Consider the following 43,297-nt stretch of genomic DNA (forward strand, 5'->3'; position numbering starts at 1 on the left):
CGGTGCCCGAGGGCACCTCCATCATGCACGCCGCGATGGAGGCTGGCATCAAGGTACCGAAACTCTGCGCCACCGACACTCTGAACAGCTTCGGCAGTTGCCGCCTCTGCCTGGTGGAGATTGAGGGTCGTCCCGGCACCCCTGCCTCTTGCACCACGTTGGCCGCCCCCGGCATGAAGGTGCACACCGCCGGCGAAAAGGTCCGGCGCATCCGCCGCGGCGTGATGGAGCTTTACATCTCCGACCACCCGCTCGACTGCCTGACCTGCGCCGCCAACGGCGATTGCGAATTGGAGGACATGGCCGGCGCGGTCGGCTTGCGCGACGTGCGCTACGGCTATGAGGGCGAGAACCACGTTTTCGCCAAGACCAACGGCGAGGCCAATGCGGCGTGGATGCCGAAGGACGAGTCCAATCCGTATTTCACCTATGACCCTTCCAAGTGCATCGTCTGCTCGCGCTGCGTTCGCGCCTGTGAGGAAGTTCAGGGCACCTTCGCACTGACGATCTCGGGCCGCGGCTTCGACAGCCGCGTCTCGCCCGGCATGAACGAAAGCTTCCTCGGCTCCGAATGCGTGTCGTGTGGCGCCTGCGTGCAGGCTTGCCCGACCGCGACGCTTACCGAAAAGTCGGTGATCGAGATCGGCCAGCCCGAGCACTCGGTAGTCACGACTTGCGCCTACTGCGGCGTCGGCTGCGCCTTCAAGGCGGAGATGCGAGGCGAGGAAGTCGTCCGCATGGTACCGTACAAGGATGGCAAGGCCAACCGCGGGCACTCCTGCGTCAAGGGCCGCTTCGCCTGGGGCTACGCGACCCACAAGGAGCGTATCCTCAATCCGATGATCCGCGAGAAGATCACCGATCCCTGGCGTGAAGTGTCGTGGGATGAAGCTTTCAACTTCGCCGCTGCCAGGTTCAAGGCCATTCAGCAAAAGTACGGCCGCGACGCCGTTGGTGGCATCACTTCCTCGCGCTGCACCAACGAAGAAACCTACCTGGTGCAGAAGCTGATCCGTGCCGGCTTCGGCAACAACAACGTCGATACCTGTGCTCGTGTCTGCCATTCGCCGACCGGCTACGGCCTCTCGGCGACCTTCGGCACCTCGGCCGGCACCCAGGACTTCGACTCGGTCGAGGACACCGACGTCGTCATCATGGTCGGCGCCAACCCGACCGATGCGCATCCGGTGTTCGGCTCTCGCCTGAAGAAGCGCTTGCGCCAGGGCGCCAAGCTGATCGTGATCGATCCCCGCCGCATCGAATTGGTGCGCTCGGCTCACATCAAGGCGAAGCATCATCTTCCGTTGATGCCCGGGACCAACGTCGCCGTGCTGACAGCGCTCGCCCATGTCATCGTCACTGAGGGCCTCGCCAACGAAGCCTTCATTCGCGAGCGTTGCGACTGGAGCGAATACGAGGACTGGGCAGCCTTCGTTTCCCTGCCGCAGAACAGCCCCGAAGCCATCGCGATCGCCAGCGGCGTCGATCCGAAGGAGTTGCGCGCGGCGGCCCGGCTGTTCGCGACCGGCGGCAACGGCTCGATCTATTACGGATTGGGCGTCACCGAGCACAGCCAGGGAACGACGGCCGTGATTGCCATCGCCAACCTTGCGATGGTGACCGGCAATATCGGCCGTCCCGGCGTCGGCGTGAACCCGCTGCGCGGGCAAAACAACGTGCAGGGCTCCTGCGACATGGGCTCGTTCCCGCACGAGTTGCCCGGTTACCGCCATATCGCGGGCGACGCGGTGCGCCACCAATTCGAGGAGGCGTGGAACGTCAAGCTCAATCCGGAACCGGGCCTGCGCATTCCCAACATGTTCGATGCTGCAATCGACGGCAGCTTCATGGGCCTTTACGTGCAGGGCGAGGACATTCTGCAATCCGACCCCAACACCACCCACACCGTTGCGGCACTTTCAGCCATGGAGTGCGTTATCGTCCACGATCTTTTCCTGAACGAGACCGCGAACTACGCCCATGTCTTCCTGCCCGGTTCGACCTTCCTCGAGAAGGACGGCACGTTCATCAACGCAGAGCGGCGAATCCAGCTCGTTCGCAAGGTAATGACGCCGCGCAACGGCCTGGCCGACTGGGAGGTAACCATCCAGCTCGGCAAGGCGATGGGCTTTGAAATGAACTACAACCATCCGTCCGAAATCATGGACGAGATTGCGGCGTTGACGCCGACCTTCGCCGGCGTTTCGTTTGCCAGGATCGAAGAACTCGGCTCGATTCAGTGGCCCTGCAATGAAAAGGCGCCCGAGGGCACCCCGATCATGCACATGGGTACTTTCGTGCGTGGCAAGGGCAAGTTCATCAGGACCGAATATGTCGCGACCGACGAACGCACCGGCCCGCGCTATCCGCTGCTGCTCACGACGGGACGCATCCTCAGCCAGTACAATGTCGGCGCGCAGACGCGACGCACCGAAAACGTCGTCTGGCACGAAGAAGACCGGCTCGAGATCCATCCCCACGATGCCGAGCAGCGCGGCGTACGCGATGGCGACTGGGTCCGGCTCGCCAGCCGCGCCGGCGAAACCACCCTGCGCGCGCTGATCACCGATCGCGTTGCGCCGGGCGTGGTCTACACCACCTTCCACCACCCGGACACGCAGGCCAACGTCATCACGACCGACTTCTCCGACTGGGCCACCAACTGTCCCGAGTACAAGGTCACGGCGGTGCAGATATCTCCCTCCAACGGGCCGTCGGATTGGCAAAAGGCCTATGACGAACAGGCCCGCAATTCACGGCGCATTGCGCCCGTGGTGGAAGCCGCGGAGTAAACCTTGCGCGATCCGGTTGGTACCGTCGACCGTCTGGTGTGGCGAGATTCTCGCCTCACCGACGGCACGCGCGCGATTCCGGAAGAGACGGCGCTGGCGCTGACCTATAACGGCGGCACCTACGCCGTCATGATGGGGACGCCGCAGAACCTGACGGATTTTGCCGTCGGCTTCAGCCTCAGCGAAGGGATCGTTCAAGCGCCTGAAGAAATCGCTTCGCTGGAGATTGTCGATGTCGGCGATGGCATCGAATTGCGGATGTGGCTATCGGAAGAGAAAGCCGCCCACCTCAGTGAGCGGCGGCGCCATATCGCCGGACCGACCGGCTGTGGGCTTTGCGGAATCGATTCAATCGCGGAAGCCGTGCGTCCGTCCCCCGTAGTCGGCACGGCGCGCTCGTTTTCCCCGCGCGAGATCATGACGGCGATAGCTGGCGTTTCACCGTTGCAGCCGATCAACATGGAAACCCGCGCGGTCCACGCGGCCGCGTTCTGGACACCCGCGGCCGGCATCGTTGCACTGCGCGAAGACGTCGGCCGTCACAACGCACTCGACAAGCTCGCCGGCGCACTGGCGCAAGCCGATGTTCCCACGAGCGAAGGCATGGTGCTCCTGACCAGCCGCGTCTCGGTCGAAATGGTTCAGAAGACGGCGGCCCTCGGCGCATCCGTGATGGTGGCCGTTTCAGCGCCGACGGCGCTTGCCGTCAGGATGGCGGACCAGGCCGGCATCACGCTTGTCGCCGTCGCCCGCTCCGACGGCTTCGAAATTTTCACCCATCCTGATCGCATCCTCTCGGCGATCGCGCAAGGAACGGCTCATGTCGCATAACCATAGCAACCTGGTCTATATGGCCAATCAGATCGGCAAGTTTTTTCAGAGCCAGGGACACGACAAGGAAGTCGCCGGCGTCGCCGACCATATCCGCAAGTTCTGGGATCCCCGGATGCGCAGGGCGATTTTCGCGCATCTCGATGGCGGTGGCGCGGGACTCGACCCGAACGTGATCGAGGCGCTCAGGTCGTTGCAGGCTGCGAGTGCAAAGACGGCCTGATACGACCTGCGACCGTGGGGTCGAAAGATGTTCAATCCGGCGCTGACCTGTCCCGATGACACGACGTAACCTCGGCGTGAGTTACCTTGATGCGCGCTAAGAGATAAAAATCCGGTGGGTCATCGGCATCAGCTCTTGTGACGATGGTCGCAGCTCACTATTGTCAAGCGCGATATCATTTCCTCTTCATTGAGATGACTGATCTCCGACTATTCGATCTCAACCTCCTGATCGCCTTTGATGCGTTGATCGTCGAACGGAACGTTACGCGCGCGGCAGAACGCGTCGGCATCGGACAGCCGGCAATGAGCTACGCCCTGTCGCGTTTGCGTGAGCTCTTTGCGGACGACCTCTTTGTTCGGGCCTCCGGCATCATGCAACCGACGACGCGCGCCCTGGAGCTTGCTCCGTCGATTGCACGGGTTATCGCCGACATCCGCAACAACGTTCTGTCGGACCGCGCATTCGATCCCGGCAAAACCGAAATGACTTTTCGATTCGGCGCGGCTGATCATCGGGAGGTCGCAGTTCTGCCAAAGATGTTGGAAGTCTTGCGCAGGCTTGCCCCCCAGTCGCGCCTGGTCGTTCGTCGAGCAGACGGCGACAATCTGTCGACGATGCTCGAGAGCGGCGCGATCGATCTGGCCATGGGTTATTTCCCCGATGCGAGGAGCCCGCTGCAATCCGAGGTCTTGTTTCACGAAGAATTCGTCTGCGTATTTGACGCCAAAGCTTGCGACGTGTCAGCGCCTCTGTCGCTTGAGGATTATCTTGACTTGCCACACATCGTCATGTCCCTTCGCGGCGAACCCGGTGGGATTGCCGATCCAGTTCTCGCCGGCATGGGCAAGCGCCGCTTCGTCTTCATGGTAACGCCGCATTTCTTGGCGGTGCCCTATCTGCTGCATGGCTTTCGCGCCTTGGCCGCCATGCCTCGTCATTTTGCAGAGCATTGCCAGCGCGTTGTGAGCTTAGCGGTTAGTCCACTGCCGATAAAGACCGAAGGCTACGACGTCTCGATTTATTGGCACGCGCGAACCGACACAGACCCGGCGCATCGATGGTTCCGCAACCTGGTCCGAGAAGCCATGCGGCCGGCATCCGCTTCCTCCTAGTGGATTTGACATTCGCTACCCATCTGGCCGAGAACTCGCGAAACGCGAATGCCAAATCCTAAACTCCACCGGACACATCTATTTTCTAGTGGTCCTTTGATTCTAACATTCGCAAAAGTGCCCGCTGAGAAGGGATGCGAATGTTAGGCTCGGACCACCAGAACGTCCCTCCAGGAACGCACCCAGCCCGCGACGATCTGGATCATGCCTATCCGGTTTAGACACACAGCCCTAGACGTTGTGGTCGAAGCCTCAATAAATAGTGGTGCAGTCGAGCGCTTGCGTTTGCAGCGCTGTCACCAATTCAGCGACGTTGGCGACGAAACCCTGTCCAAGCCGGTACATCGGTTCCGGCTCGAATTTGTCCTGCGAGAGCATGAAGATGGTTCGCTTGCCTTGGCCCGCCGCGTATCCTGCTTCAAGATGCGCGCTGCGACCGCAGGGAAGCACCAGCACGCACGTATCACACCAATGCAGCGCATCCCGGTCGAATCCACGATCAGCGGGCGGCCGGCGAAACTTGTGAACGTATTGCCGAATCGTCCAGTTCATCCAATCCGGATCGATCTCGCGCCAAGAAAACCCTTGGTCCCCCGGCGCTGGATTGCGAAAGTCATAGACTTCATGTCCAGCGTCGCGGAGGGCCTTCACTACAGCGGGCTGCTCGCTATTGCGCCACGACGAAGCAACATAAATTTTTCGACTGTTAGTCAACATCAAGCGGTCCTCAGTGTTTGCGTGCGTTAACCGGATAAGCATGATCTGGATGGCTCGAAGGCCCGCTCACCTTGGCTCCTCCTCGTGGGTCTGAGCCCCAACAGATTGCGCCTATCCACCCAGCGCCTCGACGACCAGCCTGCCGACCTCGCGGCCGGAGAACTGCTGCTGACCAGTTATCAGATTGCCGTCGCGGACGGCATAGCCGCGCCAGAGGCCGCCCTGCGTAAAGATCCCGCCGAGTTTCTTGACCTCGTCTTCGATACGCCAAGGCATGATGTGCTCGCCGCGTGGCAGCGCGCCCATCTCCCAGGTCTTCGCATCTGCGTCATCCTCTTCCATATTGGAGAACCCTGTGAATATCTTGCCGCGTACAAGCGGCGTTCCATCCTTCAGTTTGGCATAGCGCAAGAGTGCCGTGCCGTGACAGAGGGCAGCCGTCACCTTGCCTGCCTCATAGAAGGCGACGAACTTCTCATGCAGATCCCTTGCCTGCTCGAAGGTGAACATCGGACCCTGGCCGCCGGCCACCACGATCGCATCGAATCTGTCAAGCTCGATCTCCCGCGCAGGGCGTGTCTCCTCAACGAGCCGCGCATATTCCGGCGTGTGGATGAAGCCCATCGATATCAAGTCGCCGGCGGACCAGCGGCTCTCGTCCCGAGGATCGCTCATTGGGTCGGCCTCGCAACGTCCTCCGTTCGGACTGAACACCTCGATCTCGTAGCCGCGCTCGACGAATAAATGAAACGTGTGAGTTAGCTCGCTCCACCAGAAGCCGACCGGCCATCCCGTGCTGCTGGACGTCGCCGCGTTCGAGATGACGGTCGCAATCCGCTTCGGCTGATGCGGGTCGACCGGATTAACGTCTTCGTGGCCAAGCTTCTCGCCCATTGTGATGCTCCTCCTGTTTAATAATGCACCAATCAGGTCACACTGACGTTACGGTCAGCAGCCGGGGTCGCGGATGATCACCTCAAGCTTGCGGATGATCACCTCAAGTCTAGGAGGCACACGCTGAGCAGCGCAAATCGGTTGTATCGATTGGAAGTATTGGTTCAGTCGATTTGGACCGGCGACTTCGGAAGCACGGCAGCATTCGCCTTGGCCGCCATGCGCGAGTGCTGTTGGAATTCTTCGTTTCCATTCTCGTCGCGGCGCCGTATCCAGGCAAAGCCCGGGCGGGCTGCGCCTTGTCCGGCCTCGCGCGCCGCGATCGAGCAGTTGATCTGCCGTGCCGCAATCCCCAGCACGAAAATCAGGTTCGCTCCTCGACCAAAGCCTGGAAGACGCGGCGCACTTCAGCTTGCATCTCCTTGACCCGCGCCTGGAGCGAGGAGAAGTCCGGCGCATCGCCGGCACGCGCCATGATCTGCAGGAGATCCTCGCCGGCGGTCTCCGGCTTGAATCCCTCGGTGACGCAGAGCCGCAGGATTTGCGTCAGGTCGTGATAGAGCAGTGCCGCCGAACGCAATGTTTCCGCTGACGCCGCCGGCAGCACGCCGAGCCGGGCGGCATTGTCGAGCACACGCAGCGTATTAACGTCGAGAATATCGGGTTTGTCGGCCGCGTGCACGAGTTGCAGATATTGGGCGATGAAGTCGATATCGACGAGGCCTCCCGCGACGAGCTTCAGATCCCAGAGATCGCTCTCGCCCTTTTCGAGCGCAATGGCGCGGCGCATATCGGCCACGTCCACGGCAATGCCTGCGGGCTCACGCGGCCTAGTCAGGACCGCACGAATGATTGCCTCGATCCTGCCGCGAAAATCCGCCGATGCCGAGATCACGCGCGCGCGGGTCAGCGCCATGTGCTCCCAGGTCCAGGCTTCCTTGTCCTGATAATCGGCGAAGGCATCGACATGGGAGGCGACAGGGCCTGCACGGCCCGACGGCCGCAACCGCATGTCGATGTCGTAAAGCACGCCATAGTTCGTGCGGGTGGTGAAGGCGCTGATCAGACGCTGGGTGAAGCGCGCAAAATATTGCCCGCCATGCAGCGACCTGGCGCCGTCGGAATCCGGATGATCCGGATCAAAGTCATAGAGCAGGATGAGATCGAGATCGGAAGCCGCGGTCATCTCGCGGCTGCCTAGCCTGCCCATCGCCAGGATCGCCGTCTCCTGTCCCTTGATGCGGCCGTATTGATTGGCGAACTGCTCGCTGACCAGGCCATGCACGGTGTGAACGATGCCCTCGGCGACGTCGGCGAAGGCGATGCCCGCCTGCTGGGCGGAAACGGTACCGGACAGAATCCGCGTGCCGATCAGGAACAGGCTTTCCCGGCCGAACAGCCGAAGCCGGTCCAGGAACTCCTCGTAGGAGCTGGCATCCTTCAGCGTTGCCGCCAGACGCGCCGACAACTCGCTCCGGTCCGGCATGGCGCCGAAGAAGCGTGGGTCAATCAGGCCGTCCATGATTTGCGGCTGCCGCGCCAGCATGTCGCCGAGCCGAGGCGCCGCGCCCAGGATCAATGCGACCAGCGCCACGAGGTCGCGGTTCTGACTGAGCAAAACGAACAGCCTGCCGCCGCGTTGCAGAGCTTGAAGAAAGCCGTCGAAGACGACGATTGCATTGTCGGGATCTTCCGCATTGGCAAGCCCCTCGATCAGCGAGGGAAGAAACTCGACAAAGGAATGGCGGGTCGCCTCGATGCGGAACACGCGATAGTCGCCCTCAAGCCAATGCCGCACGGTCCCGGCCACCGCGACCGGCTTCTTGAATCCGAGCGACGCAAGACGATCGATCAGGCCTGGATCGCCGGGCCCGGCCGCATAATCCACGTCCGGCAATTTGGCGGTCCCTGCGGGGTCGCCTTCGAACAGCTTGGCGTAATGCCCTTGCACCGTGGTGAGATGCTTGAGCAGGTCGCTCGCAAACGCGGCACGGCTCTCATAGCCGAAAAACCGGGCAAATTGCTCGACCGCGTCTGGATCATCGGGCAGTGCGTGGGTCTGCTCGTCGGCCACCATTTGCAGCCGGTGTTCGACACGGCGCAGGTATTCGTAGGCCGAGGCGAGCTGGTCGCGCGCTTCGGAAGTGATCCAGTTACCTGACGCCAGGCGGTCGAGCGCTTCGAGCGTCGGCCGCACCCGCAACTCCGGATGCCTGCCGCCGGTGATCAACTGCTGGGTTTGTGCGAAGAATTCGATTTCGCGAATGCCGCCGCGGCCGATCTTCACGTTATGGCCTTCGACCGCGATCTCGCTCTGGCCGCGATAGGTCTGCATCTGCCGCTTCATGTCGTGCACATCGGCAAGGGCAGCGAAATCCAGATGCTTGCGCCAGACGAACGGCGCAAGCTCCGCCATCAGCGCTTCGCCTGCCTTAAGGTCACCGGCGCAGGGCCGCGCCTTGATCAGGGCGGCGCGCTCCCAAGTGCGGCCTTCGCGCTCGTAGTAGTGCAACGCCGAGGCCGTCGAGATCGCGAGCGGCGTCGAGGCCGGATCGGGCCGCAGCCGCAAATCGACCCGGAAGACGTAGCCCTCGCCGCTCCGCTGCTGCAACATCCGCGACAGACCCTGCGCCATGCGGACAAAAAACGGCTGCGGCTCGATGTCGGGCGCAAGCGACGATGCTTCAGCGTCGTAAAAAACGATCAGGTCGATGTCGCTGGAAAAATTCAATTCGCCGGCGCCCATCTTGCCCATCGCCAGCACGACCAGGCCGCATCCCTCCTCCGGCCGATCCGGATTCGGCGGCCGCATCCTTCCGCGCGCACTCTCCTGCCGCAACAGGAACTGCAATGCAGATTGCACCGAAGTGACCGCAAGGTCGGTCAGCGCGTGAGTAACCTGCATGACCGGCCACACGCCACCGATATCACACAGCGAAATCAACAGCGCGGCTTCGGCCTTCACGCGGCGAAGCACTTGCATCGCCTCGGCTTCGCTCGACGCCGCCCACACATGTTGGCGGGCGTCCTCGATCAGCCGGGCAAAATGCCGATCGGGCTCGCCTTGCAAGACCCTGAGCGTGCGCGCTGCATCGGACCGGGTCAGTTCGAAAAGATAGGGCGATGCCTCGGCGATGCCTGCAATAATTTGCCTGGCATGGAGGTAACGCGCGAACAACTCCTGAAGCGGAGCAGCCTGGAGAGGAGCGACATCTGCCAGCCAGTCGGAAAGCCGCAGCGCCGCCTTGTCGGGATCCATGAGGTGTGGTGCGCTGACAAAACCTGCTGCAAGCGGCGTGGACTCGACATCCGCATCACGGCTTCCGCGAAAAGGCATGGCGAATGTCGATCCGGAAAGAACAAAATGGCAGCCGCGCACGCGGAACTAGTGCGGCGAACTTGAAGTTCCTATCAGTTTCGCTGCAAGCTCGTTATAGGAACTTCAAATAGAACGACGCACTAGAAACCGACAGCAACTAGAGCTCCTCTGATTCCGAAGTTCGCATCAGAGGTTGCTGCGATCGCTTTGCGAACTTCGGAATCGGAGCTCTAGCCGCGTCGATTCACGCAGCTTTCTGTGACACATCCTGCGTTTGAGCCGCAAGCCTGTCACTGGACAAGGCGGGAATAGCGAGTGTGGCAATAAGTCCCGGATGGGCGTCGTCGAGCCGGAGATCGCCGCCATGCAGGGTTGCGACGGCGGACGCAAGGCTCAGTCCAAGGCCGGAACCAGGCTGCGTTCGACTAGCCTCCAGGCGGACGAATCTCTCGATCGCGTGCTTGCGGTCCCCCACCGGAATACCAGGCCCACGATCGGTGACGCTGATCAGAATTCGATCGCCTGCGCGTTTGGCTTCAATCAGGATCGTCTTCTGATCCGCGTCGCTGGACGCACCGGCGGTGAGCGGCTGAACTGCAAGATCGGGTTTGCCATACTTGATGGCGTTTTCAACCAGGTTGGCCAGCGCTTGGCCGATCAATTCGCGATTGCCGTGCAACGGCGCCGGTTCGACTTTCACGCGCAGCATCATGCCGTCGTCTTCGGCCAACGGCTCATAGAGTTCGTGGATGCCGCGCGCCACATCGGCGGCGTCGAAGTCATCCATGTTGCCACGCGCCTGCCCGGATTCGGCGCGGGCAATCATCAGAAGCGCATTGAAGGTCCGAATCAGGCCGTCGGATTCCTCGATGGTGCGCTCCAGCGCGGAACGGTACTCGGTCTCGGTTCGGGCTTTCGCCAGCGCCTCCTCGGCGCGGTTGCGCAGACGCGTCAGCGGCGTTTTCAGGTCGTGGGCAATGTTGTCGGAGACTTCCTTCAAGCCGGTCATCAGCGCTTCGATGCGCTCGAGCATCGCGTTGAGGTTCAGGGCAAGACGATCCAGTTCGTCGCCGCTTCGTCCGACCGGAAGACGCCCGCTGAGGTCGCCAGCCATGATGCGCTGGGTCGTACCGGTCATGGCGTCGATCCGATGCAGCACCCGCCGCGCGACGAAAATGCCGCCACCAAGGCCGAGCACTACGACGATCAGCAGCGACCATTGGGCTGCCTTGGCGACGATGCCGAACAACCGCCGCCGCTCCTCGAGATCGCGTCCGATCAAGAGCCTGAAGCCCCCCGAAAGCTCGGTGACCCGCACCAGCGCGAAATGATCGGTGGAATCCTGATCGTCTAGCCGCCGGTACGCCGTCTCCGACCATCCCGTCGTGGCCATGACGCCTGGCGCGAGCGACCCGACATTGCCCGCAATGGCCTGCCCAGCCGGCGTCGTCACGAGATAGAGATTGGCGCCGGGGCGCAAGGCGCGATTTTCGATGGTGAGAACAAGGCCCCGCAAGCCGCGACGGCCGAAAATGCTACTGACTTCGCCGGTTTCCGCGTTCACGGTCGCAGTGATCTGCTCGGTGATCAGATGGCGCGTGTTCCAGGCGAAAAAGGCGAGCAGCGACGCGGCGAACAGCGCGAACAGAAACAGATAGACCAGCGTCAAACGAAACGCCGTCGTTCGGACCAGCTTACCGAAGGCCGTCACGGATCATGTATCCCGCGCCGCGAATGGTATGAAGCAGCGGGCGCTCAAAGCCCTTGTCGATCTTGGAGCGCAGCCGCGAAATATGCACGTCAATGACGTTGGTCTGCGGATCGAAGTGATAATCCCAGACATTTTCCAGAAGCATCGTACGGGTCACGACCTGGCCTGCATGCTTCATCAGGTATTCGAGAAGCCGGAACTCACGCGGCTGCAACGTCAGCTCTTCCTTGCCGCGCATCACCCGGTGCGAGAGCCGGTCGAGTTCGAGGTCACCGACGCGGTATGTTGTGTCCTCGGCTGGCCCGCCGCGGCGGCGCGACAGCACCTCGATCCGGGCGAGCAACTCGGCGAACGAATAGGGCTTTGGCAAATAGTCGTCGCCTCCGGCCCGCAGGCCCTTGATGCGGTCGTCGACCTGTCCGAGCGCAGAGAGGATGAGAACGGGAGTACGGTTGCCCTTCTCGCGCAGCGCGCCAATTAGCGACAGGCCGTCGCGCTTGGGCAGCATCCGGTCGACCACGAGCACGTCGTAATCGCCGCCCTCGGCAAGCGCGAGCCCTTCCTCGCCATCGCCGGCCAGATCGGCCACATAGCCGACTTCGCGAAACGCCTTGACCAGGTAGTCGGCGGATTCGCGGTCGTCTTCAATAATCAAAAGTCGCATTTGGGTGTCGGTTGCGATCGCGGTCACGGGCGGGTTTCCATCACCATGGCGCGACCGAGGTCCTCATGCAAGGCGAACGGGCGCGCCCATAGTGGAGTGGATTTGACATTCGCTACCCGTCTGGCCGCAAGCTCGCAAAGCGAATGTCAAATCCTAAACTCCACTATAATCCTATATTTGCTAGTGGTCCTTTGATTCTAACATTCGCAAAAGTGCCTGCCGAGAAGGAATGCGAATGTTAGAATCGGACCACTAGAGCCAATCAAAGGCAAAAAAAGCGGGCGGTGAAGCTGGGGGGACCTCACCGCCCTTTAACCTCCCGACGGAGGGGGGCGTTTTCCACCGGAAGGTAGTCAAGGGAGCAGGCTCACGACCCGCCCCCAAGGAAAGCCCCGCCGGCGGGGGCGATTATGCCGACGGTACCCTCCATCTCATCGCGCACCGTGCGTTAGCCCTTGGCCAGCGGCACCGCGACAAAGCGCGAAGATCCGCCGCTTTTGACCCGCATCAGGACGCTATTCTTGTTGTCGTTACGCGCGGCGGTGATGGCCTCCCGCACGTCTCCGACATTGGTGACATTCTTTCCGGCAACTTCCAGAATCACGTCGCCCTCCTTGAAACCACGCTCCGCCGCCGCGCTCTTCGGATCGACATCGGTAACCACGACGCCCTCCTTGCCGGCGCCGGCAACGCTATTGGCCGGTGCAAGGGTCAAACCAAGCTTCGGCACATCTGTTCCATGGGCAGTACCGCCCTTGTCGCCGTTATCCGTGTCGGCTTTCGCTTCCAGCGTATTCGGCAGTTGACCCAGGGTCAGGTCGATGGATTTGTCCGCACCCTTGTGCAATACGCTGAGCTTGACGGCGGTGCCGGGTGCGAGACCGCCAATGGTGCGCGCCAGTTCGCGTGCGTCCTTGACCGTTTCGCCGTTCACTGCGGTGATCACGTCGCCGGATTCGATGCCGGCCTTCACCGCCGGACCGTTGGCCTGCGGCTCCGCAACCAACGCACCTTCCGCCTTCTTCATGCCGAGGCTCTCGGCAATATCAGGCGTGACCGGCTGAATTTGCACGCCGATCCAGCCACGGCTCACCGAACCCTTGTCCTTGAGCTGCGCAACCACGCTTTTCACCGTGGCAGACGGAATCGAGAACGCAATGCCGACGCTGCCGCCGGACGGCGAATAGATCGCGGTATTGACGCCGATCACCTCTCCCTCGGTATTGAAGGCCGGACCGCCGGAGTTGCCCTTGTTCACGGGCGCGTCGATCTGAATGAAATCGTCATACGGACCGTTGCCGATGTCGCGGCCATTGGCCGAAACGATGCCGGCCGTCACGGTACCGCCGAGACCGAACGGATTGCCGACCGCCAGAACCCAGTCGCCGATCCGCGGCTTGGCGTCAGACAGTTTGGCGAACGGGAAATTCGATCCGCCCTCAACCTTGATCAGCGCGAGGTCGGTCCGCGCGTCGGTTCCAATCACCTTTGCCTTGTAGCTCTTGCCGTCATCGGTCGTCACTTCGACCTTGTCGGCGCCATCGACCACGTGGTTGTTGGTCACGGCGTAGCCATCGGCCGAAATGAAGAAGCCGGAACCCTGGCCGGTCACGGCGCCATGGCCGTGCGGAATGGCGCGCAACCCGGGCGGGAGGTCCCCTCCGCCGAAGCGACGGAAAAAGCGCTCCATCGGAGATCCCGGCTGAAGCGGCGAGTCGTCGTCGCTGTCGTTCTTGGACACCTTCTCGTTGATGTTGACCTTCACTGAAATCACAGAAGGCTTCACGCGCTCGACAATGTCGGCAAAACCAACCGGCTGCGCGACCTTCTTCACCTCATTGTTGACCTGCGCGTGGGCAGCGGTGCTGAAGATATCGACCGGACCAGAAGACGATCCAAACCCGTAAACGGCAACGCCGAGGCCGGCGACGACCGAAGCCATCAGCGCGAACTTGCGTGCCGATAACAACCGGCGGCGGGGCATCCGGTAAGACGGAAGTGAGGAAAGATCGACGATGTGGCGGTCGGTCATAAAAGCTTCTCCAGATGGCCTATATCGAGTTGCGCCGGGGCGGGTACCTGCAGGCTCAAACATGGGGATTTACGCCTTACAACGCGCTGGCGGAGGAATTAAACTTTGGTAATGAACTGCCCGGAATATGCGGCGGATTACCGCAGGCGGGACCGCTCTGCCCGCAGCCTCCGGCGCTATTTTTCGGAAGCCGGTTCCGCGGCGATCAGCCGGTCGAGCCGGGCCTCTTCGTCAGGCGTCAGACGCGAAGCCGCAGCTTCCTGATCCGACGCCCGGGCACGGCGGCGGCTTTGTACCCACAGCGTCATACCGCCAGCCGAGAGCGCCAGCGGCGTCAAAAACCACAACAGCCAGGTGTGCGAGTTGAGCCTGGGCTTCAGCAGCACGAATTCGCCATAGCGCGCGACCAGAAAATCCAGCACCTGCGCGTCGCTGTCGCCAGCCGCGATCCGCTCGCGAACGAGCAGCCGCAGGTCCCGCGCCAGCGGCGCCTCGGAATCGTCGATCGACTGGTTCTGGCACACCATGCAGCGCAGCTCGCGCGACAGGCCCCGCGCCCGCGCCTCCTTCGCCGGATCCGCCATCATCTCGTCGGGCAGCACGGCATGCGCCGCGGTCGCCGCCATTACCACAAACGCCAATGCGAGGACCGTGCGTTTCAAAACATCACTCCGCCGCCTGCAATCCGCGATAGGACTTTGCCGGCTTCGGCGCGCCGACGCGCAGGCGCCGATCCGACAGCGAAAGCACGCCACCGAGCGCCATCAGCACCGGGCCGAACCAGATCAGGAGCACGAGCGGCTTGTGATAGATGCGGACGGCAACGGAGCCGTCGGGAGCGATGTCGCCCAGTGAAATGTAAAGCTGGCTGGCTCCGCGGGAAAGCAGGGCTGCTTCGGTCGTGGTGGCGCTGCGTGTGGTGAAATTGCGTTTCGATGGCAGCATGGTGGCGATCACGCGGCCGCCGACCAGCACGCTGAACTTCGCGGCCATCTCGCGGTAGTTCGGACCCTGCCGCGGCGTCACGCTTTCGAGCTTGAGGCCGTAGCCCGCGATGTTGGTGACATCGCCGGGCTTCATCGTGCGGATATTTTCGCTGTTCCAGGACGTCTCGCAGACGATTCCGATCAGCGCAATGCCGACGCCGGCGTGCGCAAGCATCGTGCCCCAGGCCGAGCGCGGCAGTCCGCGCGCCCTTCCCGCCGCAATGCCAAGCGGCAGCCGAAACAGGCCGATGCGTTCGACGATATCGACGAGGGCGCCGACGATCACGAACAGCGCAAGCCCGACCGCGAGCGGCGCCAGCGTGCTGCCACCAAACGTCCAGGCCATCACCAGAGCCAACCCGATCAACGCGACAACGCCAGCCACCGTCAACCGTTGCGCGGCGCCAAGCAGATCACCGCGCTTCCAGGCGAGCAGCGGTCCAAACGGCAAGGCGATCAACAGCGGAACGAACAGCGGCCCGAAGGTCAGGTTGAAGAACGGCGCACCGACCGAGATTTTCTCGCCCGTCATCACTTCCAGCGCGAGCGGATAAAGCGTCCCGACAAAGACGGTCGCGCAGGCGGTGGTCAGCAGGAGATTGTTGAGAACGAGCGCGCCCTCCCGCGAGATTGGCGCGAACAGGCCGCCCTGCTTCAGCGAAGAGGCGCGAAAAACATAGAGCGAGAGGCTGCCGCCGATAAAGACGCAAAGGATCAGCAGGATGAAGACGCCGCGCCGCGGATCGTTGGCAAAGGCATGCACCGATGTCAGCACGCCGGAGCGAACCAGGAAGGTACCAAGCAGCGACAGCGAGAAGGCCAGAATCGACAGCAGGATGGTCCAGACCTTGAGCGCGTTGCGCTTCTCCATCACGACCAGCGAATGCAACAGCGCCGTGCCGGCGAGCCACGGCATCAGCGAGGCGTTCTCGACCGGATCCCAGAACCACCAGCCGCCCCAGCCGAGCGAGTAATAGGCCCAGTAAGAGCCCATCGCGATGCCGGTGGTGAGGAATATCCAGGCGATCAGCGTCCACGGCCGCACCCAGCGCGCCCATGCCGCGTCGATCCGGCCCTCGATCAGCGCCGCGATCGCAAAGGAAAACGAGATCGAGAACCCGACATAGCCGAGATAAAGCATCGGCGGATGCACTGCCAGACCGATATCCTGCAAGACGGGATTGAGATCGCGACCTTCCATCGGAGGGTTGGCAATCCGCAGGAATGGATTGGAGGTCAAAAGGATGAAAAGATAGAAGGCGCTCGCAATCCACGCCTGCACCGCCAGCACATGGGCGCGAAGCGATATCGGCAGGTTGTTGCCGAATATGGCAACGAGGCCGCCGAACAGCGCCAGGATCGACACCCATAGCAGCATCGAGCCTTCGTGGTTACCCCACACGCCGGTGATCTTGTAGAGCAGCGGCTTCATTGAGTGCGAATTCTCGACCACGTTGACGACGGAAAAATCCGAGGAAACGTGCAGCGTCACCAAAGCGGCAAACGAGGCCGCCACAAACAGCAACTGAGCGATCGCCGTCGAGCGCGCGACATTCATCAGCGCAACGTCGCGCCAGCGCGCACCCAGAATCGGCACGGTCGACTGAATCAGCGCCAGCCCAAGAGCCAGCACCAGCGCGTAATGTCCGCTTTCGGCGATCACCGGGCCGCCTCCTTGCCGCCTGCCGCCGCACTGCCAGGCGCGGCATTGTTAACTTTATATGCCGCGCCATATTCGTCCTTCCAATGCCCCTGCTTCTTCAGGGCATCGGCGACATCCTTGGGCATGTAGTTTTCGTCGTGCTTGGCGAGGACGGTGTCGGCCTTGAATACGCCGGATGCGTCGAGCGCGCCTTCGGCGACAACGCCCTGCCCCTCGCGAAACAGGTCGGGCAAAATTCCCTGATAGGAAACCGGCAGCTCGTTGCTTCCGTCGCCGACCTCGAACTTGACCTTCAGATTGTCACCACGCACCAGCGAACCCGGCTGCACGAGGCCGCCGAGCCGAAAACGCTTGCCCGGCGGAATATGCTTTTCCGCCGCCATCTTCGGCGTCGAGAAAAACACGATCGAGTCGCGCATCGCATTCAGCACCAGGGCCGCGGCGACCCCGAGCACGGCGAGCGAGCCGCCAATAATTATCAAACGCCGCTGCTTGCGCGTCATTGATTGCCTCTTCTGCGCCGCCGCGCCATGCCGCTTGTCGCGCTCATCCATCGAGCCCCAAATTCTTCAGGCCCTCGTTGAGCTGCTGTAGCCGCTCGGGATCCCTGGCCACCGCTTGCCGCGCATCTGACGAGGCTGCCTTGGCCTTGTCGGCGTCGCCCAACACCATATAGGCGCGGACCAGCCGCAACCACCCCTCGACGTCATCACCGTTCTGTTTCAGCCGGGTGGCGAGGCGCTCGACCATGCTGTGGATCATGGCGCTACGGTCCGTCTCGCTCATGTCTTTCGCCGCGGCCACAGCTTCCCTGGAAGGCCCCTGAACCGGCGAGCCTCCCACCCGCGCGAGCGCCGTCTGAACCAGCGAGCGCCAGGGCGCATTCGGTGGCGCTTTCTCGAGCATGGTGCGCCAGATCGTTGCCGCGTCGGCTGAGCGGCCGTCTTGCTCAGCCGCCAGTCCCAGGAAGTAGTTTGCTTTCACCTCCTCGGCGCTCAATGCGACCGCGCGCTCGAACTCGGTTTTGGCCTCTGCCGTGACGACCCCGTTTGCGGCCGCGACCAGGGCTTCGCCAAGATCGGCACGCCGCTCGGAGCTTTCGCCATTGTAGGTGATCGAATTGCGGAAGGCGCGAACGGCATCGTCCATGCGCCCAAGCCTGGCATAGACCGGCGCAATCACGCTCCAGCCCCGGCCATCCGTCGGGTTTTTCTCCAGGTGTTGCTCGACCTGCGCGATGAGGTTGCCCAGCGATTGCGTTCCGTCGGGCGTTCGGCTGCGCTGGGCCAGCGGAAAGTCGGGCAGACCGGGCGAACCAAGCACGCCGTAAAGCCCAATCGCGACCACCGGCAAGCCAACGAGTGCAATGATCGCCGCCAGTCGCCGCAGCCGGAGATTGGCGCCCGAGGGCGGCTCCCGCGGGTTGTCGGCTGCCGCCAGCAAGCGGCGGCTGATCTCGACGCGCGCGAGAGCCGCTTCCGGCGGGTTGATGAGACCCGTGGAAGCGTCGCGGTCGATCTCGCTGAGCTGATCGCGGTAGACTACCGTTTCGCTGCCATCGGCTTGCGCGCGGCTGCCGCGGCCGAGCGGCCACAGCACGGCAAAAATCGCCGCTGCCGTCATCAGCGCGAACACAAACCACAGCGTCATCTAGTGTCCCGGTTCTGACATTCGTATCCTGTCGCAGCGCCCACTTTTACGAATGTCAGAACCAAAGGGACACTAGCAACCATGTGATTTCAGTGTGGCTTTGGTTCAGAAGTCCGCATAACCAACCCGCGGCACGAGCGATGCGGATTTCTGAACCGCCATACTGGCGGGTTCCGGTGAAACGGCGCACTCAAAACGGCGCCTTACGATCGCTTTACACCACAGGCGTAAAGGGCAGGCAATTAGCAATTATCAATTTGAAGAGATGGACTTAATATATTGGAATATTTCACGAAAAACTGATCTTCGAACCCCGGAATCTCGCTATTTCGCAGGGATCCGCCGCCGAGCTTGGCGACTATCCCGTGCGGGAGGATTTGCGCTCACCGGTGACGGCGTTTTCCGCAGACCGGCTCATCAGCGCCGCATAATCGGCACCGAACAGCACGTCACAAAAACGAATGGCCGCCGCGACCTGCATCTGGCGATAGGCCCGCCCCTTGCCATCGCTGCCGCGGAGCGATTGCACCAGCGCTTCGGTCGACTGTTCGACATAGTGCTGGAGATCCGAATAGGTCCGCATCGTGACTTCGTTGATCGCCAGTTCGCTCGCATAGGTGCGGCACACCGCGACGAACTCGATCAACGCCCTTGTTTCGTCCACGTCGCCTGAGTTGATCGCGGCTCCCACCGCGATGTCCTTGTCGGTGCGCTGGCGCAACAGCCGCCTGACCCGACCGGGCACACTATCGATTTCCGATTGCAGCGCGCTGGAAATGTCGGAGCGGATCGCCGCCAACTGCCTTCCCCAGGCGGAATCGTTGCGGAGATCGAGTTCAGTCCTCAAGCCGCGCACGCCGTCATGAAGGGTCTTCAAATGCTCGGCGACCTCGCCGAAGCGGCTACGCCTGATGTCGGCCCGCAACGTCGCCGCAAGGCGCGACAGGTCGTGCAGAGCGATCGTCACGGCAATACCGTAGGGAGTCGAGGCGACCCGCATTTCGTCATCGGAAGACGCCGTGCGTGTTGCCAGACGGATGATCTGCCATGGCTCGGCCAAGCGCTGGATGACCATCGACAACGCGAAGGGCAGCAACTGGGGGCTCTGCAGGGAAGGAACATTGAGCGCGGACAGGACCGAGGAAACCTGAATGTCGTTGAATATCCGCAGGTAGCTGGGAAGCCGGCTGTTCAGCGTTTCGAACGCCTCGCGCGCCTGCAGGACAAAAGCAATCGACGGCAGATCCTCGACCACGTCGGTCGGACCAATTCGAGACAGAGTACGCCGGTTGTCGACGCCGGGTTCGGGCGTCGCGGCGGCATGCATCGCCTCTACAGCTGCGAGTTGAAGCTTTCGCGAGACAGCCTCGATCTCGGGGGTCGTTCCACTATCCGGACCGCGGGCGAGCGCCGCTTCGAATTCGCCAGCGAGCGCAGGCGTCGCTTCGCGTGCCAGCCATTGCCACACGGGCAGCAGCGACGAGCGGCGGATCTGGCCCGAACGTGGCGCCGCATTGCCATCGACCAGGAACGGCTCCAGCGAATGGAACAGAATTCGGTCCGGATTGTCCGTACGCGGGCGCGCATCGTCGTTGCCGCCGCGCACGATCTTGCGCAGTTCTTCAAGCACGAGGTTGGCGACCGAAGCGTCCTCGCCGCGTTCGATGGCGCGCTCGAATTCCCGCATCAACAACGCCTGCGCCCCGGGCGAAAGCCGGGCCAGATAGTCTCGCAGCCGTTCGGTTGGTGTCTGGCTCATGCGCTCGGGCAGCAAGCTTGAGTGCGCGGACGGCAACAGGACGTCCGCAGGGCATAGTAGAAGCTACCGCGTTAAGAAGTCGTTTAGGATGATCAACGCACAGGAAGCCTCTGCCCACAAAATCTATCCCAGGTTGCGCCTTCGGCGAAGGCCCTACGCCGCTGGCAGCAACAGTTCCGCCCGCAATCCCCCGATCGGGGCCCGGCCAAGGGAAAGACTGCCGCCATAGAGACCGGCAAGATCGACCACGATCGACAGGCCAAGCCCGGAGCCCGGCTTGGACTCGTCGAGCCTCTGGCCTCTGCGGGACACCTGGCCCCGCTCTTTCTCCGAAAGGCCGCGTCCGTCGTCGTCGACCAGAATTCGCAGCATCGCCGTCGCGCCGGGCTCAACGGCCTGTTCGGCCAGGACCTCGATCGAGACCCGCGAAGTCGCCCATTTGCAGGCGTTGTCGACGAGGTTGCCGACCATCTCCTCGAGATCCTGGCGTTCACCGCGAAACTTTGCCTTTGAACTCCCGGACAGCTCGATGGCGATGCCGCGATCGCGGTGGATTTTCTCCATGGTCCGGCGCAAGGCGTCCGCCACGGGACTGACCTCGGTGATGGTGCCGACGACGGTGAGGCGTGCCGCAATCCGCGCCCGCTCGAGATGGTGGGCAACCTGATCGCGCATCACGTCCGCCTGCTCGAGGACCTTCGCGGCGAACAGATCGGGAGAATGCGCCGCCGCCTCGTTGACGATCACCGACAATGGCGTCTTGATGGCGTGAGCCAGGTTCCCGACATGGGTGCGGGCGCGTTCGACAATTTCCCGGTTGGCATCGATCAGCGCGTTGGTCTCGCGCGCAAGCGGCGCGATCTCGACAGGAAATTCGCCTTCGAGCCGCTCGGCACGGCCCGACCTGATATCGGCGATCGCATCAGAGATGCGCTTGAGCGGGGCCAAGCCAAAGCGAACCTGAAAAATCGTGGTCAGAACCAGCACGATCGAAAGTGCGACGAAGGTGCCGCCGAGATAATAGTCGAAGTTGCGGGTCTCATCGAAGATCTCCGTGGCGTCACCCGCGACGTCGACGAGAAACTTGCCGTCGGCGCCGAGATCGACCGGCCGCTCCACCATTCGCAGCGTCTGTCCCTCCGGCCCCTCGACATAGCCAAGTCGAATGCCGGCCGCGGTCAGTTCGGCGCCGCGGTCCTCCAGCTTCGGCAGCTTCTTGTCCCACAGCGAGCGTGAGGCACGCACTTCGTCCTTGTCGCTATCGGTGCGGATGATCTGCCAGTACCAGCCCGACAGCGGCAGTTCGAACAACGGCTCGCCCAGCGATTGAAATTGATGATCGGAGGGCTCATCGGGCGTCGCTACTTCGGCGACCAGCGTTCGCAGATAGAGATTGAGGCGGCGGTCGAAGGCCCGCTCGGTGGCGTCGCGATAGACCGATGACAGGATCACGCCGGTGATCAGCAGAATGACCACCACCCAGGCGGTTGCAGACAGAAACAGCCGGGTCGCAAGCGAACTGCGGCGCATCAGCGCTTCATCCCGAACAATCTTCCGCGCGGCATCGACATGTTTGAACTACCGGAGTTCCGATTCCGAAGCTCGCAAAGGCCCGTGCCTGAACAGAGCACAAGAAGAGACGTTCGATCAACTGCCCGTTGCGGGCGGCGTCAGCAGATAGCCAAGTCCCCTGACGGTCTGGATGATATCGACATCCAGCTTCTTGCGGATGCGGCCGACGAACACCTCGATCGTATTCGAGTCGCGGTCGAAATCCTGATCGTAGAGATGCTCGACCAACTCGGTTCGCGAGACCACGCGCCCGGTGTGATGCATCAGATAAGCCAGCAGGCGATATTCATGCGAAGTCATCTTGATCGGATTGCCGGACACACTGACGCGGCCGGTGCGGGTGTCGAGCGAAACGGGCCCACAGGTCAATTCCGACTGCGCATGACCGGTCGAGCGGCGCAGCAGCGCGCGAATGCGCGCCAGGATTTCCTCGAGGTGGAAAGGCTTCGCCACATAGTCGTCGGCGCCTGCATCGAAGCCCTGAACCTTGTCGCTCCAGCGATCTCGTGCGGTCAGGATAAGGACCGGCATCGAGCGGCCGTTGCGCCGCCAGGCTTCCAGCACCGAGATGCCGTCCATTTTCGGCAAGCCTATATCGAGCACGACCGCGTCATACGGCTCGCTGTCTCCGAGGAAGTGGCCCTCTTCGCCGTCGAAGGCGCGGTCGACCACATACCCGGCGTCCGACAGCGCCGTGGTCAGCTGGCGATTGAGATCCGGATCATCCTCGACGACAAGTAAACGCACGCGGGTCTCCAAATGTAGCTATCCACCTTAGGTGTAAGATGAGCGCGGCCGTCGTGAACAGGCTATGAACGGCTTTGGCGCGCCAGATTACTTTTTCTTCACGACGGCTTTCAACGGCATTCCTGCCGCAGCGCCGAAGCCCATTCGTTAACGCGGCGCTCCCTTGATGACGACGAAATCGATTGGACCGCCCGGCCTGTCGTCGTCGAAGACGCCGATCGTCAACCGCCCCGTCTTCCAGGCTGCCGTATCCAGATTGGTCCGGCCGTTGAACAGCAACGGACCATTGGGATCGTTATCATGGCCGTGGACTACGTGGAAATGGCCGAAGCCTTCGGAATGCCCCTTGGGGTAGCGCCTCCACAACAGCGCCTCCTCGCGCTGGTGGTCCAGCGGAACTTCGGGATCGACGCCTGCATGCACATAGAGCCGATGGGAGTCGACATGGAATAGCTGCAGGCGATCGAGCCAGTCGAGATGCGATTGCGGCACGCGGGCAGCCTCGCCACCGTAGGAGGCCAGCGCTTCTTCGCCGCCCTTCCCCAACCAGTCCTTCAGCTTCGAATGGTCCTTGAGCGCCTCGACCATCATCGCATCGTGGTTGCCTTTCAACGTCACGAGCGCGAAGGCGCCGCCGATGCCCTGCATCAGCCGCTCGATCACGTCCTTGCTCGCCGGTCCCTTGTCGACATAGTCGCCGATGGTAACGACGGTGTCGTTTTCGCCTCGCGAACGCCCGGCAATTTCGGCAAGGCCTCGATCCAGAAGATCGAGCCGGCCGTGGATATCCGGAATGACGAAAGTCTGACTCATGCCAAACGCCGCGGTTGATGGTTCGCTGGTAACACAAGCGGCCTCGTGCGGCCGCCTGCTCATGATCCGATCGGAGGAACCGTAGGTAACCGCACAACGCGCCCCAGCAAAGATACGGCTCAAATTTACCATGAACGCCCGCCGCCGAGGCGGATTCGAACGGGCGGCGATCAAACGAGTTGAGCTTGGGCCTGATGTGGCCTACCTAACAGGAATGATTCATCGACTATCTGCCATCACAGGTTGGCTGGCGCTCGCCTTCATCGTTTTCGTGACGCTATCGCCAATCGGAGACCGCCCTTCCCTCGCCAGCCCCCACCTGGAACGTTTCACAGCCTTTGCGTTGATGGGCCTTGCCTTTGCGCTGGCGTATCCCAATCGTGTCTTGCTGGTTGTCGCCCTCGTGGTCGGAGCGGCGTTCGGTCTCGAGGCGCTTCAGCTATTGACGCCGGACCGTCATGGCCGCGCTGCAGACGCCCTGGCGAAGGCGCTCGGCGGGATCAGCGGAATCTCTGTCGGACAGATGGCCTATTTCCTGCTTCGGTTGAAGCCGGTTCGATCAGATCACTCGATCTGACCCGAGATCTTCGGCGGACCAGTTCCGCCTCTCAATCTGCGATCCGCAAAAGCGCCGCGCTAAAAAGCCCGGCGAGGATGCCCAAACATCGAAATACGCGGCGTGATCACGGCGAACTGCGCGCGGCGCCGCGAGCGCCATGCGCAAGCGATGTATCCGACCAGGAAGCCGGCGACGAAAATCGAAGACTGAAGGAGAAGAGTGAGCATGGAATGCATCCGGTTATCCCCCCGCGCTTCTTGATCGCCCACAATCGGGCGACTTGATGTTTTGAAGTGCTGGAACTTGCTCTGCCTGCCCAGAGTCTTCGAGCAAATTCCCGCAGGATCATGCGCGATTCGTGATCGCTAAAAAACCGGAATAACACGGGCACCGGAATCACACGGTCTTGGCAACCAAACCCGCTGACAGGATCGGTGATCCCGCGGCGGTTCCACCGGATGCGCTCGTCCTCAGGTGCGGAAAAACACGAACCAGACGACGCCCAGGATCAAAACGGCAAGACCTGTGGAAACCGCGAGCAGCGCGAGCACCGACGGTCCGGGTTCGGCCTGTCGTGCCTCGGTCGGGGTTTCAACAATCTGACGTTCTCGCTGCGCTGCCATGAAAGCCTCAATACTCATTTCAGGCCAAGCCCGCTTCTTGCTGCGGCCTGCGAGAGCAACGCGTGATTTACGATCATGTTCCGAGGCTTGCGGAGTGCGACGGCATCGGCCAATGGACGACACGCCGGATTTCGAATGGCGGCCCGGCGCAATCGGTCGCTGCCGGCCGCGACGCAGCAACCCAGCGCGGTTAACGCCGTTGTCAGATTCCCCGACCGGCTTGGTTGAAACCCCGCGTTGCGGTGATATCGTAGATTTTTCGCGTGTTGCGTTTGAGGAGTATCCCATGGCCCCCCGCGCCAATTGGAAGGGTTTCCTGCGTCTGTCGCTGGTGACTTGCCCGGTCGCGCTCTACCCCGCGACGTCGGACACTGAAAAGGTCAGCTTCAATCAGATCAATCGCAAGACCGGGCATCGTATCAAATATGCCAAGGTCGACGCCGACACCGGCGAGGAAGTCGGCTCCGAAGACATCATCAAGGGCTACAAGGTCGACACCGATACCTACATCGAAGTCACAAAGGACGAACTCGACGACCTCGCACTTGAATCGACCCATACGATCGAAATCGACGAGTTCGTTCCGAAGACCGATATCGATAGCCGCTACCTGATCCGCCCCTATTATCTCGTGCCCGACGGCAAGGTCGGCCATGACGCTTTCGCCGTCATCCGCGAAACGGTTCGCGGCATGAACAAGGTCGCGATCGGCCGTCTGGTGTTGACCAACCGCGAGCACATCGTCGCGCTGGAACCGCTCGGCAAGGGCCTGATGGGAACGCTGCTACGCTACCCGTACGAGGTGCGGAGCGAAAAGGAATATTTCGACGACATCCAGGACGTCAAGGTTACGAAAGACATGCTGGATCTTGCCAAACACATCGTCGAGAAAAAATCCGCCTCATTCAAGCCCGACAAGTTCGAGGATCACTATGAGACGGCCTTGATCGATCTGATCAACAAGAAGCGTGCAGGCATTCGCCCCGCAGCCAAGGCTGCGCCCAAGACCGGCGGCAACGTTATCAATCTGATGGATGCGCTCAAGCGCAGCCTCGCCAACGAACGGCAGGCGCCTCCCCCCGCCGTGAAGGCCAAGGGCAAGAAAGCGAAGAAGCGCGTCGAAGGTCAGCGGGAAATGCTGTTGCCGATCAGCGGCAAGCGCGCGGCCAAAGAAGAAGCGAAAGCCCCACCAGCCAAGAAGCCTGCGCGGAATGCGTCTCGGACACGGAAAGCGGGATAGCGCGCTATTTCAGCGACGTGTTGATCGAGGAGAACTTGGTGTTGACGGTGCTGCCAATGCCGTTGACGGCGGTGATAATCACGATGCTGAGGCCGACCGCGATGAGGCAATACTCAATTGCGGTCGCGCCGGACTCGTCATTCAGAAATCGTGAAACCAGCTGCAGCATCCGACACTCCTGCTTGCAGACCTTGAGCACCTGCACCGTCTCAACTCGGACGGGAATCTAGATTGCATTGGTTACGCGTGCATTGAGGAACAGCCTGAATCGCGCATTAATCGCAGCCGCCTCCATTCTCCGATTTCCCGATAACCCCTTCTTCGATATCGGAAATCCGATGCGTCTGTTTGTGCGGGGCAACCGGCCAGAACAGTTTTTGGAAACCGTCGCTTGAAGAGGCCCGGTCGTTGAACGCCCGGTTGAGCCCGCTGCTGGCTCGCAGCCGAAACGCTTCATTCCGCCAGTTCGACCGGTCGTGCGGGACCCGCAAGCGGCCTCTCCTCCATCAGTGCCATGCAGATCGAGGCAACCACCATCAACGCTGCCGCGGCACCGAACACATAGCGGAACGCAGCGACCATATCGGCGGCCGGAATCAAGCTCATCGCACCGTGCGGCTCGCCCGACAGCGAGGCGTCGGAGCCGAGCGCTGCCAGCAGGATCGCCGAGAACACTGCGACGGTGAGCGAGGCCATCAAGGCACGGAAGAAATTGGTCGCTCCCGTGATGGTGCCGACCTGCGATCGCGCGACCGCATTTTGCGAAGAGACGGTTGAGACCGGGAAGGCTGTGCCGAGGCCGAGGGCGAATATCGACAGCAGCACCAACAGCAGCCACAGCGGCATCAGCGCCAGTGCCAACGCCGCCGCGGTGATGGCGGCCACGATCGTTCCAATGATGGCGACGCGCTTGTAGTGCTTCGAACCTGCCATGGTCTTTCCGGCGATCGCCGCACCAAGGGTCGAAACCGCAGCCAGCGGGATCAGCGCCATGCCCGCTTCGCTCGCGCTGAGGTGATAGACCCCCTGATAGTAAAGCGGCAGATAGACCGTCAGCCCCAGCATCGCGCCCATGGCGCAACCGCCGCAGACCATCGCATAAGGCACGACCGTTCCGCCCATCAGCGAAAGCGGCAGGAACGGCTCGTCAGCCCGCAAGGCGTGCCAGACAAACCCCAGCGCCAGTGCGACCGAGGCGCCGACCATGGCCATGGTCACCGGCGACAGCCACGGAAAACGGTTGCCACCCCATGTCAACACCAGCATCACGACGACAGCCGCCGCCATCAGCAAAAGGCCACCAAGCCAATCGACCTCGCGGCGGCGATGAAAAACCGGGATCCGGCCCATCTTCGGCACCAGCATCGCAAGCGAGGTAAGCCCGAGCGGTACGTTGATCCAGAAAATCATCGACCAGTGCAGATGTTCGGCGAACACGCCGCCGAGGATGGGTCCGCCGATGCCGGCGGCCATCCACACTCCGCTGAAATACGCTTGATACTGGCCACGCTCCCGCGGCGTGACCACGTCGGCGATGACGGTCTGAACCAGCGGCAGGATGCCTCCGCCGCCCAATCCCTGCAGGCCGCGGGCGATAATCAGGACCGGCATGTTGGGCGCGACCGCGCACAGAATCGAACCAACAATGAACAGACTCATCGAAGTGATGATCATGGCGCGACGGCCATAGATGTCGCTCAAGGTCCCGAAGACCGGCGCGACCGCCGTCGAGGCCAGCAAGTAGGCGGTAATCACCCACGACAGGCTGGAGACGTCCCTGAACTGGTGGCCGATAGTCGGCAACGCCGTTGCAACGATGGTCTGGTCGAGCGCGGCCAGGAACATCGTCAGCATCAGGCTCATCAAAATGGTGCGGACTTCACTCTGCGTCAGCGGCGAGGGCGGCGCGATCGGCGGCGCGTCGATGATATCGGGGATATCCGAAGGCGCGACCGTCGGTTCAGCCGCGAGAGTTTCGGACAAAGTTTGCTGATCGGCCGATGGACGGCCCTGTCGTTCGAACTTGTTCATCGGGAAGTGATGCCGGAAAGGGGCGGTGCGCCGCAAAACATGACCCCCTACTTAGGGGACGAATCGGGGTCGCGGCAGCGGGTCACCTGCATGGGTGCGTCCCAAGGGACGCGGCCGCGTTCACTCCACTAGTGTGGCGACACTAACGTTCCTTTCAGTGTTGCAGCGAGTTCTCCGAAGGAACGTCAGAGTCAAAGCCACACTAGAATCATATGGTTGCTAGTGTCCCTTTGGTTCTGACATTCGTAAACGAACCCGCCGCGATACGATACGAATGTCAGAACCGGGACACTAGCGGGAGGATGTCGGGCGCTTCCTAAGCCTGGCACGTTTGGGCAGAAGCGCCGGCCACTGCACGACGTGATCCTCGAGATCCTCATCGGCAACTTCGTTCTCGGTTCCCTGCACGCGGCCACGCACGGAAACGCCGGCCTCATGAACCGTATTCAGATCACCCGAAATCAGCGGATGCCACCAATAGAGGTCGCGGCCTTCCGCCACGAGGCGGTAACCGCAGCTCGGCGGCAGCCAATTCAGCGCGCGGACATTGGCCGGCGTGAGCCTGACACAATCGGGAACCCGCTCGGACCGGTGCGTGTAATCTTTGCAGGCACAAAGACCAGCATCGAGGAGTTTGCAGGAAACGTGAGTGAAATAGATCTTGCCGGTGTCTTCGTCCTCAAGCTTTTCCAGGCAGCAGCGGGCGCAGCCGTCGCACAGGCTCTCCCATTCCGCATCCGACATTTCTTCCAACGTCTTGGTTTTCCAGAAGAATCCCTCCTGTTCGGAAGGCGGTTGGGGCTTTTTGGTCATGGGGTCAGGATTTTTGCAAACTTTGCTGGCTCTGCCGTTCTAGGGTCGGCGGCAACGACCGCGCAAGTGGGGATGATAAATGGGTTTCGCGAGGCCCGGGCGACGTTATCCCTTCCCCTTGAAATGTGAGGCGGGCCATTGGTTTATCGTCCCCGCTCGGCTAGATAGATTCGGGGCAGCTAGTGCCGCCTATTTGAAGTTCCTGCACCACAAGCGACGAAATCGATCCAGGAACTTCAAATGGAAAAGCGGTACTAGAGCTCCGATTCCGAAGTTCGCAAAAGGTGCGTGCTGAGGTGTAACACGAACTTCGGAAAGTGGGCACTAGGGCACCGAATGCCTTCACCGAATGCCTTGGGTTTGCCGCAACACCCCAGCAGGATTTGAGCGCGATGCACCGCAAGCGGTGGTCGATCTCAAGTCGAAGAACGAGAATCCAGTTTCAGGTGACGCCTGCTCGTGCGCATGACCGTTTTAGTCGAATGGATAAGGAAGATCCGGCGCTGGATGCTGGACCTCGACGCGCGCATCGATTCGACCCTGTTCTCCACCGGCAAGGGCACCCGCGAACTCTACGAGCGTTATTCCGCCTTCATGGACCGCTTCCATGTTGGCCGCTGGAAGCGCTGGGTGTTCATCGAGCCGTTGTCGGAAGCCGCCACCCTCGGGCTCGGCGGGCTGATCCTGATGCTGGCGCTCGCGGTGCCCGCCTTCCGTGAGACTGCCGACGAGGACTGGCTGAAGAAATCCGATCTCGCGGTGACCTTCCTCGACCGCTACGGCAATCCGATCGGCAGCCGCGGCATCAAACACAACGACTCGATCCCGCTGGAAGATTTTCCGGACGTCCTGATCAAGGCTACGCTGGCAACGGAAGACCGTCGCTTCTACGACCACTTCGGCATCGACGTCGCCGGCACACTGCGCGCGCTTGTGACCAACGCCCAGGCGGGCGGTGTACGCCAAGGCGGCTCCTCGATCACCCAGCAGCTCGCCAAGAACCTGTTCCTGAGCAACGAACGCACCATCGAGCGCAAGATAAACGAGGCGTTTCTGGCGATCTGGCTGGAGACGCGGCTGACCAAGAACGAAATCCTGAAGCTCTATCTCGATCGCGCCTACATGGGCGGCGGCACCTTCGGCGTGGACGGCGCGGCGCATTTCTACTTCAACAAGTCGGCGCGTGACGTCAATCTCGCGGAAGCCGCCATGCTGGCGGGACTGTTCAAGGCACCGACCAAATACGCGCCGCACATCAACCTGCCCGCCGCCCGCGCCCGCGCCAACGTCGTGCTCGACAACCTCGTCGATGCCGGCTTCATGACCGAGGGTCAGGTGTTCGGCGCCCGGCGCAATCCGGCGAGCGTCGTCGACCGCCGCGACGAAAATTCGCCGAACTATTATCTCGACTGGGCTTTCGACGAGATGCGCAAGCTGGTCGACACGTTCCCGAAGTCCTATAATGAGCGCGTCTTCGTCGTGCGCACCACGATCGACATGAGCGTGCAGCGCGCGGCGGAAGAAGCGATCGAAAACCAGTTGCGCCAGTTCGGCCGCGACTATCACGCCACACAGGCCGCTACCGTCGTTTCCGATCTCGATGGCGGCATCCGCGCCATGGTCGGCGGCCGCGACTACGGCGCAAGCCAGTTCAACCGCGCGGTCGACGCCTACCGGCAGCCAGGTTCGTCCTTCAAACCTTATGTCTACACCACGGCGCTACTCAACGGCTTCACGCCGAAGTCGGTCGTCGTCGACGGCCCGGTCTGCATCGGCAACTGGTGCCCGCAGAACTACGGCCACTCCTATTCCGGCCCGGTGACGCTGACGCAGGCGCTCACGCGCTCGATCAACGTCATTCCGGTAAAGCTCTCGATTGCGCTGGGCGGCAAGGAAGGCCCCAAGGCCGGCCGCAAAAAAATCGTAGAAGTGGCCCGCCGCTTCGGCATCAAGGCGCCCCTGCCCGATACGCCGTCGCTGCCGATCGGCGCCGACGAAGTCACGGTGCTCGAACATGCGGTGGCCTATGCGACCTTCCCGAACCGGGGCAAGGCGGTGACGCCGCACGCGATTTTGGAAGTGCGCACAGGCACCGGCGATCTGGTCTGGCGCTACGATCGCGATGGTCCGAAGCCGCGGCAGGCAATCCCCGCCAACATCGCCGGAGAAATGGCCGAGATGATGAGCCACGTGGTGAGCGAGGGCACGGCCCGCCGCGCGGCGCTCGATGGCATTCCAACCGCCGGCAAGACCGGCACGACCAACAATTATCGCGATGCATGGTTCGTCGGATATACTGGCAATTTCACCTGTGCTGTCTGGTACGGCAACGACGACTATTCACCGACCAACCGCATGACCGGTGGTTCGCTTCCGGCGCAGACCTGGCACGAAATCATGCTCGCGGCCCATCAGGGCGTCGAGATCAAGGAACTCCCGGGCGTTGGCATGGGAACGAAACTGCCGCAGTCTCCGTCCGCGGCTTTGCTCGCTGCCCATGGTGCCGCCCCGAAGCCGCCGGATATCAGGCCGCCGCCGGTCCTCACCAAGCGCGGCGCGGACGTCCTGGTGCAAGTGGAAAAGATGCTAGATGACGCCGCCAGGACGGTCGACGAATCGGCGAAGCCCGCCAAGCCCGTCTCGTCGACCTCGGCGGGATTCACCGAAAGCTTTGCTTCGGCACTGCCGGGCGCGTCCACGGCGTCGACCGCTCCACGCAAGTACTAGCGCGGCGAATTTGAAGTTCCTATCCATGTCGCCGCAACCTCATCACAGGAACTTCAAATTCAAAAGCCGCGCCAGCAAATTTCAAGTTGCTAGGGCTCCTTTGGTTCTGAAGTTCGCATCAGAGGTTTCCGCGATGTGTGTGCGAACTTCGGAATCGGAGCACTAGACGTGCGGCTCGTATTCGTCACCTTGCTGGCGCTGATCCTCGCCGCCGCCATCGGCCTCGGCGCCACTTGGACGACGGCGACCCGCGGCACCGACATCGGCACGCTGACCATCGGCGCCTGGACCGCACGGCCAAGAACCGGCACCGTCGAAGTCGACCCCTATTCGCGCGCATCCATCGCCCGCAGCGGCGAATTGCCGATCGGTACCGGCGACGGCATCGCGTTCTCGGCGAACCGTGACGACAACAAGCGGCTGCTCGACGGACGCTGCGACGTGCTGGTGAGCGGAATTACGCCGCCGGCGCGGTTCTGGACCTTGACGCTCTACGACAGGAAGGGACGATTGGTCGCCAACGCGCTGCAGCGCTATGGCTTCACCAGCGAGGAAATCATCCGCGGCGCCGATGGCTCGTTCGAGGTGCGGGTCGCCTCGCGATCGCGCGCCGGCAACTGGTTGCCGACCGGCGGGATCGAGCGCTACACGCTGGTGCTGCGGCTTTACGATACCCCGGTTGGCGTGGCGACGCGCACCCAGCGCGATGCTCCGATGCCCTCCATCGCAACCGCGAGTTGCCCATGATCCGGTTGATCTTCACCATCCTGGCCGGCGTTTTCCTCGGCGGCATTGTGCATCTGGTCAGTGTGCTGGCGCTGCCGCGGATTGCGACGCAGGATGCCTATTCGCGTCTCGCCCCGATCACCAAGGTGAACGCCGTTACATCGCTGCCGCAACCCGATCCCAGCACCGAGCCTCTGCCCTTCATGGATCCGGCCTTTGCGGTCGCGATCTGCCGCTACGATCTTTCCGGCGGCCCGATCAAGCTCGCCGTCCCCGTGAGCCAGGCCTATACGTCGGTTTCGTTCTATACCCGCAACGAACTCGCCTACTACGCCATCAACGATCGCTCCGCCGGACGCAAGGTCATTGAGCTCGACCTGATGACGGAAGCACAGCATGCCGCGCTGCCCGAGGATGAAGATGTGACTGCCGCGGACCGTTTGATCATCGATTCTCCGAGCGCGGCCGGACTGATCGTGATGAAAGCCTTGGCACCGGAGCCGGGCCTGATGGCACAGGCGCAAGCGTCGCTTGCTGCATCGAGTTGCAAGGTGCAGACCGAGCCGGCGCCGGCCAAGCGCTGAGCGAAAGTGTCGTTTAGCCCTTCGAGATGACCTGATACCCGGTGCCAGGTTGGATCACGACGGGTGGATTGGCAGCGAGCCCGGCCATTTCGTTGATCAGGCGGTCGGCTTCGCCCGCGATGTTATCCGGTGCCTGAACCACCAGCCGCTCCAGCGCCCAGCGATACGACGATACGCGCCGCTCCTGGCATTGCTGGACCCACTGCACGATCAGCGCGTTCTCTTCCATGCGGGCGACGGCGTCTGCGCGCTCCCGTGGCGACAATTGCGAGACGTGGGCGAGGCTCGCATTGCGCTTCCGGTCGAGTTCGAGTACGCGCGCGGCTGTCGAATAGAACTGCTCGAGACGCGTGATGTCGTCACGCGCATCGTCGATCAGTTGGGAATAGCGCGAGGCGTCGGAGCGGTGCGGCTCGTCGATCAGCGCACGGCCGTAGGCGGTGCGATCGAAGACAACCTTCTGCCGCCACGGCGAGGCGACGACCTGATAATCGCCGAACACCGCCTTCCAGGCGGGCCGCGAATGCGGCGGCTCGATTAGCGGATAGGCTTGATCGCGAAGCTGTCTTTCGCCGTCGGTGAGTTGAAACTGCGATGGCTTGAGGCCGATGCTGCCGGTCGCTTCGGCGCCCATCCAGCGATGCATGTCGTCGTTGCGGAAATCCGCGCGCGTGCGGCCGAAATCGCCCCCGGCGCAACCGCCAAGCAAGAGCCCTGTGGCAAGCAGCACTGCAAACGATGCAGAGGCGCGGGGCTGCCGGCTCGCCCGCATCAAATGAGAGATGTCCGGCATGTCCAATCCGCCGCTTAGCGACGTCGGCGACGGCGGCCCGGGGCTGTCCCCGCCTCCGGCCCGCGATCCCCACTGGTTTCCTCAACCTGCCGCTCGATCCGGATGACGGGAAGGATCAGGACCGTTCCCTTACGCTCCTGCGGGGCGCCATCCACGGTTGATCCCAGCCACCGCAAGGCTGCATCCGCTGGAAATTCAATGACGGTGCCCATGCCGAACTTCTCCGGTTGCCGCTTGTGACGCGATTTGCGGCGACGGAGGTCATTAAGAACAAAACGTGGTTAACGGCTTCTTAAAGTGTAGCCCGGCGGATAACGGCTGCGGCTTTCGCAAGACCGGCTGCGGCGCTCCGGGACGGGCGCGAAAAGCGGCTTTCGCCTTTCACGAATTGTTTTCCTTAACGCGGCGTTAAAGCAACCCGCTTAGGCTGACGCGGGATTTGAAATCAGTCGCGTACCGCTCAAAATGACCAAGCCTCCGCTGTTCTCCGGCTTTGACGGATTGATGAACCTCTCCCGCCGAGAGGGCGTCGATATCCGCCCCACTCTGCTTCGCGTTCTCGCTGACCTCTACGTTCAGACAAGCACGCATAGCGAGGAGGAAGCCCGCCAATTCGTCGAACTCACGTCGCGCCTGATCGATCAGGTCGATGACGCGACGCGCGCGGCCGTGCGGGCGCGGCTTGCTCTCTATCCGGCAACCCCGGCGCCGATTTTAAATCACCTTGGGCTCAAACCCTCGCATCCCGAGCCGCGCAAGCCGCTGGCACGCGAGATCCATGCATCCTCCAGCGCCGCGCAGGAACCGGCAGCAACCTCCCGCGAACCGCACTTGCGGATGACCTCGAACCTGTCGATGCAACCGGCCGATGCGGCCGAAATCAGCGGGCTTTTTTTTGGCGCGGGCTCCGCCGAGCGGGCCGTGATCCTGCACAACCTGTCCGAGACGCCGCTGAAGCCGTCGCCGCGTGTTCCCGCCTCACGCGCGAAGCGCGCGATCGAGGCTCTCGAGATGGCGGCCTGGATCGCCGATCTCGAAAATTTCACACTCGAACTCAGCGAGACGCTGATCCTGCCGTGGAAGATCGCAACCCAGGTGGTGAACGATCCGACCGGCGAACCGCTCGCTTGCGCCGCCAAGGCGCTTGGCATGCCGGGCGTGGTTTACCAGCGGGTCCTGCTTTTCCTCAAACCGGAGATCGGCAGCTCCGTTCACATGGTGTACCGGCTCTCGCGCCTCTACGACACGCTGCAAGAGCGGTCGGCGCTGATCATGCTGGCGGCCTGGCGCGGCTCGACCCTGGTCGTCACGCGCGCCAAATACCGGCCGACGCTTTATGACGACGAACGCGGCCGCGCCCGCAGCGCGGCGGCGCAGACCAGGACCGCCTCGCAACCAGCTAGCGACGCCGCGACACCTCGCGCGGGATCTTCGCAGAAGGCGGAGCGCTAAACCCCGTCTTGCCTTTAGTGCGGCGAATTCAGAATCATTAAGTTGCTGGAGCTCCCTTGATTCCGAAGTTCGCACCGGAGGGGATAGCTTGCGAACTTCGGAATCAGAACTCTAGTGCCCACTTTCCGAAGTTCGTGCTCTATCGCAGCACCCACCTTCACGAACTTCGGAAAGTCATGGGCTACTCACAAACTTATTGATTCTAGTACCACTTTATCGATCTGAAGTCCCCGATCGAATTCGCCGCTTGTGGTGCAGGGACTTCAGATCGGCGGTACTAGTCGCGCGTCAGATCGAGGAAGTGCTGCCCCGAACGATCCTCGGTTTCCACGATCCAGGCATCCGGATCGAACCGGATTTCCTTCTGCAGACGCTCCTCCACCGACGGCTCCGGCAACGGCTCCTTCGAGATCGGCATGAAAAGCCGCTCAACGGGTCTGGAGTCGTCGTAAACCGTTTGCGGCGCCGGCGCGTAAAGCATGGCATTGCCGTCCAGCAGTGCCACCTTCACGAACACCGCGCCCGCCTCCTCCGCGCCACGCCGGCGCACCGCGCCGAAGACACCCGCGGTCTGGCAGCGGCGCAGATAAGCCGCCACCCAAATACTCGATTTCAATCGCATCGAAAGACGATAGGCCAGCCGATGTCGCGATGCTAGTGGAGCCGGGCCCGGTCTACTCGACCGAATGGCCGATCGTGGAAGCCAGTTCACGCATGAGACGTTCGGTCACCTGGCCGGTGACGGGAATCCTCCGTGCCCGCTCGAACCGCTGGATCGCGGCCAGCGTGTCGGCGCCGAGGACGCCGGTAGGCTTCAACTGGCCGTAGCCATATTCGGTCAGCGCGCGCTGCACGGCGGCGATGCGATGCGAGCCCGTGACAGGCACGCCGTCGGCATGGGTCGAAACCGGAACCGTCATCGGCGGGCGCGGAATATTCGCTGTCGTCGCCTGCATCGTGCTCGCTGTCTTGACGAGATTGGTCAGCGGATCTGCTGCTCTCGAATCCGCCGGCCTCGGTTCGGCGGGCCTCGCTTCGGGCAGCGGTACTGCCGCCTCAACCGGCCGCGAGCGTGGCGCGGGCGCGAGATTGGCGGGCACTGACGCCGTTGCCACCGTGGGCATGACGGTCACCGTGCCGAACATCGGCGCGGGGTGACGCCCGGCTTGCATGAGCAGCGCATTGGCGATGACCGCGACGACGACCGCAAGGGCAAGCGCGCCCGCAATCATATCTTTCGGGCTGTACAGAAAAATGCGCATGGCAAGGCTGTGCTCGTAATCCACTTCCGTCGCTGCCGCTCTGGAGCCGCGGCGGCGCTTGCCATCACTTCTCGATTTCCTAGGCACTTTTCTTCACCTGAGGGGATTGCTCCGGCGTCGGGAGACGCGACGGCGGTGCGAGCGTTGTAATATTGCTTGCAGGTTGCGCCTGCTGCGGCGTCAGCGGCAACGCTACCGTAACCGTAGTTCCTTCGTCGACCCTGCTCTGCACCGTCATATCGCCGCCGTGCAGGGCAACGAGGCTCTTGACGATCGATAGCCCCAGACCCGTGCCTTCGTGACGGCGTTGATAGGTCTTTCCGGCCTGAAAGAACGGATCGCCGATCCGCTTGAGGTCGTCGGCGGCAATGCCAACGCCAGTATCGGCGATGCGCACCATGAGTCGCGCACCTTCAATGGCAGCCGACACCGTTACGGTACCGCCGCGCTCGGTGAATTTGACGGCGTTCGAGACAAGGTTAAGCACGATCTGCTTGAATGCACGGGGATCGCCGATCATGACCGGCAAATCGTCCGGCGCGCGGCTGACGAGTTCGACGGCGCTCTCGCGCGCTTTCAGCGCCAGAAGACTGCAGCAATTGACCAGAGCCGCCCGTGGCGCAAAAGGCTCAGGCATGATCTCGAAATTGCCCGACTCCATCTTCGAAAGATCGAGAATGCCATTGACGACCGACAGCAGGTGCTGCCCCGAATCGTTGATCAGCTGGGCGTACTCCTTGCGGCGCGCGGCGTCCAGCATCAGCGCGTCTTCCTGCATGATCAACTCGGAGAAGCCGATAATGGCATTGAGCGGTGTGCGCAGCTCATGGCTCATGGTAGCGAGGAAGCGGGTCTTGGAGGCATCTGCCTGCTCTGCCGCCGACCGCGCCAGATCCAGCGCCTGTTCCTGATTCTTGCGGTCAGTGACGTCGCGCATGACCGCAACGACCTCGGTCTCCGCAGTTTTCGAAAATACCGTTTCGAGCGGCCGGCAACGCATCTCGACCCAGATGAAACTGACCTGATTGGCCTGCCCCGCTTCGCGTCCGCGGACCGCATCCCGTTTCAGGCGGAACTCGACGCTCTGCGCCGCGCCGTCGCGCGCCGCATCCGAAAGCGCGGTGAGATAGGCCGGGCGATCGGCGACATGAACGCGATCGAACAGACCAAAGCCGAGAAGACCCGAGGCCGACGTTCCCAGCAGCGCCTCCGCAGCCGGCGAGATGAAACGCACGGCCCCGTTGCGGTGGTGACGTGAAATCACGTCGCTCATATTGTGCGCCAACAGGCGATAACGGTCTTCCTCGACATAAAGCAGCGACGCGCTGGTGCGCGCGAGCAATTCGGTGCCGAACGCGAGGCCCCCGGCATAAAGCGTTGCCGCGGCCACGCCGAATGTGGTCAGGATCGCGCGCATATGCGGACTGACATCCGCCGCAGGCAATAGCTCGAAATGGCCGAGGGCGATCAGGACGCCCACGCAGATCAAGGCGACCGCGGAAGCGAAGGCGACGGCGCGGCGCGAGGCCGAAAGCGCGGCTTCCACCGGCACGACCACGAGCCAGATCGCCGCAAACGATCCGATGCCGCCGGTGCTCGATGCCAGCGTCATGATCAGTCCGGCGAACGCCAGCGATGAAAGGCAGCAGGCCTCTTCGTAACGGCCGGTGCGCGATAGAAACCAGGAGAGCAGAATGGGTGCAATCAGCCAGGCGAATGCTGCAACCTCAAGCGCGGTTGGCGCGCCGTGCATGGCAAGATAGACCGGGAACGCCGCAAATGCCGTGAGGCTTCCCAGTAGCCGCGGCGCGATAAAGGCGCGATGGCGGGCGCGCGCAAGCGCGTCCTGCCGTGCGGACGGGTGCAGCAGCGCATCCAGGCAATCGCGAATGGTACTCAGAACTATCACAGCTTTTTCGCTTCGGCATGCGTCGAACCGACGCTCCGGAACGTCCCCCTTGTCTAAATCGCAACCTGTCAGAGCGACATTAAATGAACGCTAAGGCGGCCCGCATGGCGGCCAAACACCGCATCTCCACGCCGTTTTCCATCTCCGATGCGGGCTTCAATCAACGCAGATGGTGAACGGCGGGTTTCCGGAACTTTTTGGGTATGGTTTCGAAATGGTGGACGGCCGGCGAGAGGCGCGTGCCGGATATCAATCAAAAATTTACACCGAATCAAACCAGGCGAATTTTTCGCAAATCCTTCACTGCTTAACTTCAATGCAAACACTTGCGATTTATCGACGACTGGTAAGATTCGGGATTGAAGACAGCGAGACAAGAGAGGCGGCCGGAGTAGCACGATGTTTTTCCTGCTTCGCTTGGCGTTTTGGATTGGCTTGGTCCTCGTCTTGTTGCCGAGGGACAAATCTCCGGACACCGGCAAGACGCCGCAGATCGATGCGTCCGAGGCAATCTCGGCGGCCACCGCGGCCGTCAACGACATGAGCCAGTTTTGCAAACGCCAACCGGCAGCGTGCGAAGTCGGCGGCCAGGCCGCAACTGTGATCGGTCAGCGCGCCCAGGGTGGCGCAAAAAAGCTGTATCAGATCATCACGGATAAGCCCGACAAATCCGACAAGCATTCGCCCGACCACACCGGATCGATCGGCGGCATGGACAGCGAGGCCGCGCAAGCCGAAGCGGCGCAAGACACGCTGACGCCGGACGACATGCAGATCGAATGGCAAGGCGCCCCGCCGCCGTCACCGTAATTCCGCGCGAAAATCGGGAACAATTCGGATCGGGAACGAACTCGCTTTCGTCCGCCTTCACCCCTATATATGGGTTGCTGAAGGTTGAGCACGGCCATGACGGCGATTGACGACATCCGCGAGAATTTCGAACTGCTGGACGACTGGGACGACCGCTACCGGTATGTCATCGAGCTTGGGCGCACGCTCGAGCCGATGCCGGAAGCCGAGCACTCTGCCGCCAACAAGGTGCAGGGTTGCGTCAGCCAGGTCTGGTTGTCGAGAAATGTCGAACGCAACGATGCCGGCGAAGCCTTGCTGAAATATCGGGGCGACAGCGACGCCCACATTGTTCGCGGACTGGTCGCGATCCTGCTCATGCTTTATTCCGGCCAGACGCCACAGCAAATTCTCGCAACCGACGCCATCGCCGTCTTCGACGAGTTCGGATTCCGCGAACATCTCACGCCGCAGCGCTCCAACGGGCTACGTTCGATGGTCGAGCGCATTCGCACCGATGCGCGTGAAACGCTGGCCGCGGCGTCGTAGGCGCGGCGTCTATTTGCGACGGCGGCGTTGCTGGCCAAGCCCCATTTTCTTGGCGAGTTGCGAGCGGGCGACCGCATAGCTGGGCGCGACCATTGGGTAGTCGGGCGGCAAACCCCATTTTTCCCGATATTGTTCGGGTGTCATATTGTATTGCGAACGCAAGTGCCGCTTCAGCGACTTGAAGCGTTTGCCGTCCTCAAGACACACCAGGTAATCGGGCGCGATGGATTTCTTGATGGAAACCGCGGGCTTTGTTGGCTCGGCCGACAGTTCGGGGCGGCCGGACGAAACGCGAACCAAGGCGGCATGGATCTGGTTGATCAAGCCCGGAATTTCCGAAGCGGGCGTCGGATTGTTGCTGAGATAGGCCGAAACGATATTTGCCGTCAGATCGATGAAATTCCTGCCCGTGGTATCGGTCATGGCCAAAACCTTCCCAAGATTTTAATCACGCAAGTCATGTCCGTGCCGATTCACAATTTGGCATCCGTTGCCATCTTTGCCGATCTGAGCGGATTACCTGGACGGAGACAAGAACGGCGTTCCGGTTTTCACGGCCTCTGATCGAGATGTGCGCGCAATTCGTCGATCGAGGCGAAGCGCATCATGCCTTCCGGCATCTGCGCTTCGATTGAACCGTCGGAATACAACGAATAGGCCATGCCATCGACGACGCCGGATTTGAGCACTGTGATTGCCGGCTTATTTTCGGCAGCCGGAGGCTGGCGGATCGCGGCGGACGGTTCGCTGAATGGCGGTGGACTTCGCACCGGACGGCGCTGCAGCGGCACATCGGTTGGCCGTGCCCGTTCCGATTTCGGCGAGGTATCGTCAAAGCCTGGCGGAGGAACTTCGTTGACCTCAGGCTCAGGCGCCGTCCCCGACCCGGCAGATGGATCGCCTGGGCGCGCCTGGGCGCGTTCGCGCTCCCGGCGGGAGGTCGAGGAAAACATAAAATTTCGCCGCTGTTTTGCCGGTGGCTCGGACGTCTGCGGTGATGACGCCGCTTGGCCGGATCGGTCGCGCACCGCAGCCTCTTCGTCCCAGGGCGCAGACGGTGACGGAGGCGGTCCCGGCGGCTCGGCGCGCAGCGGATCGGCATGCGGCGTGACGCTATCGCTTGCGGTTCCGGCCGGGCGCGGCAAGGCCGCTCGCTGGGACGCGCCGTTCCTTAGGGCAAAGGCAGCATTGGACGCCAGCTGGCCTACGGCGCCCTTCAGCTCCCTGACCGCGACCCACAAGCTCAGGATAATCAGCCCCGAGCAGGCGGCGACGGCGCCAGCGAGAATAAGAGTGTTGCCAAGGCCGAATTCGTTGATCGGGATCCCGAAACCGATCGCTGCGAGACCCGCCAGCAGGCAGCCGATCCCGACGACCAACATTCCAATCATCATCAAACTCACCCCTGGGCCGCGCTCCGCCATCACGCAGCCCTACAGCGCCCGTCGCCACGATACCGTCATATTGCCTGCCGAGCCAGACGCCAATTACCCAGGTAATTCCGGGACCTGCGGTCGCTGGAGCCATGGTTAAGGGCCGAATCCGTCTTTAGTTGCGCCTGCCGCTGGCGAATTACGCCACAATTGCCAATTACTTGGCCCATGAACTGCGCTATATGGATGCCGGAGGATGAGGGCCCGCTAGATCTCCGATTCCGAAGTTCGCAAGCTAATGCGGCCCCTCCGATGCGAAGTTCGGAATCAAGGAGCTCTAGCAACTTATTGATTCTAGTACCGCTTTATCGATCTGAAGTCCCTGATCGAATTCGCCCCTTGTGGTGCAGGAACTTCAGATCGGCGGTACTAGTGCTGCTTCTCTATTTGAAGTTCCTGAACCGAATTCGCCGCTTGTGGCACAGGAACTTCGACTAGGCGGCACGGGCGTGAAACGGGCCAAGGGGTCACCGGGTTACCAATCGCATGTCATCAATCATGACCTCCGCTGTCGATACGCCTTTGCGGCGCTCGATGGAGCGGACGTGCGACGATGCCGCGATGGTGGTTCTGGTCGCCGTCAGTTTGGTCGCAGCCTTCACTTTCCGCGATTACGGCCTCGGCTGGGATGACTATACCCACGCCGAATATGCCGACCTGTTGCTGAAGATGTACGGTTCGGGCTTCAGGGACACCAGCGCGCTCTCGTTTGCCAATCTGTACATGTATGGCGGCGGTTTCGACATGGCGGCAGCGCTGCTGCACAAAGTGATCCCGCTTGAGCTTTTCGAAACCCGGCGGCTGCTCGGCGCCACGATCGGCATCATCGGCCTCGCCGTTAACTGGCGGCTGGGTCGTCGCGTCGGCGGCCCGCTGGCGGGACTTGCCGCGCTACTGCTTCTCGCGTTGTGTCCGACCTTCTACGGCCACATGTTCATGAACCCGAAGGATGCGCCATTCGCGGTGGCGATGATCATCCTGATGCTCGGCCTGGTTCGCCTGGTCGAAGAATATCCGCAGCCGTCACCGCGGACCGTTCTGATCGCCGGCCTTGGCGCCGGCCTTTCAATCGGCTCGCGCGTTCTTGGCGGCCTGGCGCTGCTTTACGCGCTGATCGGGCTCATGCCGCTGCTGACCGAGGAAGTCCGGACCCGGGGCGCACGCGAGGCTGTCGGGCGATTTGCGCAAATGGCCTACGCGCTGCTGCCTGGCCTGATCCTCGGCTACCTCGTCATGGGGTTGATCTGGCCATGGTCGATCATTGCGCCCGACCATCCGTTCCTGGCGGTTACGTACTTCTCGCATTTCTTCGAGAAACCGTGGAAAGAGATGTTCGACGGCGCGCTCGTGTCGGTTCCCGACATGCCGTGGTCGTATCTCCCCACGCTGTTCGCTCTCCAGCTCCCGGAAGTTTTGCTGGCGCTGACCGTTGCGGGAATCGGCTGGGCCTTCACGGCGCTCGCCCGCAACGATGTGTCCGGCCGCCGCAAGACCATTCTCTTGATGCTGGCGCTGGCGGCGATATTGCCGATCGCCATTGCCATCGTGAAGCGTCCTGCGCTTTACAACGGCATCCGTCATTTCATCTTCGTCATTCCGCCGATGACGGTGCTTGCAGGCCTCGCCTTCGCGCGTGGAATGGAACGGCTCGGAGAAAATCGCCGCGCCTGGCAGCCGGCCGCGCTGGCCATTTTCCTGTTCGGCCTTCTGCTGCCGCTTGGCGAGATGATCCGGCTTCACCCTTACCAGTACACCCATTTCAACCACGTCGCCGGCACGGTGCGCGGGGCCGACGACCGCTACATGCTCGATTACTGGGGGCTTGCGTTCAAACAGGCCTCCGACGACCTGCATGAGCAGATCGAGGAAAAGCACATGAGCCCGCCGCCTGGACACAAGTGGAAAGTCGCGGTGTGCGGTCCGCAGCGTCCGGCTCAGGTTGCGCTTGGCCCCGACTTCACCATCGGCTGGGACAGCCACGCGGCCGACTTCGCCATGACGCTCGGCGAATTCTACTGCAAGGGCCTGAGCGCGCCGGTGATGGTTGAAATCAAGCGTGACGACGTGGTGTTCGCCCGCGTCTACGATATCCGCGGGCGCTCGATCTCAAGCCTGCTGTCGATACCGGCGCCGTAAGCCGCGTCGGCCGCAATGCCGAGCATGACTGCCACCCGTAACGCGCCTGTCCGTAGCGGGTGAAGATGTCGTATTTTTGTAGCTCGTGATCTGTCGCCTTCGTTGTTGAGTTTCGGAGGAGCCGGAAAGCGTGGACGGTTCCGCCAGCCTGGTCATGCCATGGATATTGCTGCCGGGTTAGCC

General features: G+C 62.1%; 39 protein-coding genes and 1 pseudogene. 14 read left to right on the forward strand and 26 right to left on the reverse strand.

The features are described from left to right. The 4 genes from fdhF to M6D32_RS19190 all read left to right on the forward strand — a co-directional run. Nucleotides 1-2,792, forward strand: a 2,792-nt coding sequence (gene fdhF / locus M6D32_RS19175; protein WP_298259089.1) for a formate dehydrogenase subunit alpha, incomplete at its 5' end; no start/stop codon positions are given. Between the two features lie 3 nt (nt 2,793-2,795). Then, nucleotides 2,796-3,623, forward strand: coding sequence for a formate dehydrogenase accessory sulfurtransferase FdhD (gene fdhD / locus M6D32_RS19180; protein ID WP_298259091.1), 828 nt, complete (start codon nt 2,796-2,798; stop codon nt 3,621-3,623). Beyond that, nucleotides 3,613-3,846, forward strand: a complete 234-nt coding sequence (locus M6D32_RS19185) for a formate dehydrogenase subunit delta (protein WP_298259093.1) — start codon at nt 3,613-3,615, stop codon at nt 3,844-3,846. Before fdhD ends, M6D32_RS19185 begins: the two co-directional genes overlap by 11 nt. A gap of 143 nt (nt 3,847-3,989) precedes the next feature. Further along, nucleotides 3,990-4,961, forward strand: coding sequence for a LysR family transcriptional regulator (locus M6D32_RS19190; RefSeq protein ID WP_298259095.1), 972 nt, complete (start codon nt 3,990-3,992; stop codon nt 4,959-4,961). Nucleotides 4,962-5,213: 252 nt separating this feature from the next. Here the strand turns inward: M6D32_RS19190 and M6D32_RS19195 are convergent, their stop codons facing one another. From M6D32_RS19195 to M6D32_RS19265, 15 genes and pseudogenes are all read right to left on the reverse strand, one after another. After that, complete coding sequence (locus tag M6D32_RS19195) at nt 5,214-5,678, reverse strand: hypothetical protein (RefSeq protein ID WP_298259097.1); 465 nt, start codon at nt 5,676-5,678, stop codon at nt 5,214-5,216. Nucleotides 5,679-5,789: 111 nt separating this feature from the next. Beyond that, on the reverse strand, nt 5,790-6,572 hold the full coding sequence (locus tag M6D32_RS19200) for a type 1 glutamine amidotransferase domain-containing protein (RefSeq protein WP_298259099.1): 783 nt from the start codon (nt 6,570-6,572) through the stop codon (nt 5,790-5,792). Nucleotides 6,573-6,736: 164 nt separating this feature from the next. Continuing rightward, nucleotides 6,737-6,931: a hypothetical protein gene (locus M6D32_RS19205; RefSeq protein ID WP_298259101.1), complete on the reverse strand. Its 195-nt coding sequence runs from the start codon at nt 6,929-6,931 to the stop codon at nt 6,737-6,739. A 5-nt stretch (nt 6,932-6,936) separates the two neighbouring features. Then, entirely contained in the window at nt 6,937-9,909 is a 2,973-nt protein-coding gene (locus tag M6D32_RS19210; protein WP_298259103.1) for a bifunctional [glutamine synthetase] adenylyltransferase/[glutamine synthetase]-adenylyl-L-tyrosine phosphorylase, read from the reverse strand. Nucleotides 9,910-10,135: 226 nt separating this feature from the next. After that, nucleotides 10,136-11,602 (reverse strand): ATP-binding protein, encoded by a 1,467-nt coding sequence (locus M6D32_RS19215; RefSeq protein WP_298259105.1) that lies wholly within the window; start codon nt 11,600-11,602, stop codon nt 10,136-10,138. Then, entirely contained in the window at nt 11,586-12,266 is a 681-nt protein-coding gene (locus tag M6D32_RS19220; RefSeq protein ID WP_298259167.1) for a response regulator transcription factor, read from the reverse strand. The genes M6D32_RS19215 and M6D32_RS19220 overlap by 17 nt, the downstream gene beginning before the upstream one ends. A gap of 448 nt (nt 12,267-12,714) precedes the next feature. Beyond that, nucleotides 12,715-14,298, reverse strand: a complete 1,584-nt coding sequence (locus M6D32_RS19225) for a Do family serine endopeptidase (RefSeq protein ID WP_298259107.1) — start codon at nt 14,296-14,298, stop codon at nt 12,715-12,717. Nucleotides 14,299-14,474: 176 nt separating this feature from the next. Continuing rightward, nucleotides 14,475-14,960: a cytochrome c-type biogenesis protein gene (locus M6D32_RS19230; protein ID WP_298259110.1), complete on the reverse strand. Its 486-nt coding sequence runs from the start codon at nt 14,958-14,960 to the stop codon at nt 14,475-14,477. A 4-nt stretch (nt 14,961-14,964) separates the two neighbouring features. After that, complete coding sequence (locus M6D32_RS19235; protein WP_298259112.1) at nt 14,965-16,947, reverse strand: heme lyase CcmF/NrfE family subunit; 1,983 nt, start codon at nt 16,945-16,947, stop codon at nt 14,965-14,967. A 65-nt stretch (nt 16,948-17,012) separates the two neighbouring features. Next, nucleotides 17,013-17,450: pseudogene (ccmE, locus tag M6D32_RS19240) on the reverse strand (cytochrome c maturation protein CcmE); the annotation flags it as partial. Between the two features lie 43 nt (nt 17,451-17,493). After that, entirely contained in the window at nt 17,494-18,597 is a 1,104-nt protein-coding gene (gene ccmI / locus M6D32_RS19245; protein WP_298259115.1) for a c-type cytochrome biogenesis protein CcmI, read from the reverse strand. Nucleotides 18,598-18,955: 358 nt separating this feature from the next. Continuing rightward, a complete protein-coding gene (locus tag M6D32_RS19250) occupies nt 18,956-20,356 on the reverse strand; it encodes a hypothetical protein (RefSeq protein WP_298259117.1) in 1,401 nt (466 codons plus the stop codon). A 153-nt stretch (nt 20,357-20,509) separates the two neighbouring features. Continuing rightward, nucleotides 20,510-21,886: a sensor histidine kinase gene (locus M6D32_RS19255; protein WP_298259119.1), complete on the reverse strand. Its 1,377-nt coding sequence runs from the start codon at nt 21,884-21,886 to the stop codon at nt 20,510-20,512. 117 nt (nt 21,887-22,003) lie between these two features. Next, nucleotides 22,004-22,675 carry a response regulator transcription factor gene (locus M6D32_RS19260; protein WP_298259121.1) on the reverse strand — a complete coding sequence of 224 codons (672 nt, stop codon included), beginning with the start codon at nt 22,673-22,675 and terminating at the stop codon, nt 22,004-22,006. Between the two features lie 147 nt (nt 22,676-22,822). Further along, nucleotides 22,823-23,488, reverse strand: a complete 666-nt coding sequence (locus M6D32_RS19265; protein ID WP_298259123.1) for a metallophosphoesterase — start codon at nt 23,486-23,488, stop codon at nt 22,823-22,825. A gap of 214 nt (nt 23,489-23,702) precedes the next feature. Here M6D32_RS19265 and M6D32_RS19270 point away from each other — a divergent pair, with 214 nt between their 5' ends. Further along, nucleotides 23,703-24,065 carry a VanZ family protein gene (locus tag M6D32_RS19270; RefSeq protein ID WP_298259125.1) on the forward strand — a complete coding sequence of 121 codons (363 nt, stop codon included), beginning with the start codon at nt 23,703-23,705 and terminating at the stop codon, nt 24,063-24,065. Between the two features lie 452 nt (nt 24,066-24,517). Here M6D32_RS19270 and M6D32_RS19275 read toward each other — a convergent pair whose 3' ends face one another. Then, nucleotides 24,518-24,670, reverse strand: a complete 153-nt coding sequence (locus M6D32_RS19275; RefSeq protein WP_298259127.1) for a hypothetical protein — start codon at nt 24,668-24,670, stop codon at nt 24,518-24,520. A 62-nt stretch (nt 24,671-24,732) separates the two neighbouring features. Between M6D32_RS19275 and M6D32_RS19280 the strand changes: the two genes are divergently transcribed. Beyond that, the gene (locus M6D32_RS19280; protein WP_298259129.1) at nt 24,733-24,864 is read left to right on the forward strand and encodes a hypothetical protein; all 132 of its coding nucleotides are present in this window, start codon (nt 24,733-24,735) and stop codon (nt 24,862-24,864) included. A 92-nt stretch (nt 24,865-24,956) separates the two neighbouring features. After that, nucleotides 24,957-25,910 carry a Ku protein gene (locus tag M6D32_RS19285; RefSeq protein ID WP_298259131.1) on the forward strand — a complete coding sequence of 318 codons (954 nt, stop codon included), beginning with the start codon at nt 24,957-24,959 and terminating at the stop codon, nt 25,908-25,910. 4 nt (nt 25,911-25,914) lie between these two features. Here M6D32_RS19285 and M6D32_RS19290 read toward each other — a convergent pair whose 3' ends face one another. From M6D32_RS19290 to M6D32_RS19300, 3 genes are all read right to left on the reverse strand, one after another. After that, complete coding sequence (locus M6D32_RS19290) at nt 25,915-26,079, reverse strand: Flp family type IVb pilin (RefSeq protein ID WP_298259133.1); 165 nt, start codon at nt 26,077-26,079, stop codon at nt 25,915-25,917. A gap of 284 nt (nt 26,080-26,363) precedes the next feature. Then, on the reverse strand, nt 26,364-27,941 hold the full coding sequence (locus tag M6D32_RS19295) for an MDR family MFS transporter (protein ID WP_298259135.1): 1,578 nt from the start codon (nt 27,939-27,941) through the stop codon (nt 26,364-26,366). Nucleotides 27,942-28,232: 291 nt separating this feature from the next. Beyond that, a complete protein-coding gene (locus tag M6D32_RS19300) occupies nt 28,233-28,754 on the reverse strand; it encodes a YcgN family cysteine cluster protein (protein ID WP_298259137.1) in 522 nt (173 codons plus the stop codon). Nucleotides 28,755-29,219: 465 nt separating this feature from the next. On the opposite strand from M6D32_RS19300, the gene M6D32_RS19305 reads away from it, so the two are divergent. From M6D32_RS19305 to M6D32_RS19315, 3 genes are all read left to right on the forward strand, one after another. After that, the gene (locus tag M6D32_RS19305; protein WP_298259139.1) at nt 29,220-31,481 is read left to right on the forward strand and encodes a PBP1A family penicillin-binding protein; all 2,262 of its coding nucleotides are present in this window, start codon (nt 29,220-29,222) and stop codon (nt 31,479-31,481) included. A 168-nt stretch (nt 31,482-31,649) separates the two neighbouring features. Next, nucleotides 31,650-32,228 (forward strand): DUF1214 domain-containing protein, encoded by a 579-nt coding sequence (locus tag M6D32_RS19310; RefSeq protein WP_298259141.1) that lies wholly within the window; start codon nt 31,650-31,652, stop codon nt 32,226-32,228. Continuing rightward, nucleotides 32,225-32,791, forward strand: coding sequence for a DUF1254 domain-containing protein (locus tag M6D32_RS19315; RefSeq protein WP_298259143.1), 567 nt, complete (start codon nt 32,225-32,227; stop codon nt 32,789-32,791). The genes M6D32_RS19310 and M6D32_RS19315 overlap by 4 nt, the downstream gene beginning before the upstream one ends. Nucleotides 32,792-32,804: 13 nt before the next feature. On the opposite strand, the gene M6D32_RS19320 is transcribed toward M6D32_RS19315, so the two are convergent. Both M6D32_RS19320 and M6D32_RS19325 read right to left on the reverse strand, forming a co-directional pair. Further along, nucleotides 32,805-33,584, reverse strand: a complete 780-nt coding sequence (locus tag M6D32_RS19320; protein ID WP_298259145.1) for a hypothetical protein — start codon at nt 33,582-33,584, stop codon at nt 32,805-32,807. Between the two features lie 14 nt (nt 33,585-33,598). Continuing rightward, nucleotides 33,599-33,796: a hypothetical protein gene (locus tag M6D32_RS19325; protein WP_298259147.1), complete on the reverse strand. Its 198-nt coding sequence runs from the start codon at nt 33,794-33,796 to the stop codon at nt 33,599-33,601. Nucleotides 33,797-34,049: 253 nt separating this feature from the next. On the opposite strand from M6D32_RS19325, the gene M6D32_RS19330 reads away from it, so the two are divergent. Further along, complete coding sequence (locus tag M6D32_RS19330) at nt 34,050-35,036, forward strand: DUF2336 domain-containing protein (RefSeq protein ID WP_298259149.1); 987 nt, start codon at nt 34,050-34,052, stop codon at nt 35,034-35,036. Between the two features lie 277 nt (nt 35,037-35,313). Here the strand turns inward: M6D32_RS19330 and M6D32_RS19335 are convergent, their stop codons facing one another. The 3 genes from M6D32_RS19335 to M6D32_RS19345 all read right to left on the reverse strand — a co-directional run bounded on the left by M6D32_RS19335 (nt 35,314) and on the right by M6D32_RS19345 (nt 38,207). Further along, on the reverse strand, nt 35,314-35,658 hold the full coding sequence (locus M6D32_RS19335; protein WP_298259151.1) for a DUF1491 family protein: 345 nt from the start codon (nt 35,656-35,658) through the stop codon (nt 35,314-35,316). A 52-nt stretch (nt 35,659-35,710) separates the two neighbouring features. Continuing rightward, nucleotides 35,711-36,298, reverse strand: coding sequence for a peptidoglycan-binding domain-containing protein (locus M6D32_RS19340; RefSeq protein WP_366145846.1), 588 nt, complete (start codon nt 36,296-36,298; stop codon nt 35,711-35,713). 79 nt (nt 36,299-36,377) lie between these two features. Continuing rightward, complete coding sequence (locus M6D32_RS19345) at nt 36,378-38,207, reverse strand: PAS domain-containing sensor histidine kinase (RefSeq protein ID WP_298259155.1); 1,830 nt, start codon at nt 38,205-38,207, stop codon at nt 36,378-36,380. Nucleotides 38,208-38,606: 399 nt separating this feature from the next. Between M6D32_RS19345 and M6D32_RS19350 the strand changes: the two genes are divergently transcribed. Together M6D32_RS19350 and M6D32_RS19355 are read left to right on the forward strand one after the other, a co-directional pair. After that, nucleotides 38,607-39,017: a DUF5330 domain-containing protein gene (locus M6D32_RS19350; RefSeq protein WP_298259157.1), complete on the forward strand. Its 411-nt coding sequence runs from the start codon at nt 38,607-38,609 to the stop codon at nt 39,015-39,017. A gap of 96 nt (nt 39,018-39,113) precedes the next feature. After that, a complete protein-coding gene (locus M6D32_RS19355; protein WP_298259159.1) occupies nt 39,114-39,545 on the forward strand; it encodes a SufE family protein in 432 nt (143 codons plus the stop codon). A gap of 9 nt (nt 39,546-39,554) precedes the next feature. On the opposite strand, the gene M6D32_RS19360 is transcribed toward M6D32_RS19355, so the two are convergent. Beyond that, nucleotides 39,555-39,968, reverse strand: coding sequence for a MucR family transcriptional regulator (locus tag M6D32_RS19360; protein ID WP_298259161.1), 414 nt, complete (start codon nt 39,966-39,968; stop codon nt 39,555-39,557). 128 nt (nt 39,969-40,096) lie between these two features. Further along, complete coding sequence (locus M6D32_RS19365; protein ID WP_366145847.1) at nt 40,097-40,936, reverse strand: DUF308 domain-containing protein; 840 nt, start codon at nt 40,934-40,936, stop codon at nt 40,097-40,099. Between the two features lie 528 nt (nt 40,937-41,464). On the opposite strand from M6D32_RS19365, the gene M6D32_RS19370 reads away from it, so the two are divergent. After that, nucleotides 41,465-43,114: a glycosyltransferase family 39 protein gene (locus M6D32_RS19370; protein ID WP_298259165.1), complete on the forward strand. Its 1,650-nt coding sequence runs from the start codon at nt 41,465-41,467 to the stop codon at nt 43,112-43,114. Nucleotides 43,115-43,297: the final 183 nt, after the last annotated feature.

It is taken from the genome of Bradyrhizobium sp. (genome assembly GCF_027307225.1).
GTDB lineage: Bacteria > Pseudomonadota > Alphaproteobacteria > Rhizobiales > Xanthobacteraceae > Bradyrhizobium.

What these genes read in the sequence shown, in the direction of transcription:
- M6D32_RS19335 (WP_298259151.1), bottom strand. Translation starts at nt 35,658, where the DNA reads ATGCGATTGAAATCGAGTATTTGGGTGGCGGCTTATCTGCGCCGCTGC.
- M6D32_RS19320 (WP_298259145.1), bottom strand. Translation starts at nt 33,584, where the DNA reads ATGCCGGACATCTCTCATTTGATGCGGGCGAGCCGGCAGCCCCGCGCC.
- M6D32_RS19315 (WP_298259143.1), top strand. Translation starts at nt 32,225, where the DNA reads ATGATCCGGTTGATCTTCACCATCCTGGCCGGCGTTTTCCTCGGCGGC.
- ccmI (WP_298259115.1), bottom strand. Translation starts at nt 18,597, where the DNA reads ATGACGCTGTGGTTTGTGTTCGCGCTGATGACGGCAGCGGCGATTTTT.
- M6D32_RS19250 (WP_298259117.1), bottom strand. Translation starts at nt 20,356, where the DNA reads ATGAGCCAGACACCAACCGAACGGCTGCGAGACTATCTGGCCCGGCTT.
- M6D32_RS19275 (WP_298259127.1), bottom strand. Translation starts at nt 24,670, where the DNA reads ATGGCAGCGCAGCGAGAACGTCAGATTGTTGAAACCCCGACCGAGGCA.
- M6D32_RS19365 (WP_366145847.1), bottom strand. Translation starts at nt 40,936, where the DNA reads ATGATTGGAATGTTGGTCGTCGGGATCGGCTGCCTGCTGGCGGGTCTC.
- M6D32_RS19195 (WP_298259097.1), bottom strand. Translation starts at nt 5,678, where the DNA reads ATGTTGACTAACAGTCGAAAAATTTATGTTGCTTCGTCGTGGCGCAAT.
- M6D32_RS19355 (WP_298259159.1), top strand. Translation starts at nt 39,114, where the DNA reads ATGACGGCGATTGACGACATCCGCGAGAATTTCGAACTGCTGGACGAC.
- M6D32_RS19225 (WP_298259107.1), bottom strand. Translation starts at nt 14,298, where the DNA reads ATGACCGACCGCCACATCGTCGATCTTTCCTCACTTCCGTCTTACCGG.
- M6D32_RS19370 (WP_298259165.1), top strand. Translation starts at nt 41,465, where the DNA reads ATGTCATCAATCATGACCTCCGCTGTCGATACGCCTTTGCGGCGCTCG.
- M6D32_RS19300 (WP_298259137.1), bottom strand. Translation starts at nt 28,754, where the DNA reads ATGACCAAAAAGCCCCAACCGCCTTCCGAACAGGAGGGATTCTTCTGG.
- M6D32_RS19270 (WP_298259125.1), top strand. Translation starts at nt 23,703, where the DNA reads ATGATTCATCGACTATCTGCCATCACAGGTTGGCTGGCGCTCGCCTTC.
- M6D32_RS19200 (WP_298259099.1), bottom strand. Translation starts at nt 6,572, where the DNA reads ATGGGCGAGAAGCTTGGCCACGAAGACGTTAATCCGGTCGACCCGCAT.
- M6D32_RS19325 (WP_298259147.1), bottom strand. Translation starts at nt 33,796, where the DNA reads ATGGGCACCGTCATTGAATTTCCAGCGGATGCAGCCTTGCGGTGGCTG.
- M6D32_RS19220 (WP_298259167.1), bottom strand. Translation starts at nt 12,266, where the DNA reads ATGCGACTTTTGATTATTGAAGACGACCGCGAATCCGCCGACTACCTG.
- M6D32_RS19295 (WP_298259135.1), bottom strand. Translation starts at nt 27,941, where the DNA reads ATGAACAAGTTCGAACGACAGGGCCGTCCATCGGCCGATCAGCAAACT.
- M6D32_RS19340 (WP_366145846.1), bottom strand. Translation starts at nt 36,298, where the DNA reads ATGCGCATTTTTCTGTACAGCCCGAAAGATATGATTGCGGGCGCGCTT.
- M6D32_RS19290 (WP_298259133.1), bottom strand. Translation starts at nt 26,079, where the DNA reads ATGCTGCAGCTGGTTTCACGATTTCTGAATGACGAGTCCGGCGCGACC.
- M6D32_RS19330 (WP_298259149.1), top strand. Translation starts at nt 34,050, where the DNA reads ATGACCAAGCCTCCGCTGTTCTCCGGCTTTGACGGATTGATGAACCTC.
- M6D32_RS19210 (WP_298259103.1), bottom strand. Translation starts at nt 9,909, where the DNA reads ATGCCTTTTCGCGGAAGCCGTGATGCGGATGTCGAGTCCACGCCGCTT.
- M6D32_RS19305 (WP_298259139.1), top strand. Translation starts at nt 29,220, where the DNA reads ATGACCGTTTTAGTCGAATGGATAAGGAAGATCCGGCGCTGGATGCTG.
- M6D32_RS19285 (WP_298259131.1), top strand. Translation starts at nt 24,957, where the DNA reads ATGGCCCCCCGCGCCAATTGGAAGGGTTTCCTGCGTCTGTCGCTGGTG.
- M6D32_RS19350 (WP_298259157.1), top strand. Translation starts at nt 38,607, where the DNA reads ATGTTTTTCCTGCTTCGCTTGGCGTTTTGGATTGGCTTGGTCCTCGTC.
- M6D32_RS19185 (WP_298259093.1), top strand. Translation starts at nt 3,613, where the DNA reads ATGTCGCATAACCATAGCAACCTGGTCTATATGGCCAATCAGATCGGC.
- M6D32_RS19360 (WP_298259161.1), bottom strand. Translation starts at nt 39,968, where the DNA reads ATGACCGATACCACGGGCAGGAATTTCATCGATCTGACGGCAAATATC.
- M6D32_RS19255 (WP_298259119.1), bottom strand. Translation starts at nt 21,886, where the DNA reads ATGCGCCGCAGTTCGCTTGCGACCCGGCTGTTTCTGTCTGCAACCGCC.
- M6D32_RS19190 (WP_298259095.1), top strand. Translation starts at nt 3,990, where the DNA reads ATGGTCGCAGCTCACTATTGTCAAGCGCGATATCATTTCCTCTTCATT.
- M6D32_RS19265 (WP_298259123.1), bottom strand. Translation starts at nt 23,488, where the DNA reads ATGAGTCAGACTTTCGTCATTCCGGATATCCACGGCCGGCTCGATCTT.